Source organism: Pantoea sp. VS1, from assembly GCF_002207995.1.
GTDB classification, from domain to species: Bacteria; Pseudomonadota; Gammaproteobacteria; order Enterobacterales; family Enterobacteriaceae; genus Pantoea; species Pantoea dispersa.
In genome coordinates this window covers 1-48,506 of the sequence record NZ_NHZE01000030.1, presented here as the reverse complement: position 1 = coordinate 48,506, position 48,506 = coordinate 1, and the positions used below count along the sequence as shown (strand labels likewise).

The following is a 48,506-nucleotide window of genomic DNA, read 5'->3' as shown; positions in this document are numbered from 1 at the left end:
TGGTAACAGTCTCAGTCCAGGGCATAGTGAGTCTCCTCTGCTATGCCGTTTATAACTGTTACCCATGTGCCCGGTCTAAAGTGTTACCCATGTGCTCGGTTTGTACCTTCATGCGCACCGTATCAATGGCCGCACGGCGTCAAACGCATTCATGCGCACCGTTTCAATGGCCGCACGGTATTTAACGCATCCATACGCACCGTTGCAGCATTCGCCCCGGCTCTTAATCGTCGCCGTTCAGGCCAGCACGGTTCAGCAGGAACTGCGACAGCAGCGGCACCGGACGGCCGGTCGCGCCTTTGGCTTTGCCGGAGCGCCAGGCGGTGCCGGCGATATCCAGGTGCGCCCAGTTAAACTTGCGCGCAAAGCGTGCCAGGAAGCAGGCGGCGGTAATTGCGCCGCCCGGCCGGCCACCGATGTTAGCCATATCGGCAAAGTTAGATTCCAGCTGCTCCTGATACTCATCGGCCATCGGCAGACGCCACGCGCGGTCGCCCGACTGCTCTGACGCGCTGATCAGCTCGTGCGCCAGCGGATTGTGGTTCGACATCAACCCGCTGACGTGATGGCCCAGCGCGATCACGCAGGCGCCGGTCAGGGTGGCGACGTCAATCACCACTTCCGGATCGAAGCGCTCAACGTAGGTCAGCGCATCGCACAGCACCAGGCGGCCCTCGGCATCGGTATTCAGCACTTCAACCGTCTGGCCGGACATAGTGGTCAGCACGTCGCCCGGACGCATCGCGCGCCCGTCCGGCATATTCTCACAGCCCACCAGCACGCCGACCACGTTCAGCGGCAGATTCAGCTCCGCCACCATGCGCATCACGCCGTACACCGACGCCGCGCCGCACATGTCATATTTCATCTCATCCATCGCCTCGGCAGGCTTGATGGAGATGCCGCCGGAGTCAAAGGTCAGCCCTTTACCTACCAGCACGATAGGGCGCGCATCGGCGTCGCTGCTGCCTTTGTACTCAATCACCGACATCAGCGACTCATTGTGCGAACCGGCACCGACCGCCAGATAGGCGTTCATGCCCAGCTCTTTCATCTGCTGTTCGCCAATCACGCGGGTGGTAACGTTTTTGCTGTACGCATCGGCCAGCTGACGTGCCTGCGACGCCAGATACGCGGCGTTACAAATATTCGGCGGCATATTGCTCAGGTCTTTCGCCGCTTTGACGCCGGCGGCAACGGCCAGGCCGTGCTGAATAGCGCGCTCACCGCTGGTCAGCTCACGGCGGGTCGGCACGTTGAACACCAGCTTGCGCAGCGGACGGCGCGGCTCAACTTTGTTGCTTTTCAGCTGGTCGAAGTTGTACAGCGCCTCTTTAGAGGTTTCTACCGCCTGGCGCACTTTCCAGTAGGTATTGCGCCCTTTAACGTGCAGCTCGGTCAGGAAGCACACCGCTTCCATCGAACCGGTATCGTTCAGGGTATTGATGGTTTTCTGAATCACCTGTTTGTACTGGCGCTCATCCAGCTCACGCTCTTTACCACAGCCGATCAGCAGGATACGTTCGGACAGGATATTTGGCACATGGTGCAGCAGCAGCGTCTGGCCCACTTTGCCCTCCAGCTCACCGCGGCGCAGCAGCGCGCTGATGTAGCCATCGCTGATCTTATCCAGCTGCTCGGCAATCGGTGACAGACGACGCGGTTCGAAAACGCCAACCACAATGCAGGCGCTGCGCTGTTTTTCCGGGCTACCGCTTTTTACACTGAACTCCATGCACTCTCCTGAATCTTAAAGACAACGGCCTTAGCTGTCGTTAGAATGTAGCGCGTTCGTAACCCATTAATTTGTTGCGACGCCATGACAATTTAACGCCGGCGGCCATAATGAGTGGGGTGACAATGTGTTGTTTTTTCACCACCCTAACGCGTTCGTCATACTATTTTAGCTACCATGACGGCCATTGATGAAGAAAAATGGCTGATAAGCGTTGAAACTAGCGATTTTCCTGCAAAAAGACAAGTTTTCACAGGCGTACTAAGCGTGATCATCATTAGATATCTGGTTCGGGAAACGCTCAAAAGCCAGCTGGCTATCCTGTTCATCCTGCTACTTATCTTCTTTTGCCAGAAGTTAGTCAGGATTTTGGGTGCGGCGGTGGATGGCGAAATCCCAACAAATCTGGTTCTGACATTGTTAGGACTTGGCGTGCCTGAAATGGCACAACTTATCCTGCCCCTAAGCTTGTTTCTGGCGATTTTAATGACCCTTGGGCGGCTGTACACCGAAAGTGAAATTACGGTGATGCACGCCTGCGGGCTGGGTAAAGGCGTCCTGATTAAAGCGGCGATGATCCTGATGCTGTTCACCTCACTGGTGGCGGCGGTTAACGTGATCTGGCTTGGCCCGTGGTCCTCGCGCTATCAGGATGAAGTGACACAAAATGCCAAAGCCAACCCGGGAGCGGCGGCGCTGGCGGCGGGGCAGTTCCAGACCTCCAGCGACGGCAATACGGTGCTGTTCGTCGAAGACGTGAAGGGCAACAAGTTCGGCAGCGTGTTCCTGGCGCAACTACGGCCGAAGGGCAATGCACGGCCATCGGTAGTGCTGGCCGACAGCGGTCACATGGAGCAGCACAAAGATGGCTCGCAGACCGTGACGCTGGACAAAGGCACGCGCTTTGAAGGCACGGCGCTGCTGCGTGACTTCCGTATTACCGACTTCGTCAATTATCAGGCGCTGGTGGGGTACAAAGAGGCGGTGCTCGATCCTAACGATGCCGATCAGGCCGATATCAGCACGCTGATAAAAACCAAAACGCCGCAGTTCCAGGCGGAGCTGCACTGGCGTCTGACGCTGGTGTTCGCTGTGCTGGTGATGGCGCTGATGGTGGTACCGCTCAGCGTGGTTAACCCGCGCCAGGGCCGCGTGCTGTCGATGCTGCCGGCAATGTTGCTCTACCTGATCTTCTTCCTGCTGCAGAGCTCGCTGCGCTCCAACGCGGCGAAAGGTCGGTTTGATCCGGCGATCTGGATGTGGGTGGTCAACCTGGCGTATCTGGCGCTGGCGGTGGCGCTCAACGTATGGGATACCGTGCCGATGCGCCGTTTCCGCGCGCGCTTTAGCCGTGGAGGATCCGTGTGATGTTTAAGGTCCTTGACCGCTATATCGGCAAAACCATCTTCAACACCATCATGATGACGCTGTTCATGCTGGTGTCGCTGTCGGGCATCATTAAGTTCGTTGATCAGCTGCGTAAAACCGGGCAGGGCGCGTATACCGCGCTGGATGCCGGTTACTACACGCTGCTCAGCGTACCGAAAGATATCGAGATCTTCTTTCCGATGGCGGCGCTGCTGGGCGCGCTGCTGGGGCTGGGCACGCTGGCGCAGCGCAGCGAACTGGTGGTGATGCAGGCCTCCGGCTTTACCCGTCTGCAGGTGGCGCTGGCGGTAATGAAAACCGCGATTCCGCTGGTGCTGCTGACCATGGCGGTGGGCGAGTTTGTCGCCCCGCAGGGCGAGCAGATGGCGCGTAACTACCGGGCGCAGCAGCTGTACGGCGGCTCGCTGGTTTCGACGCAAAACGGCCTGTGGGCGAAAGACGGCAACGACTTTATCTACATTGAGCGCATTAAAGGCGACAACGAGATCGACGGCGTCAGTATCTATCGCTTTACCGACCAGCGGCGTCTGCTGAGCGTGCGCTATGCCGCCACCGCAGTCTGGAATAAAGATCGCAAACTGTGGGAGCTGTCGCAGGTGGATGAGTCGGACCTGAAAGATCCGAAGCAGATTACCGGTTCACAGAGCCTGAGCGGCGAATGGAAAACCAATCTGACGCCAGACAAGCTGGGCGTGGTGGCGCTGGACCCGGACGCGCTGTCGATCAGCGGTCTGTATAACTACAGCAAATATCTCAAACAGAGCGGCCAGGAATCCGGGCGCTACCTGCTGAATATGTGGGGCAAAATCTTCCAGCCGCTGTCGGTGGCGGTGATGATGCTGATGGCGCTGTCGTTTATCTTTGGTCCGCTGAGAAGCGTATCGATGGGCGTGCGCGTGGTCACCGGCATCAGCTTTGGCTTCCTGTTCTACGTGCTGGATCAGATCTTCGGGCCGCTGAGTCTGGTGTACGGTTTACCGCCGGTGCTGGGCGCGATTCTGCCAAGCGGCGCGTTCTTCGCCATCAGTTTGTACCTGTTGCTGAAACGGCGGTAGTGATAGTAGCAGGGGCGCGATTCAGGGCGCCCCTGTCATTCCCGCACCGTTACCGTAGGGTCGCCATTCATGGCGACCTTTTTTATTCATGGCGACCAGGTCGATGCCCGCACCGTTAGCGCAACGTCTGCAGCCAGCCCGGCAGCTGCGACAGCAAAAACAGCACCAGGCCAATGGTACCGCCCACCAGCGTGCCGTTGATGCGGATAAACTGCAAATCACGGCCAATGTTCAGCTCAATCTGTTGCGACATCTCGCGCGCATCCCAGCTCTTCACCGTATCGCTGATGTGACGGGTGAGAAATGCCGCAAACTCCGGCGCGACGCTGCGCGCAGCGTCTTCCAGATGCTGATTCATTGAGGCACGCAGTGCTTCATCGGCAGCCAGCGTTTCGCCCAGCCACAGCGCCGCCAGCCGCACCCGCTCCTGTACGCGCGAATCGTCACTGTTGAGGTCGCTCTTCAGCCAGCGGCGCAGGTCCTGCCACAGCTCGCCGATATAACGGTTAAACGACTCATCCTCTTTCAGCCAGTGTTTGATGGTCTCAGCCCGTTCGGCCATCTCCGGATCGCTTTTCAGTCGCTCTATCAGGCGCTGTACCGCGCGGTTAAAACCGAGGCGAAATTCGTGGCCCTGGTCGCGCGCCACTTCATCCAGAATCGAATCCACCGCGTTGGCGACCAGCTCGGCGCTGTGTTCGCCCAGCCATTCGGTCGGCAGCATTTTGGCTTTGATCGGATGTTCGCGTTTCAGCCAGCGCACAATCTGCAGCGCGATAAACTCGCGCGCGCCGGGTTTGTGCAGCAGACGCAGCAGCTGTTGCACCGCTGCGTCCAGCAGCTCCTGATGGCGATTGTTTTTGGTCAGGCTGTCCAGCAGCAGCGCGCTGGACTGGGTCAGATCGACCTTATCCAGTGCGCGATGCACCGCGCGGCGCAAAAAGCGCTGAATACGCTGATCGTCAGTAAGATCGAGGAAACCGCGCATCACCTGCAGCAGATGGCGGCCAATGCGATCGGCGTTGCCCGGCGTGTTGAGCCACTGCGCCAGCAGCTGTGACGGATCGTGGCGGCGAATCAGTGCCAGCAGCGAATCGGTATCGAGAAACTTCTCCTGCACGAAGCGGCCAAGATTCTCGCCGATGCGATCTTTGTTGCGTGGAATAATTGCCGTATGGCGCGAGATGAACGGCACCGGCACGCGACGAAACAGCGCCACCACCGCAAACCAGTCGGCCAGCGCGCCGACCATCGCCGCTTCGGCAATCGCCTTCAGCCCCAGTACCCAGAACGTGGGTGGCAGAAACAGCGTCACGACAAAGGTCGCGGCGGCAATCAGCAGCAGCGACAGGGCCAGACGCTTGCTCCGTTTTAATTGTTGATATTTATCCATACCACGATCATAGCAGAGGGCGATTAACGGCGGCGTCCACCGAGCAGACTGCCCAGTACGCCGCGGATGATCTGATTGGTCACCTGGCGCGCCGCGCTTTTCGCCACGCTCTGTACCACGCCGTCGCGCTTGCCGCCGCGCGGCCCGGTGCTGCCGAACAGAATCTCTTTCAGCCCGCCCAGAATACCTTCATCCACCGCCACGCTATTGCCTTTGCTGGGCGGCGCATCGGCCTGCTGCGGCGCGGCCTGCACGCCTCGCTGCAACATTTCGAACGCCGATTCGCGATCGACGGCACTGTCGTATTTACCGTACAGCGGCGAATGGTTGATCAGGCTGTTGCGTTCATCAGGAGTGGCCGGCCCCATGCGCGAGCCCGGCGCGATCACCATGGCGCGCTGCACCATCGACGGACTGCCTTTCTCATCGAGGAAAGAGATCAGCGCCTCGCCGGTGCCCAGCGCCTGAATCGCCTCAACGGTATTAAACGCCGGGTTGGCGCGCATCGTTTCGGCGGCGCTTTTTACCGCTTTCTGGTCTTTCGGCGTGAAGGCACGCAGCGCATGCTGCACGCGGTTACCCAGCTGACCCAGCACATTATCCGGAATGTCCGCCGGATTCTGCGTGACAAAGTACACGCCAACGCCTTTCGAGCGAATCAGGCGAATCACCTGTTCCACTTTCTCCAGCAGCACCGGCGGCGCGTCGTTAAACAGCAGATGCGCTTCGTCAAAGAAGAACACCATCTTTGGTTTTTCCAGATCCCCGGCTTCCGGCAGCTGTTCATACAGTTCCGCCAGCAGCCACAGCAGGCTGGTGGCGTAGAGTTTCGGCTGCTGATAAAGCTTTTCCGCCGCCAGGATATTGATGAAGCCTTTGCCGTCAGCGTCGCAGCGCATCCAGTCACGGATATCCAGCATTGGCTCGCCAAAGAAGTGTTCAGCCCCTTGCTGCTCCAGCGCCAGCAGGCCGCGCTGAATGGCGCCCACCGAGGCGCTGCTGATATTGCCGTACTGCGTCTGAAATGCTTTGGCGTTATCACCAATGTATTGCGTCATGGCGCGCAAATCTTTGAAGTCCAGCAGCAGCAGGCCCTGATCGTCGGCGATACGGAAGATAATTTGCAGCACGCCGGACTGCACCTCGTTGAGGCTGAGCAGCCGCGCCAGCAGCAGCGGACCGAGATCGGACACCGTTGCGCGCACCGGATGGCCCTGCTGGCCGAAAATATCCCACAGCATCACCGGATTTTTCTGCGCCTGCCAGTCGGTGACGCCAATCTTCGCCAGCCGCGCCAGCAGCTTTTCCGAGCCGTCGCCTGCGGCCGCAATGCCGGAAAGATCGCCTTTGACATCGGCCATAAACACCGGCACGCCGATGGCGGAGAAGGATTCTGCCAGCTTTTGCAGCGTCACGGTTTTACCGGTGCCGGTCGCGCCGGTTATCAGTCCGTGACGGTTAGCCATGGCGGGCAGCAGATGCAGTTGAAGGTCAGGCGTCTGGGCGATCAGCAGTGGGGTAGTCATAATGTTTGCGCTCTCCGGCATTGCGTAATGACTCAAAGAATAGCAAGCGGTGCGCGGGAGAGAGAGGGATATTTGGGTGAACAATAAGGGGAGTTACGGTTGCTGCCCGCGCGATCGACCCCTCTCCCGCGGGCGGGAGAAGGCTGGAATGAGGGGCAGCGCGTACCGACCTACCTCTTCTCTACCGCATCGAAAAACAGCAGGCTCACGCCGATGCCCTGCTGCACGTGGCTGACATTATTGCGCACCGCCACCTGCTGCGCGCCCTGCAGCATCACCACGAACGGCGAATCCTGCTGTACGCGCTGTTGCAGCGCGGTATACAGCGCGCGGCGCTGGCTGGCGTCGCTCTCACCGGCTGCGGTGCGCGTCTGCGCGCTCAGTTCGGGAATCTCCCAGCCGACGCGCCACGCCAGCGTTTTCGAGCCGCCCGGCACGTTATAGGCAAAGGCGCTGGCGTTGGTATTCGGATCCACATAGTCGGCGCCCCAGTAAATAAAGATCGACTGGAAATCACGTCCGCGCATTTTGCCCCACAGTTCCGATTCCGCCACCGGCTGCAGCTCAATCTGCACGTCGGCTTTGGCAAAGCTGGCCTGCAGCGCCTGCGCCACGTCGATGTACGGCGGCTGATTGATCACCGTCAGCGAGAATTTGCTGCCGGGCCTGATACCGCCCTGCGCCAGGATCGCTTTAGCTTTGGCCACATCATAATGGAACGGCTGATTCTCCAGCGCGCCATCAAAGCCCTGCGGCAGGAAGCTCTGGTGAATACGGTACTGGCCTTTCAGCAGATCGCGTGAAATGGCGTTGTAATCCACAAGCCAGCGCGCCGCCTGCCACAGCGCCGGGTTACCCAGCGCCGGCTGCGCTTTGTTTTGCGTATTAAACGCCAGGTAATAGACCAGGCTCGACGGGAAGGCTTCAATGCGCAGCTGCTGGTCGTTTTTCAGCGCATCGATCTGGTCCGGGCCCAGCTGGTACGCCACATCGACATCGCCCTGTTGAATCAGCAGGCGGCGCGCACCGGCATCGGCCACGCCTTTCAGCAGGATGCGTTGCAGCTGCGGCTGCGGGCTGGCGTGCGGATTTGCGCTCAGCACCAGCGCCTGTTGCGGCACATATTGCTGGATGCTGAATGCGCCGCTGCCCGCGGAATGAGTGTGCAGCCAGCCGTTGCCGCTGTCGTTGGCGATGATGTGCTGCTGCACGGTTTTGCTGTCCACCACCGAGGCCACCGGCGCGGTCAGCAGGCGCAGCGCCAGATCCTGACCAATCTGCGCCGGCCACTGAATCTCCAGCTGATGATCGTTCACAACCCGCAGCTGGCTGGCGATGTTGTCCGCCGTCCAGCCAAACTCAGCGAGAATAAACGACGGGGCTTTGTTGAGCTGCACCGCGCGCGTCAGCGAAAACACCACGTCCTGCGCGGTCACCGGGTTACCGCTGACGAAATGCGCATCCGGTTTCAGATTGAACACCAGGCTGTGCGGCGTGCTGCCGGGCTGCCATGAGGTGGCGAGCAGCGGCGCGAGTTTTTGTGGCGCATCGCGATCGGCCTCTACCAGCGTCTGATAAATGTTGCGCTGCACGCTGTTACTGACGGTCTCAAAACTTTCTGCCGGGTCGAAGCTGATAATGCCGTCGAGCGGCACGGCCACCACCAGCGTGTCTTTTGGCGTGGCGGCCTGTAGGGCAAAGGCGCTGCTGAATAAGGTGAAGAACAATAAGAGTGCTCGCATCATGATTATCCTGAGTAATTGATGCGACGACTTTATCGCTGTCGCGCTGCTGGCTAAATGCCGGTTTGTTCTGAGCTGTGCCGGAAATAACAATTAATACCGGCAATTAATTAATCGGTTATTTTGTGCGCGCGCTGTCATATTCAGGAAATAAACCGCTCAGACGTTGCGCATTCAGCCAATAAGCGGTTATTGATAAGAATAAGCTCTGGTATGGAAGTATGATTTTTTCTGATTAATTAAGCTGAGCGACTATTTCTCACGCCGATTTGTTTCAGTCATTTGCCCAGTCTCTGGCGCTAATCTCCTGCCATTTGTACGGTTAAAAGCGCAATTTCCGCTGCGAAAGCGCGTCCACAGCGCCTGGCGACTTTTCGTCAGGTTGATGGTTTCTCATCAAAACACATTTCTAATTTAATGCTTACATCCTGAAATATCTGTATCCATAAGATTGCCAGCTTGTTTGCCGATTTATAAATCTATTAACAAAAATAATTCCCTTTCTTAGCAAGTGAGAGTCGTCGCGCCATGCTTTTAGAAAAACCGACCACCAGACGTAAGTTTTTACTTGGGTCGTTGCTGGCTTTGCCATTAAGCGACCTGGTTTTAAAAGGACTGACTGCAGCCCAGGCTGCGGAAATGGCAGCACCGGACCTTGCCGACTATAAACCGATCTTTTTTAGCGCTGAGGAGTGGCAATTTATTCTGGCCGCGACCGATCGCCTGATCCCCGCCGGTGGCAACGGCAAAGCGCCGGGTGCGCTGGAAACCAACGTGCCGATCTTCATTGACCAGCAGCTGCACAGCCCGGAGTTCGGCGCAGAGATCTACCTGCAGGGGCCGTTTGATGTGCACGCGCCCGCCACCATGGGCTATCAGATCCCGTTCACGCCGCAGCAGATGTATCGCACCGGCATCAAACTGGTGGAGCAGTGGACGCAGAGCACCTACCACAAAGCGTTCTCGCAGCTGACGCTGGCAGAGAAAGACGCGGTGCTGACCAAAGTGAATAAAAACGACGGTATCGACTTCGCCGCGCTGGGCGAACCGAACCTGAAAGCCTCGCAGTTCTTCAGCCAGCTGCTTTCCGATACCAAACACGGCTACCTCGCTGACCCGATGTACGGCGGCAACAAAGGCATGAAAGCCTGGATCGCCATCGGCTTTCCGGGGGCACGCGCCAGCTTCACCGAGTGGGTGAAGCAGCACAACGTGCCGTATCCGCTCGGACCGGTCAGCCTGATGGGCGAACGCGCCTGAATCCCCGTATTTGGTATGTGAGACAGAAAAACATGGCACAGATTACAAAGAAAGAAGTCGACGTCGTGGTGTGCGGCCTCGGCTGGGCCGGCTCGCTGATGAGCATTGAGCTGGCAATGGCCGGACTGGACGTGCGCGCCCTTGAGCGCGGCGGCGAGCGCGACTACCCGGATTTCGCTTACCCGAAACCGGCCGATGAGTACGCCTATAACGTGCGCAACAAAGTGTTCGCCACGCCAAAAGAAGTGGCGGTCACCGTGCGTTACAACATGGACCAGACGGCGCTGCCAACCCGTAAATGGGGCGCATTTGCTCCAGGTACCGGCGTCGGCGGCGCGGGCATGCACTGGACGGCGGTACTGATTCGCCCCACGCCCACCGATATCAAACTGAAAACCTACGTCGATCAGGCCTATCAGCCCGGCATCCTGCAGGATGACATGCGCGTGATGGACTTCCCGTTCACCTGGGATGAGATCGAGCCGTATTTCTACAAGTTTGAGCTGATTTGCGGCCAGTCGGGCACCACCGGCAACCTGCGCGGGCAAATTCTGGAAGGCGGCGATCCGTTTGAAGGCCCGCGTTCTGAGCCGTATCCGTTGCCGGCGCTGGACGATACGCTGAACAACGTGATGTTCAAAGAGGCGGCGAAGAAGCTGGGCTATCATCCGTTCCCGAACCCGTCAGCCTGCGTCTCGCGCGCGTGGAAAAACCCGTACGGCAACCAGATCGCTCCCTGCAACTACTGCGGCTACTGCTCGAAATATCCGTGCCTGAACTACTCAAAAGCCTCACCGCAGACGGCAGTGATGGACGCGCTGAAGCGCATGCCGAACTTCTCCTATGAAGTGCACGCGGAAGTGTACAAAGTGGTGCTGCACGACGATGGCAAAACCGCGAAGGGCGTGCTCTATTTTGACGCTGACGGCAACGAAGTGTTCCAGCCGGCGAAGATTGTGGTGCTCTCCAGCTTCCAGCTTTACAACGTGCGCCTGATGCTGCTGTCCGGCATCGGCCAGCCCTACAACCCGATCACCGAAGAGGGCGTCGTCGGGCGTAACTATGCGTTTCTGTCCAACGGCGGCGCCACGCTGTTCTTCAAAGACAAGAATTTCAATGCCTTCGCCACCGCTGGCGCGACCGGTCAGATGTTTAACGACATCTCGCCCGGCAACTTCGACGGTCCGGGACTTGGCTTCCTGGGCGGCGCCAAAATCCACAGTTCGCAGGCAACCGGTACGCCGATTGGCACCGCGCTGCCGAAAGGCACACCGAGCTGGGGCATGGGGTACAAAGAGGGGCTGGAGCAGTGGTACAACCATTCGATGAAGATCAGTATTACCACCACCTGCCAGTCGTACCGCGATATCTATCTGGATCTGGATCCGCACTATACCGACCATCGCGGTCAGCCGCTGCTGCGCATGACCTTTAACTGGAAACAGAACGAGCTCAAGCTGCAGCAGCACCTGAAAGGTATCGTTGGCGACATCGCCAAAGAGCTGAATCCGGACAGCATGAGCATGAGCTTCCTGCCGATGGGCGCTGACTTTGACCTGACCAAATACGTCTCTACCCACAACGTGGGCGGCGCGGTGATGGGCGACAACCCGAAAACCTCGGCGCTGAACAAGTACCTGCAAAGCTGGGATGTGCACAACGTGTTTGTGCCGGGCGGTAACGCCTTCCCGCAGAACTTCCAGGCGAACCCGACCGATACCATCGGCGCGATTACCCTGATGGCGGCGCAGGCTATCAAAGAGCACTATTTGCAGAATCCCGGCCCACTGGTACAGGCATAAGCACATGAAATTAAAATCATTGTTAATCTCTCACGCGGTGCTGCTGGGCAGCTGTGCGGTGCAGGCGCAGGCAGCAGATGACGCATCACTGATTAAAAAGGGCGAGTATCTGGCGCGCCTTGGCGACTGTATGGCGTGCCATACCGTGGCCGGCAAAGCGGATTACGCTGGTGGACTGGCGATTGAGTCGAACCTCGGCACCATTTACTCCACCAACATCACGCCGGATAAACAGCACGGCATCGGCAACTACAGCGAGCAGCAGTTCTCGGATGCGGTGCGCAAAGGCGTGCTGCCGGACGGATCGCGCCTCTACCCGGCGATGCCGTACCCGGATTACGCCAAAATCAGCGATGAAGACCTGCACGCGCTGTACGTCTACTTCATGCAGGGCGTGAAGCCGGACAGCGAACAGCCGCCGGAAACAAAGCTGAGCTTCCCGTTCAGCCAGCGCTGGGGCATGCGTTTCTGGAACTGGGCGTTTACTTCGGACAAGCCGTTCCAGCCGATTGGCGGTGCGTCAGCGGAGGTTAATCGCGGTGCTTACATCGTGGAAAGCCTCGGCCACTGCGGCAGCTGCCACACGCCGCGCGGCATCGGCATGAACGAGAAGGCGCTGGACAGCAGCGACGATCGCTTCCTCGCCGGCGGCAGTCTGAATAACTGGGAGGTGCCGTCGCTGCGCGGTGTGCCACGCTGGAGCGAGCAGGAGATTGTCGATTATCTGCAAACCGGACGTAACGATAAAGCCGCGGTGGGCGGCGAGATGACGTCGGTGGTGGAGCACTCCAGCTCGCACATGACGGATGCCGATCTGCAAGCGATTGCCGCTTACCTCAAGTTCCTCGGCGGCAATCCGCCGCTGCAGGCGTATGACGTGCAGGCGCAGCAGAAGACCGAGGCGAAGCTGACGGCGGCGAAGAATCTGTCAGAAGGCGAGCGTCTGTATCTCGACAACTGCGGTGCCTGTCACTTTGTCACCGGCAAAGGCGCACCGGGGATCTTCCCGGAGCTGGATCAGGCCACTATCGTCAATGCGCAGGACCCCAGCGGCTTGATTCACACCATTCTGGTCGGTGCGCAGCAGCCCTCAACGGAGAAAGCACCGTCAACGCTGGCGATGCCGCCGTTTGCGTATCGTCTGACCGATGATGAAGTGGCGCAGCTGGCCACCTTTATTCGTCAGGGCTGGAGCAACCACGCGCCGGCAGTAACCAAACAACAGGTGGCGGATGTGCGGAAAACGCTGCACTAAAACGTAGCGGCGCGACCTGGCGCGCTGTCCTGATGGCAATGCCCGGCGTCGCGTGATGGCGGGCATTGCGCGATGAATCGCGCCGCTACCGTAGGGTGCGATTTTTTATTGTTTAATGAAAGGTGTGCGCCACTTCCAGCACGCCGTTGATGACAAACTGCACGCCCATACACACCAGTAAAAAACCCATCAGGCGCGAAATCGCTTCGATGCCGCCTTTGCCGACCAGCTTCATGATGGCGCCGGAGCTGCGCAGCGAAATCCATAAAATCACCGCCACCGCCAGGAACGTCAGCACCGGCGCGATGGCCACCACCCACGCGGGGAAATCGACGCCGGCTTTCACCGTCGAGGCTGAACTGATGATCATCGCGATGGTGCCCGGTCCGGCGGTGCTCGGCATTGCCAGCGGCACAAAGGCGATATTCACCGTTTCGCGCGGATCGTCGCTGGCGTCGAGTTCATCCAGCTTGTGTTTGGCCTCCACCGAATGCCCGACCGGTTTGGCGGGGAACAGCATGCGAAAGCCGATAAAGGCGACAATCAGCCCGCCGGCCATGCGCAGGCCTGGAATCGAGATGCCAAAGGTGTGCAGCACCGCGTTACCGGCGTACCAGGCGACCATCATAATCAGGAACACGTAGATCGACGCCTGCAGCGCCTGGCGATTGCGTTCCTGAAAGTTCATGTCACCCGCGAGGCCGAGAAACAGCGCCACGGTGGTTAACGGGTTAGCAAGCGGCAAAATCACCACCAGGCCGAGCCCGATGGCTTTGAACAGTTCCAGCATGATTTATTCCACATCCAGGTGCGCCCATGATGGCGCGGTTAACAGGCACATCATTCAGACGCGCTCTTATTGCACCCAACCCGTAGCGGCGCAATTTATTGCGCATCAGACAGCGATGCGGCTGTCCGGGGCGCGCGAAAAATCGCGCCGCTACAGAATGTGCGATTAATGGAGCAGAATCAGTCATCTGCATTTCCCATCGTGGCGCAAAGCATTCAGGCGCGCTCTTATTGCACCCAACCCGTAGCGGCGCAATTTATTGCGCATCAGACAGCGATGCGGCTGTCCAGGGCGCGCGAAAAATCGCGCCGCTACAGAAGGTGCGATTAACAGGGCAGAATCAGTCATCTCCATTCCCCGTCGCGGCGCAAAGCAGCATCAATGCTTCGGCGTTTCCATCGCTTCCAGCAGCTCGGGGAAAAAATCTTCCAGCAGATCCGGCGTCATCAGCTCGGGGTAATGAATCAAATGCTCGCGAATGCGTTCATTCACGTCTGGCAGCAGGCGCTGGGCGGCGTCGCTGGCGCTGATTTTCTTCTGCTTCATCAGGCGCAGCACGTTATCCGGCAGGTTATCCTCATCTTCCTCGCTCTCTACGCCTTCCAGATCGTCCAGCTCATCCAGCAACTCCATCAGCGCTTCAATCTGCGGCGTGCGTGACTGATACTCTGCCGGCTTCTCGTTCTCCAGATAGCGCAGCAGCGCGCGCACCGGCGAGCCGTCCGGCGTGGCGGGCGGTTCACTGGCGAACCAGCTGAGCAGCGCATGCTGGCTCACCTGATGCACGTGATAACCGTTGTCCACCAGCTCATCGGCGAGGATATCGGCGGTGTCGTGCTCAATCAGGCAAATGTGGGTGCGACCCGGCGTGAACTGCTCCAGCCACTGATAAATCTCCTCAATCACGCTGTCGGCGTAATGAAACGTCTGGCTGAGGTAGCTGTCATCCGGCTGGTGAACGCAGATGCGAATCAGGTCGGGATCGAAGTAAATCGCAATGTTGATGCCTTTCATGCGCGGTGTCCTGTGTGGTGCAAAACCTCACTATAACGTCAGGGCGCGCAGAAAAACATGCTATCGCCAGCAGCCGCAGCCACTGGCGATAAAAATTACCGCAAATCAGCACGATCCAGCCCGTAAGCGCTGTCGAGCGCGCCAGGTGCCATCTGCGACAGGATCATCAGCCGGTTCCAGGTATTGATCACCGCGATCTTAAAGGTCAGCTCGCTGATCTCCACCTCGGAGAAGTGCGCGCGCAGCTCGCCGTACAGCGCCTCGTCAACGCCGTGCTCGCCAATGCGCGTCAGCGCTTCGGTCAGGGCAAAGGCAGTTTTCTCCCGCGCGCTGAACAGCGGCGATTCGCGCCAGATCGCCACATGGTGCAGCCGCAGCTCGTGCTCGCCGTCAATCGCCGCCTGCTTGATGTGCATATCGAGGCAGAACGCGCAGTGGTTGAGCTGCGAGGCGCGGATATCCACCAGATGCCTGAGCGACTTCTCCAGCGACGTGCTGGCGACGCTGTTCGACAGATCTGACATCGCTTTGGCCAGCGCCGGGGTGGTTTTGAAATGGTTAACGCGTTGAGTCATGATTTTCCTCCGTCAGAACAGACGTTCAATGGTTTCGAGTGCTTCGGGTAACGCGCGGGCACGGCTGAGCGGGTCGTGCGTGCCGTCGACGCGGATAAACTGCACATCGCTGATGCCGATGTACGCCAGCGCCGCGCGCACGTACGGCGTGAACTGGTCATCCTGCATAAAGGGCCCGTGGGCAAACACGCTGCCGCTGGCCATCACGCAGTAAACTTTTTTGCCGCTCACCAGCCCGACTTTGGTGCCTTCGGGCGTAAAGGCGAAAGTGCGACCGGCGCGGGTGATATGGTCGAACCAGGCTTTCAGCACCGACGGCAGCCCGAGATTCCACATCGGCGATGAGATAACCAGGGTGTCGCAGGCAAACAGCTGATCCACCAGCCGTTCCGAGGTGCGAATGGCGTCACGCTGCGCTTCATCACGCGCCTCCGGTGGGGTAAAAAAAGCCCTGATGGTGAAAGCATCCAGATGCGGCAGCGGCTGTTGCGCCAGATCCAGCACCGTCTCGTGCAGATCGTGATGGCGGATGCGCAGCTTTTCGATCAGACGCGCTGAGGCGATGCGCGACGCCGATCCCGCCAGATCCGGGCTGACTTTAATGTGCAGCACATTCATGCAGTGGTTCCTCATACGATAGAGCGATAAAAATGCAGGCCGAGCGCCTGATAGCCGCAGCGCTGATAAAACGCCTGCGCCCGGGTATTACTGATTGCGGTATCCAGCACCATGCGCCTGCAGCCGTACTCACGCGCCAGCACCGCTAAGCCGTCGAGCAGTGCGGCGCCGAAGCCCTGACCGCGCAGCGCGGGATCGCTCACCAGGTCATCGACGTAGCAGAAGCTGCTATGGATAAAATTCTCCAGCAGGCGATAACCGGCCAGCACCGCTGGCTCTCCCTGATGTTCGATACCAGCGAGGCGATAACCCTGCGCCTGCTGACGCTGCGCCTGGGCGATAAACTGCGTCTCATCCGCCAGCCGCCCGCGCAGCGCACGCATCAGCGGGTAGCAGCGCGCGAGTTGTTCTGCGGTGGCGTAATGCACAATCTTCATGGCTGTCATCCGTATTGCAGGGGGAATGCCTGCATCTTAAACTGCTATGTCTGAGCGAACAGGGCCATTATGCGTGAAAACAGGTAGGACATAGCGCAGTGGCTGAGAAAGGAGTGACGCGTGGGTTACAAAGAGATTTACCAGCGCTTCCGGCAGCAGATTCTTGCCGGACAGCTCCGGCCGGGCGACCGCGTACCGGCGATCCGCATGCTGGCGGGCGAGCTGCAGGTGGCGCGCAAAACGGTGGAGGCCGCCTATGAAATCCTCATCGGCGAAGGCTATTTTGTCAGCCAGGGCGCGAAGGGCACGCGTGTTAATCCGCAGCTGAAGCTGGCGAGCGCAGCCACGCCACCGCGCGCACCGGCGACGACGCCCGCGCTGTTGCCGGTGACCGAGAGCAAAGGCGAGCTGCGGCTCGGCATCCCGGCGCTGGACGAGTTTCCGCACAAGAAGTGGCGGCTGATGTCGGCGAAAGCGGCGCGCAGCCTGCGGCCGGACGAGATGATGATACCGCCGGTGATGGGATATGCGCCGCTGCGGGCGGCCATCGCCAGCTACCTGAACATTTCGCGCGGCCTCAACTGCCAGCCGGAGCAGATCTTCATCACCAGCGGCTACCGCGCCAACCTGCGGCTGATTCTGGCGGTGCTGGCGCAGCCGGGCGACAAAGTGCTGTTCGAAGATCCCGGCTACTTCTTCGGCCAGCAGCTGCTGAAGCGCATCGCACCCAACCTGCACTATGTGCCGGTGGATGGGCAGGGCGTCGACGTGGAGTATCTGCTGCGCTATCACACCGACGCGCGCTTTGCGGTGGTGACGCCAACGCACCAGAGCCCGCTGGCGGTCAGCCTGTCGCTGCCGCGCAAGCATCAGCTGCTGGCGTGGGCGCAGCAGCATGACAGCTGGATTATTGAGGATGATTACGACGGCGAATTTCACTACACGCGTAAGGTGATTCCGGCGCTGAAAAGCCTGGATGTGCACGACCGGGTGATCTACACCGGCACCTTCAGCAAAACCATGATGCCGGCGATGCGCATCGGCTATCTGGTGATGCCGCAGCACACGCTGGCGCAGTTCGGCGAGCTGGGCGAGATTCTGGAAACCGGCCTGCCGCTGCTGCCGCAGAAAATTCTCGCGCAGTTCCTCAGCGAAGGGCATTTTTATCGCCACATCAAAAGGATGCGCATCCTGTATCAGCAGCGCCGTCGCATGATGCTGGAGGCCATCGAAGCCAGCTTTCCGGGGCTGTTTACCTTTGAGCTGACCGACGGCGGTATGCACATCGTGGCGTTTCTGCGGCGCGGCACCCAGGACGTGGCGCTGGCGACGCTGTGGGCGCAGCAGGCGCTATACGTGCGACCGCTGTCGGGCTGGTACGCGCAGACGCAAAAGCGCTATGGCCTGGTGATTGGTTACACCAATATCCAGTCGTTTGAACAGGCGAGGACGCTGCTGGCGCGCGTGGCGGATGCGACGCGGACGTTGCTGGCGGTTTAGCGGCAGTGTGGGGAGAAGAGGGCGCGGGGGACAGCCCGCGCCGGCTGGCATAAGATGAGCGGCGATTCAGACGGCAGGAAGGCGGCCTCTGAATCACCGCGTAGGAATCACATGCCGATGTATTTTTTGCCCTGCTTCAGCACCACATCGCAGGCTTTGGTTTTCAGCTTCTCACCCATCGGCGAGTTGCTCAGGCTCTGCAGATTCAGCTGCTGGCCGTTGCCGGTGTTCAGCAGGCCCTGAATCCCCTGCTGGTAATCGGTTTTCTGCTGCTGCGCGGTGGTGCTGCTCAGGCCCAGCTTGCTCAGCACCTGATCTTTGACCGACTTCACGTTGTTATCCACCACGTTGTGCTGCACGCAATACTCCATCACGCCGGCGGCGTTAGTCATGCTATTGGCGCTCACCGCTTTATCGCCGCCGTTCAGCAGGCCGCTGAGCGAAGAGAGCGACAGGCCGCCGTTCTGCGTGTTGCTGGTGGCGGTGTTGCCGCTGTTCTGCTGCGACAGCTGCGATGCGGCGCTGCTCAGCTGATCCTGCCAGCTCGCCGCCGATGCGCTACCGGCCACCAGTGCCGCCGCGATACCCCATCCCCAAACTAACCGTTGTGTTGCTTTTTTCATCTCAACCTCGTTGTGCTTATACGTCTGACTGCGTCAGTTGTGGTTAAGAGGCATGCGGCGGCAGAAAGTTCCGGAGAAGTGGCCGCCGCGCGCGAGTTTGGGAGTGTTCCGGAGGCGATTGCCGGGGTTTTGCGCAGCGTTTTTGGCAGCGCTGCTTTTTTCGACGCTTAGCGCACATCCCCATCGATTCCGGTTGCGCCGCAAGCGCGTAACGGTATAATCGCCCACGTTTTCCGCATCCTCTTCAGTGCCGAAGTGGCGAAATCGGTAGACGCAGTTGATTCAAAATCAACCGTAGAAATACGTGCCGGTTCGAGTCCGGCCTTCGGCACCATTAGCACTTCCAAGACCATCCGAGAAAGTCCAACTATCCCTTAAAAATCAATGTTTGCAGCGATTTTACGTCCTGAGTCGTCCGAGGTTGTCCGTTGAAATCCGGATGCCGTTGGGGGCATAATTGGGGGCATCTTAACTTCGATTAGAAATGTGCCCCCAAATGAAGCTCAATGCCAGACAGGTAGAGACTGCAAAGCCAAAAGACAAAACCTATAAAATGGCCGATGGCGGCGGTTTGTATCTTGAGGTTACGGCTAGGGGGGCAAAATACTGGCGCATGAAATACAGACGCCCCTCAGACAAAAAAGAGGATCGTCTCGCTTTTGGAGTTTGGCCGACCGTTACTCTTGCAGAAGCTAGAGCAAAGCGAGATGAAGCTAAGAAGCTAATAGTGCAAGGGATTGATCCTAAGGCTGAACAAAGGGAAGCTGACGCACAAACTGCAGGAGCTTATACCTTTGAAACTATCGCTCGGGAGTGGCACGCCAGCAACAAACGCTGGGGTGAAGACCATCGTGCACGTGTTCTTCGTTATCTTGAACTTTATATATTCCCTTATATTGGCTCGTCTGATATTCGCCAGCTCAAAACCAGCAATCTTTTAGCGCCGATAAAAAAAGTTGACGCAAATGGTAAGCATGATGTTGCCCAGCGCCTTCAGCAGCGTGTTACGGCGATAATGCGCTATGCCGTGCAGAACGATTACATTGAATCTAATCCTGCTATTGATATGGCCGGGGCACTTTCTACGGTCAAGGCTCGTCACTACCCCGCATTACCCTTCAGCCGTTTTCCTGAATTTCTTAAGCGCCTTACCGCATATCGTGGACGAGTTATGACGCGTATTGCTGTAGAGCTTTCATTAATGACTTTTGTACGTTCTAGTGAGCTGCGCTTTGCCCGGTGGGATGAGTTCGATTTTGAAAGGGCCTTGTGGCGGGTTCCTGCAAAACGCAAAGAGATAGAAGGAGTTCGTTACTCTCACCGTGGTATGAAAATGAAAGAGGAGCATCTTGTACCGCTTAGCCGTCAGGTTCTAGCCCTCTTGGAAAAGCTGAAGCAATTAAGCGGTGACAACGAGAGACTTTTCCCCGGCGATCATGATCCCAAAAAAGTCATGAGTGAAAACACGGTTAACAATGCTCTGCGTGCTATGGGGTATGACACAAAGACCGAGGTTTGTGGGCATGGATTCAGGACAATGGCAAGAGGTGCTCTAGGTGAGTCAGGATTATGGAGTGATGATGCTATAGAGCGGCAATTGAGCCATTCTGAGCGAAATAGCGTACGTGCTGCCTATATCCATACTTCAGAGCATTTAGACGAACGCCGCTTGATGGTTCAATGGTGGGCGGATTTTCTAGACGCTAATTCCGATAAATTTATATCACCTTATGATTATGCCATGTCATCATTCCATAAACCTCCCCGTATATGATTTGCGGGGAGGTTTATTAAATTAAAAATGGTTTTTCTATTGAAATGGTGAGTAAGGATATACTATGAAATTCCAGTGGGTTTTTTCTGATTCTTCTTCACATTCCTTTTTTAATAGTCAAAGGTAAACTTTATATAATTTATCTTATCTTGCATCGAGTAATTTTTCGATTGTGTTTTCGAATGAGGTGAAATCAATGACCTCTCTTATATCCGAGCACAAGTGGTTAATAAATGTTGACTCTGAAATATTTCTCGACTCTAAGTCAGACTTTATTCGGAAATAAAACTTTTTATCCGGATTTTCGGGGGTTGTTTTATATTTTTCATTGTGCTCTGCCACCAAATCATCAAGTGATTTAAGAAGGAAGTATTTGTCATTAATTATTTTTCTAATTCTTTCGTTTTTTCTTAAAAATACGACATCGTAAAAAAATTTTTCAATGCTCGGTATTGGCAAAAAGCATTTTGGAATTGGACTGTATTCAGTTTTTTTTAGTACTTCATCTTTTACATCTCCATCAAGAATGCTGATGATTTTCCTATTTATACCTACAACATTGTTTGCTATTAAATCCTTATGTAAAGACAGCACATTTTGCCACCCTCCAACTGGGGATATATGAATTAGTCTGCTATTCTTTAATCCTTTACTTACCAGAACGTTATCGATAACACCTGCCGCAAGTTTATCTTCAGCTAAAATTAAGTAATCAAATCCGTCATGCCTATATACGTCTCTTATTGCATAGCTTGGGAAGCATGGATTAGTCAAGCTCATTACACCTTCGTTATTAGCAAGCATAAACATGTTGCTAGGCTTTATACTTCTAATTACTTCTGGTGAATGAGAAGTTAAATAAATAACAACATTTTTCTGAGATTCATTTAAGTTATTAAGAAGCGTAATTAGTCGTGTTATGGCGATAGGGTGTAGTGCCAGTTCTATCTCATCAATCAATATTAATGCTTTTGCTGATTGCCCAGACTTGTTATCAACAATTGTATAATATATGAAGTTTAGTAGTGATATAAGAAGGCATTCTCCAGAACTCATTCTATATTGGCTTAATAGCTTCCCGTTTTTAGCTTCATTAAAGTAAGGTATGTTGTTTAAGTTTAAACGATTTGCAGTATGCCGATTTTTTATTTTCTTTAGGTTTCGATAATGCTGCCTGTCTCCATGAAGTATGAAGCTCAAATTGTCTTTAATATAGCTAACTGATTCTACAATATCTTCGTCATTTATTTCACCTTTCCTTAGGATAGCATCAACTATTCTTGAGTCATCGAATCTTGCACCATAAAATAAGCTTCCCTCATATAATCCATTGTATCTAAACGGCGTCTCGTCAGGAGGTAAGCGCCATTTTCCTTTTTTAGGGGTCCAATGATTAACTTTGGTCTGGTTAGTATTAACTTTAATTTCAATCCCAGACGTTGATGTATAATCTTCTCCTTTCAACATCATAAATCGCCTTTCACTCAGCAGCACAGAAAGGATTAACATTAAAGTACTCTTTCCGCAGCCGTTACCTCCAACGAAACCATAAAGCCCGCCCTCAAAAGGAACTTCAATCTGCGCATTAGAGATATTTTTTATATCATTGATATTGATGCTTATTGTGTCCAATCTCTCTCATCCTTAAATAGTGGTAAGATTAATCTTAATAAGGTCTAATCAAAATTTTAACAACTCCAATTTTTAGTAGTTGTAAGAAACGTCACGTTAATTTCATAACAAAATCGAACTCCATGGTCTCTTTCATACTGTTTTAGGCATTGCGCGCACTCGTACCCCCGCCACGCCTGCCCGCTTCATGCAGTGGTTTTCATGCACCTGCATGAACGGTGCCGCGCCGCGCCCTGTATGGCCTGAAGGGGCACAAGCGGGGTGCAAAAACTCATGCGTTTTCATGCAGCATAGACATGCACTCTTGAGCAGGGAGGCCAGCCAGGAAAAAGAGGCGTGAAAAAACCGGCGCAGTGGCCGGCTCAGGTAAGGGGTGGAAGGTTTCAGGCGGGTGACTGCTGCCGGCTGGACAGTTTACTGGCAGAACCGTAGCGGCCCAGCGTCTGCGGCTGGCGCGCTGCGCTCAGCGCTTCCTTTTTGGGTTCCGGCCCGGCAGGTTTCTGCGGCTTCACGATGATTTTCTCGACGCTCTCCAGCGAGGTGAACGTGCAGGAGCAGTCAAGGTTGATGCACTGATACCAGGTGCGCTTGACGGTCGCGGACTCGTAGGCGCTGGTGCGGGTGTGTGCGGTGGTGCCGCACTCCGGGCATTTCAGGGCCATTACGCACCCTCCTGCGGAAGCCGGCTGAGGCGCTGCGCAAAGCGCTGGTGCTGTGCCGGCGTGTAGCTGCCCTGACAGTCGCGCAGCATCCCGGCCTCCGGAGACAGGCCCGTTTCGGCCAGCGCGTCCTGATAAGCCGCCGACACCGCCGGGCGCGCCCGCTGCACCTCACGGGCCACGGCGCTGCGCAGCAGCCGGGCGGCCACTTCCAGCCCGCCGGGTCCGTTCAGGAACGGGGCCAGCGCCGAGGTCAGCGCCGGGCCGTGCTCGCGCATAAAGACGCTGAGCGCGTCCTCCGTGCAGGCTTCCAGCACAATCCGCTGCGCATACACGCCCTCGCGGGCGGCGCAGTTAATCTGCCAGTCCAGCACCGCGATGCGCTCGCGCAGCGCCGGCAGCCGTTCACTGTAATCAGCCTGCTTTTCACCGGCCGACAACAGGGCGCTGAGCGCCGTTTCCGCGTCCTGACGCGCGGTCAGGTGCGCCTGCCACCGGCTGCGGGCGGCGCGAAACTGGTCCAGCGCCTGTGCGGGTGTGGTTGCAACGGTCATTGTGCCTGCTCCTTCTGCGCCATTTCGCGGCGGACCAGCATTCTGTGACGCGCTGCGGGCGAGGGGCTTTTTCTGAAGTCATCGTGCGCCCCGCGCACCGGGAAGATGCCCGCCAGCCTGAACACGGCGTCTTCCTCCGGCAGGGCGTCGCGCATCAGCGCCGGGTCGGTGATGTGGCGCGTGATAAAATTTTTCAGCACCGTTTCCGGGTCGTTAACGGCGTGCACCGTGCCGGTTCCGTCGCTGGCCTGACGCCCCAGCGTGATTTTCAGCAGGCTCAGCGTCTGGATCAGCTGCCGGCCGTGCGCCTCCATGAACGCCTGCCAGAGCTGCATGGCGCGAAGGTTCACCAGGTCATTGTGGGCACTGATGTAGTCTCTGGCGAGGTCGGCCGTCTCCCACGGCAGGCGCTCATTTTCCTGCGCGTGCAGCGCCAGCAGGGCGTCGAACTCCTCCAGCGCCTCGCGGTCCAGCGCCACCTCCGCGCGCAGCTTCTTCATCTCCGGCGTCATCACGCCGCCGCTCTCGCGGAACAGCCGGCGCCATTCGTCGTTCTGTGCGGCCGCGTTCGTCTCGGTTTCGGCGCGGCGCTGACGGATAGTATCCCCCTGTGAGGCGGCGGCCTCCTGTTTACTGCGTGCATCAAGCCATGCGGCCTTTGCGGTGCTGACTTTTTCCAGTGCGGCCTGCGTGCTGGCGGGAAAGGCGGTGATGTCGGTCATAACGGGTTCCTGTCAGGTCGGTTTTGGTAAGTCAATTGTGCCGGGGCTGGCACAGGCGCCGCTACCGGACGGCGTTGTGTGACGGACCAGACAAAAGCTTTCCTTCTGGCGAGCCAGGAAAAGGTCTCACGAAAGCCTGTTATCCGCTTTCAGTTTTATATAAATCCTTCATCATTCTTCACCCAAAAGAAAAATGGAGTAAATACAGTAAATTAAGGGGTGAAGAATCAGATGGTGATTGTTCACCCGCTGTTCACCATTCTTCACCAGCCTGATTCCGGCGACTCGGAATGATTAATGTTTATTGCTATTAATAAATTATTTTTGAGAGTCTGAGGCTATATGAAAAGCCGGGCCCGACACTATCCGGTACTACCCGTTGCTACTCGTTAAGAGTGGTTAACACTGTGCAAAATTCAGACAGGTTGTGTAAGCCACAGCACGCGGCCGCCCTGTTGCGCTGGCCGTAAATATGCTGAAAATAAAGCGCTACCCGACGCTGCACGTAACCGTGCGGCACTTAATGGACTCAGAAAGAGGTAGCTTATGCACACGGCTTTATCCGCGCACTCATCCGCCCCGGCGGCCCCCGTTATGCCGGCCATTGCCCCGGTTCAGGAGCGCTTTATGCGCCTGCCGGAGGTTATTCACGTCTGCGGCCTGTCCCGCTCGACCATTTACGACCTCATCAGCCGCAGCGCCTTCCCGGCGCAGGTGTCGCTCGGCGGCAAGAACGTGGCGTGGATGGCAAGCGAGGTCAGCGCCTGGATGAACGAACGCATCGCCGCGCGCGGTCAGGAGCGTGCAGCATGATCCGGCTGAACATTGGCGGCAAGTCGCACGACCTGTCCGTGGAGGACGCAAAGCAGCTGGCGCTGGCCATTGCCGCTGAGGTGGATATGCCGGGCCAGCCGCAGCGCTTTCGCGGCACGGGCATCGCCTTCAGCATTGAGCGCAGCACGGCCCCAGCAGACCCGCAGTCTCCTTCCCGCGCCGGCATCACCCTCACGAACTGCTGAGGTGCGTATGTCGCTCGCTTCCCTCACTCCCGGCTTGCGCGCCGGGGGCTTTCCCTGGTACAGTAATTCCGCTGCCGCAAAATCGGCAGCCGGGATTGGCGTCCTGAGCAACTCAATGGCGACACCAGACGCGCCTTGCGTCTTTTTTTGTGTCTTAGCCTCAGTGCACCCATTTTTCGGGCGGCGGTTGTGTTTACGCTGTGCCTGTCGAGTAATGGTGGCCCGGGCGTGGGCTTCTCACGAAGCGCCGGTATCCATTGAGGCCGGTTACGCCAACCCCGTTCGGGCTACCACCAGTGAAATTGGCGTTTCCGGTGGTGGCGTTAACCGCTACTCAGTGGAGACTGCCCCTATGGCTACCGTCCTTCATTCCCCGCACCCTCAGTTTGTCTTCGTTTTCGCCGCCGTGCGCCGCTGTGAGCGTCACAGCCGCGTGCTGATGCTTCGTGCCACCGCCGCAGACGAGCGCGCCGCGCGCCGGCTGCTTGCCCGCGACTACGTGCTGTCTTTTGCCTGCCGCCTGCCGGTGACGGAGGTGCGCGCATGAGCCCCATTACGATTTCCGACGACGACCTGATGCGCCTGGAGCACCTGCGCAACGCCGGGCGCTTCGTGTCCGACATGACCCGGCTTCAGGACTGCCACGAAGCGCCGCCGCCCGCGCAGCGCGCGCAGCTGGCCTCGCTGGTCTTCCTCATCACCGAACAGCTCGACGGCGTGGTAGCCCGCTGCCACGACAGCCTGATGAACAACGGAGTGACATCATGAAAATCCGCACGCTTTCCCCCGACCTCCGCGCCGCGCTGAGCCGCCGCGCGGTCGCCTGCGCCTGGCTCACCCTGTGCCGCGAGCAGCAGCGCTACCCCGGCCTGACGCTGGCGCGCCTTGAGCACGCCATCGAGACCGAGCTGGAGGGGTTCTATCTGCGCCAGCACGGCCGCCGGCGCGGGCAGGAGATTGCCTGCGCCCTGCTGGACGACCTGCTGGCCGCCGGGCCGCTGAAGTCGGCCCCGTGCCTGAGCTTTTTAGGCCAGGTGGTGATGGACGAGCTGAGCGGGCGCATTCACGACGCGCGGCCGCTGCACTGAGGGACAACCGAATGAAAATGACCGTATCAGACGCGGCGAAGGCCGCGCGGGGCCAGTGGCCCCGCATCCTGCCCGCGCTGGGCGTGAAGGTGGTTAAAAACCGCCACATGCCGTGCCCGGTGTGCGGCGGAACAGACCGCTTCCGCTTTGACGACCAGGAGGGGCGCGGCACCTGGTTCTGCAACCAGTGCGGGGCCGGCGACGGCATGGACCTGGTGAGAAAGGCGCTCAGCATTAACCTGACCGAAGCCGCCGAACGCGTGAACGCCCTGACCGGCAGCCTGCCGCCGGCGGATGCGTCCGCTGACGCTGTCGCTGAGGCCGGGGATAACGACGCCGCCCGCGCCGCCGCCGCGACGCTCGCGCAGCAGCTGGTCAGCGCCGCGCAGGCGGTCAGCGGTAATGCCTACCTGTCGCGTAAGGGCTGGCCGGCGCAGCGCAGCCTGACGCTCGCGAAGCCGCAGAAAGTGGCCCTGACGACCTTCCGTCCCGGCGACCTTATCGTGCCGTTGCAGGACATGGCCGGCGCGCTGGTCAACGTGCAGCTGATTAACGCGGAGGGCGTCAAGCGCACCCTGAAGGGGGGACAGGTAAAGGGGGCGCGCCACGTGTTCGGCAGCGCCGGCAGTAATGCCAGGCGCATCTGGCTGGCCGAGGGCTTTGCCACCGGCCTGACGGTGCACAACCTGACCGGTGACGAGGTGTGGGTTGCGCTGTCGTCCGCGAACCTTCTTTCCCTCGCCGGCCTCGCCCGTGAAAAGCACCCGTCGCTGCCGCTGGTGATTGCCGCCGACCGCGACCTGAGCGGCGACGGCCAGCGCAAAGCGCAGCAGGCCGCCGCGGCCTGTAACGGGGCCGTGGCCCTGCCGCCCGTGTTCGGCGACTGGAACGACGCGTATACGCAGCACGGCGAAGCCGTAATCCGGCAGGCGCTGGCTGAGGCCGCCGCGCCGCCCGCTGTCAGCCCGTTTGACGTCATGAGCGAGGCGGAGTTTTCGTCCATGAGCGCCAGCGAAAAGGCGGAGCGCGTGGCGGAACACTACCGCAGCAGTCTGGCCGTGGACGCCAGCGGGGAAATTCTCTGCCGCTACGAGGCCGGGGCGTGGAAGGTGATTTCCGGCAACCAGTTCGGGCGCGACGTGGCGAAGCTGTTCCAGCGCCTGCGCGCGCCGTTCTCGGCGGGTAAGGTGGCGGGCGTGGTGGACACGCTGAAGCTGATGCTGCCGCAGCAGGCCGCGCCGCAGCGCCAGCTTATCGGCTTTCGCAACGGCGTGCTCGACACCCGCACCGGCGCGTTCAGCCCGCACCGCCGGGAAAACTGGCTGCGCACCATCAGCGACGTGGACTACACCCGCCCGGTGGCGGGCGAGACGCTGGAGTACCACGCGCCGCACTTCTGGCAGTGGCTCGACCGCGCCGCCGGGCGCAGCGCGGAGAAGCGCGACATCATTCTGGCCGCGCTGTTTATGGTGCTGGCGAACCGCTACGACTGGCAGCTGTTTCTGGAGGTCACCGGCCCCGGCGGCAGCGGCAAGAGCATCATGGCGGAAATCGCCACCATGCTGGCCGGGCCGGACAACGCCGTGTCGGCCACCATTGAAACGCTGGAATCCTCGCGCGAGCGCGCGTCCGTTATCGGCTATTCGCTTATCCGCCTGCCTGACCAGGAAAAGTGGAGCGGCGACGGCGCGGGCATCAAGGCGATTACCGGCGGCGACGCGGTATCGGTGGACCCGAAGTATAAAGACGCCTACTCGACCCACATCCCGGCGGTGATTCTGGCCGTGAACAACAACCCGATGCGCTTCATCGACCGCAGCGGGGGCGTGTCCCGCCGCCGGGTTATCCTGCACTTCCCGGAAATCATCCCGGCGAACGAGCGCGACCCGCAACTGAAGGAGAAGATACAGGCGGAGCTGGCCGTTATCGTGCGCCAGCTGATGCAGCGGTTCAGCCAGCCGCAGGACGCCCGCGCGCTGCTTCAGTCGCAGCAGAACTCCGGGGAGGCCATGCGCATCAAGCGTGACGCCGACCCGATGGTGGACTTCTGCGGCTACCTGTTTGCCACCGCTGAGCCGACCGGCCTGCACATGGGCAACGCCAGCATCCGGCCGCTGCAGCCTAAGCGCTATCTCTATCACGCCTATCTGGCCTACATGGAGGCGAACGGCTACCGCAACCCGCTCAGCATGAAGTCGTTCAGCCAGGCGCTGGAGAGCATCCTGCGCGAGTACGGGCTGAACTACCTGAAGCGCCGCACGAAGTCAGGCATACAGACCAACCTCGACCTGACGGACGACAGCAGCGCCGACTGGCTGCCGAAGTGTGACGACCCGGCAGCGGCCTGACCTAACACGAACCGGCGAAAGCCGGTTTTTTTACGCCCATGCTTCACCGCCGGTGAAGGATATCCGTCACCCTTCACCCATTCATCACCACGTAACTCCATGTTAAGTATGAACAAAAATGAAGGGTGTAGAGTGTGAAGGATTCTTTGTGAAATCTTTATTTACACCAGTGCTTCTTTGGTTTGGTGCGTAATTGCACCTAACTTGAAGACCCATTCGCAATTTACTTGGCGACACTTTGCAAATTAGTTGATAACCGCATACAAAATCTGGCCGTACAGATTTGACGGTGAAAGGGGTTTATCTGAGCGTCTGCTGTTTGCCAAGAGCGGGCGTTGCAACACTACCACACGTTAAGGATTTTTATACGGATAAATTAGAATGTTCGCACCGGGCCTGGATATGGGGATATGGCAGAACTGTGGTCTAAACGCCTGAAGTGGTTACGGGATGTTGAACTGGCGGCGGAATTTGGTTTCCGTAGTGGAGAGCCTTGCTAGGAAGATCATATACTGGATCACCTGGCCGGTTAAAAAGGATCAGTTGCCGTTAATAACAAAGCCCCTTCAGTTGTATGTGACGAAAACATGCAGTAGGATAAATCAGGTTTAACATACAACAACCCTGTAAACCCAAGCTGCCAAAATACATATTAGGATGGGTAAAATAAATCCCTGGTAAAGAGTGTCGAGTTTTAATGTGATTTTTTGAGAGTTAAATTTGGCCTGCAAAGAGAATTTCAGTAGTAAAGAATGCTTTTAAAAAACGGATTACCACAACTGCTAGCCAGAAAGGCATCTGTAGCCTTTAAACGCTTACATATAATAAGATTTCAAACATCCAAATGGAGGATACATGTCTCGACTGAACGCTCTTGTTATAGGTAATTCAGATTATGAATTCAGTAACAACCTGCCAAACCCTGCTAACGACGCAGAAGATATTAGTGAAGTTTTGATTAAAGGAGGTTTTACCGTCAACAAGTTGATTAATGCCACCCTTAGAGAAATGAAGGCTGCAATCAAAGAACTCGAAGAAACTTCAAACGATGGTGGCGAGATATCCCTTTTCTTCTTTGCAGGACATGGCGCTGAAGTTAATGGTAAAAACTATCTCATTGCAAAAGACACCGTAGCTGATGATGAAGCCGATGTCGAGCATGGGGCCTTAGGTTTAAATGAGGTTCTTACTCGCATGGAGCCGAAAGGAAATGATACCCGTACCAGCATTATAATTCTCGATGCATGCAGAAATAATCCATTTATTAGGAAATGGAGGGGTGTGCCACGAGATTTAGCTCCTGTTTATGCGCCCAAAGGTACGTTAATCGCTTATGCAACCTCACCAGGGCAATTTGCAGATGACGGTTCTGGACGTAATGGAAGTTACACAGAGGCGTTACTAAAACACATAGAAACTCCTGATGTACCTATCGAGGCGATGTTTAAAAGGGTAAGAAATACCTTAGCGGCTACAACCCGTCAAAAGCAGACCTCTTGGGAGCATACATCTTTATCTGGCGAGTTTTATTTTAATTTAAGCGTGGCTGCTAGAATTTCAAGCTATAGTTCTTCTGCCGTTAAAGATAGCGATTTTATTCTTGATGAAACGAAGTGGAGCCATAGAATAATTACATCGCTCAAAGTTAGGCACTGGTACACTCAAAACCCAGCGATAAGTGATATATCGCCCGATAAAATAAACCAAGCTGGAAGCGATAGCCTTTTTGTTTTAGGTAGAAATATACCCCAAGCCGCCGATGGAAACTCAAACATGGCGTGTGAATTCATCAGTGCATTTAAGGATAAAACTAAAGGTGTTAGAGCCGATAAGGTTAAAAATCTCTTAGATGGAATTATATTTGAAATTTTCTTTAATTCAGACGGAGAACTAAGAGATAGATTCAAAAATAGTTTATTTAATGTTGTTTTCAATCTTGAGAAGTTTGCAATTTATAAAGACAGCTTTGATTTTATCTCTTCTGTTCTATTGCCTTATAGCTATAAATTCTTCGCAGTACCGGGTAAAAACCAACCTGTGACTGCAGATGTAACTTTGGATGAAAAACTCTTAGTAACAGAAGTGCATATTAATGGGCGTAATCGTCTTAAAGCAAATAGTGATTTTAATAATTTCAATGACAGATTGGATGAAGATGAAATCAAAGAAGAGATATCCAAGAGGGCGATGGTTCCATTTCGCTTGTTGAATATTGTATATAATAAATCATTGCCCAAAGGTACAGAAGTTGAACTCCCATATAGATGCACCATAACCAATGATTAAGTATTCAGTCAGAAATAATAAATAGAGCCCAAGTAACGGGTTCTATTTTTCGTCTCTAAGCGTTTTCTTGAATAAATCTGGTTTAGATAAAAAGTATCTCTTTCCTTTGCAAGTACCCCTGTAATCCGAACCATTCTCTTTTAGAGAATATCCAGAGAAAGGTTCAGTTATTCTTAGGGGTCAATGTCTGCTCCATGCTCAAAGCTGCCTATCAACTTAGTAAGGTTTTGTGTGCATTTTTAGATGGATAAGATCACAAGAAAAGCAAACAGGCAGTCAAGTAGAATGCAAATGGGTGGTCAGTTGAATGCAAACACCCTTTAGGATCCGCTGTTCGGAACCTAACCGGAGTAAGATAGATTAAAATTTATCCAACTATGTGAGGTTTCAACTGATAGGTGCAAAGTAATATGGGGGCATAAAAAGGGGCACTTTATGTTTTGTTTTTTATTTAATTCTTTAAATTCAAATATTTGTTGTTGTTTTTGAGTCCGGCCTTCGCACCATATGATGCAACTTAAGTCGCTTACGAGCGGCTTTTTTTGTGTCTGGGATTCAGGCTCAGTAAGGCTTTCTTCGCTTTTCATTCAACCTGATTCAATCCATATCAACTTAATGATGCGGGTACGGCTACGGTTGTAACCCGATTTGATAATGTTTGTACCTACCTTATTGATGTTCATTCGCGCTAGCGAATTGCGTTTTGCTCGTTGGTCTGAAATAGATTTTGAAACATCGATATGGACGATACTCGCAGAGCGCGAGGCTATTAAAGGGATAAAATACTTCCAGCGTGGCTCAAAAATGCGTACGCCTCATCTGGTGGCGTTATCTCGTCAGGCGTTAGCAATCCTTAAACAGGTAAACCAACTTAGTGGCGATGGCGATTTTGTTTTCATCGGCGATCACGACCATCGCAAACCGATGAGTGAGAACGCGGTGAACAAGGCGCTGCGCGTAAAGGGTTATGACACAAAGGTAGAGGTCTGTGGGCATGGTTTCAGGACGATGGCATGTAGTTCATTGATAGAATCGGGATTGTGGTCGAGGGATGCGGTTGAAAGGCAGATGAGTCATATGGAGCGTAACTCTGTGCTTGCGGCTTATATTCATAAGGCCGAGCATCTGGATGAGCGCAGACTGATGTTGCAGTGGTGGGCTGATTTTTTGGATGCGAATTGGGATATGGAGGTAGTCCGTTTGACTATGCAAAAATCAATCGGGGTAACATCTAGTGTATGTGTTTAATTAATATAAAAATAATTAACCTCTGGATGTGTTTCGTTGGTGGGTGAAAAATGTACGATGCTGAAATTGCTCGTAATGAAAGTGTTAAAGAGCCTATAGATATCAGTAAGTAGCTTTTATAGAATAGGTGTATTCCTACTTTAGAGAACATGAAGTTATGAGCGCAATCACATTACGTAAAGCGTTGGGTGTACTTGCGAAGTCATCTTCGTTTTCCGTCACCACCGTGACACACCGCCAGAAGGATGAGTTAGATCAGTTGAAGGAACAACTCTTTGTTAAACAAGAGATTGAAACTGAATTGCAACGCTATCTGGATGTTGCTAAACCCGGCGAAATCATTTTTTTGTGCGGTAGTAGCGGGGACGGGAAGTCCGAAATTTTAACCCGCTGTCAGTCAGATCCGCGTTATCAGCGGCGATTTAGTTTCCATCTGGATGCGACTCATAGCTTTGCCCCTCGACAATCAGCCATCGATGCTTTGAATGAGTTATTTGTTAATCATCATCAGCAGTTATCTCCTTTGCTCATTGGCATCAACACCGGAATGCTTGCTAACTTTGCCCGAGAAGGCGCTGAATGCCATAAGGTGATTAGGTCTGCAATTGACTCATTTTTATCAGGGCAGCAGGATGCAAGCCGTCCTTACCGTAACGAGAATTGTTCTTTTTTTGATTTTGAACACTATCCTAAATTCCAGTTTAACGAAAATAAAAACTATTCATTATTTATTAAAACCTTATTAGATAACTTAACTCGTGACGATGATAATAATTTATTTCAGTTTATCTTTCGGCGCGATGAGTCAATTAATCCAGATCTAAAAGAGGTCGCAAACTATAAATTGCTTTGCATGTCTGGCGTGCAGAATGTATTAATTACGCAGCTTTTTAAAGCGCGGTTGATCAAAGACCAGTTTGTGACTACCCGAACGCTGTTAGACTTTCTGCACCATCTGTTGATGGGGCCTGGCTACTTATTTGATAACCTGTTCATCGGTGCAGAAAATGATCTGATTAAAAAAGTTTCTGATTTTGACCCCGCCAGATTGCACACCTATGAACTTGATCAATTTGTTTTGCGCTATGAACTGGGACTGGTTGACTCCGAACTCGATGATTTTTTAGCCGCACTTGAGCCGTTGCACATTAAGTTTGATCGCCAGAGCGTTAAGCCCGGTGACGCAACCTCCTTGATCCGTCTTTTTTGGCTGTTGCAGCACGAGTCGTTGGGTAATAATTATCATCGGAAATTCTCCGCGTTTTTTAACGAATCGTTGTTTGAGCGTTACTCAGAAATCTGGCATTTGCATAGAAATTACACAGCAGATTCTGAGCAAAAAAGATCACTGAATCGCTTCTATGCTTTTGAGCTTATCGCGGGTATCCAGCGCTATGCTAATCGCAAAGCACCTGAATTAAGTATGCAAAAAGAAGAGTTCTTTTTGGGTGAGTTTGGTGGGGTAAAAATAACCGCACCGGTAGAGGTGAAGCCTGATTGGGATGCTATCCGTAATAAAAACACGGCTCATCCAACTGGCTTCGATGTCTATTTAAAGGTTGGGCGAAATCCACTGCCGCATATCCATATCGGGCTTAATTTGTTCGAATTATTAGACAAGTTGAATAATGGCTATCGTCCGAATAAATACGATAAAAATGCCATCGTGTTACTGGATGAGATTGTAGAGTTGATCGCGGAGCAGGCTAAATCCAGCAACGAAATCAAATTTTATGATGGCAGACAACGGGTTTATCGTGCAAAGGCGGATGACGATATGATCACGATTAGCGGTATGGAGGGTTAGCAGAATGTACCCTATCGCAAACGAGTTAAAAGTGGGTAATAACCTACTGGATAGTTACCTGCCTGTGCGCAATAAAAATAACGATATTAGCTGGCAATTCGTCACCGGTCTGGTTCTTAGCTACGCCCTGAAACGCAAAATTGAAGCTTACGATCCCGAACAATTCCGTGAAGATTGTAGAACATATCTGCAGGAGCTGCTTGATGAGCCTGCATTCTGGTCCGTGTTGGAACGGATGTATTTTTCCAGTCAGGATATTTACCGTGTATCCCCACTTTTTTTACTGTTCCACGCCCAGTTTAATGGTGAAAAAATAAGTGCGGGTTCAACGGCAGATAAACGACTTGGAACGCTTTTTGCTAATTTGATGGGAGATTTTAGCCTTAGTTATCCCATACAGGACAGACTGAACTTCATCGAGCAGCAAATGCTGAATAAGCTCAATGAAAAAATAAAGCTGTTGGGGAAAGGACCGTTTGCCGAGGAGCAACCGTATCTTCCGTATATGGTAACGTGTTTTCAGTCCGATCTGTCGTTTTTGGCGGAGCACCCACAATACCTTTTACAAGAATTGACTAACACCCTGCGTTTGTACGCCTTCAGCTGGTGTGCTCAGTTGGCGCTCAATCTGGACAACTGGCAGGACGGCGAACCACAAAGCAAATCACTGTTTTTTATTCTTGATAGCGAGAAAGCCAGCTCCGAAAGGGAAAAGGTGAAACGTTATGGCTATAAGCTGTTCGCCAGCCAGAGCGAAAAACTGTTCCCGATACTTTCCGCGCTGGAAGTGTTGCAGGTAAAAGGTGAGAAAAAACGCCCTCTCTGGCAGGCATATCAGGATTGTTTGAATTATTCGGATTCCCCAAATCAAGTGTTAGATCAGATCAATGATTACATACAGAAATTTATTAGTAAGGAAGAACGAGATCTTCCTGCTCGTGATCGCGCAACAAACATGGAAAGTGCTTTCAAACAGCTATTATCCGTTGCCGTAGAGCAATTCCAGGATAAAAAAACTAACCGCGCGGATATAAATAAGAACTACATTAAGGAGCTGGAAAGCCAGATTTGCACTGACTTCATTCAGGTCCGTGGTCGGGCAGGAAAAGTGCTGGTGCTGAATCAGGATCGGCTTCTGTTACTGACTAATCTCACTGTAGGCAAAAATGACAAACTCCGCCTTCATGAACTGTTGCGTGGTTTTGAACAGCGCGGTTTTTATCTGGACAACCAGTCGGCGCAAACGTTGGTGGCGTTTTATGAACGCATGGGAAATGTAGAGCGAATGAGTGATAGTGGAGACGCCGTGTATGTCCGTAAAACAGTATGAAACCTATCTGGCAGAAACCTTTATTGAATGGGTAGGTGGCATCATTCAGCCCGGCGAGCGCTATCAGTTCAAATCTCCCGATCCCGATAATGCCCTAAAACTTTGGGAAGCATTCGTCTCTCTGGCGGACGGCAATCAGTTGGAAATTGCGCCAGGGCAATATATTGATTGCCTCCCCTGCAATGGTGTTCAGCTTATTCCTGTACTGCACGGAGCCGAGGCTCCAGCATTTACAGAAAACTACATTTCTCATTTGCGCGATGAAGTTGCAGGGCGCAGCGGTATTTTTGCCCAAACAACGCTGTTAATTATTCATAACAGTATGCTCGATACCCTGATTAACAGCACGAAAGACGTAGCGGCACCGGATGCTATCTGGTATCCACAAACTTTCAGTCAGCAACTTGAAAAGCTCATTACCACAGGCAGTAAACGTTCGGAATTGTCCCACTGTTTGCTGGAGGATCAACTGGCGACGGTACTGGATGAAGGCGCGACCGTATTTGGTTTCTCGTCGCTGTATCGCTTGCTGGATGATGGCAATCTGGATTTCTCCGAGCTTCATCTGTTTAAAGATGATGAACTACTGAACTATAGCCAAAAGCAGCTACGCACCCGACTGAATGAAAACCGGAAATTATATCGCCAGATAGAAGATAGTGTTGAACGCTACAGTGGACAGCTGGAGAATGTGCTGCCTGAGTTTAGTTCAAAATTCATTCAGGAGCATTTTTACGATAAAGATGACTGGCGTGAGCTCGATTTCTCCGATTACAGGAAAGAGAAAGAACAGAATAGTGAACAAAAACTTGTGCTGGAGAACGTCTCTGTTGAAAACGGCGAGGTTTGGCAACGGGCGAAAAGCGCCAGTAAGGCGGGAAAACGTGATATCAGCCTGCTGGTGCAGGTACAGCCAGGGCAATCAAAGGCTGAGCTGGAGTTTAGTTTTCAGGGTAATGATCTTCAGGACAACCAGATAAAGATTGCCCATAATCGTCAGTTAAAAAATACACCTTTCTGGCACACCAGCCGGGCGGGTGGCAAAACTTCCCGCATTATGGCGTCGGTGCCTTTTAATGGGCATCCCTGCTTCTTTAGTCTCGAACTGACCAACCGCAATAATTCAGCTGAAGAGTATAAATTTCGCCTACTGTTGGTCGAGCAGGGACAATTCTGGCTAAACGATATTCAGCACTGCTACCGTGTTGAGCCAGGTAAAGATCAAATAACCCTGCAACTGGAAGATAACACGCTGCGTATTGCCGAGTCTGGCAACCTGACCTCTACATTGAATGACGAGAGCGAAGACATAGACTGCCAGCATTATGCTCAGGTGAATTTTGAGACGCTGGCAAATCAAAGTGACCTGGTTCAGTTTGCTATCGTTTCTGGCGATTCCCGTCTGTCGTTTAACATAGAGGGACCGGGAGCAGAAGAGGGGCTAACGCTGCCACTGCTTTTTGACCAAAGTCGTTTCAACAAATTGTTTAAGGAAGAGGGCAATGCAACCTGGAACCGACTAAAAGGGCGTATCATACTCGATAATATTGAACACAAGGTCGTCGGTGTACGCCAGCAGTTGTTGATAATGGAAGCCTCATTAATTGAGCAACGTTTGCTGGGTACAGGAAGTGACGATAGCGAGTTTACGCTGGACGAACTTCTTGCTAGCTACCCCGATCTCCATAACGCTTATGAGCAGTTATTTGCCTACTATCATCGTCGTAACACCCTGCCTAGTCTGGTGTCGTGGTCAGCGGAATATCGCGCGCTGGTTAGCTACATTGTTACTACATTTGAACAGTCACTCCAGCAAATAGGCCTGAGCAGAGCGCTAACAGCGCCTGAGAAACGTCTTCTGCATCTTGGGATCTGTCGCAATGATAGCCATGAGCGCCTCTCTCCGCTGCATCCTCTGGTGCTGGCCTACCATCTACAATTGGCAGAAACTATCGTTGCGGAGTCGGAACAGCACAATTCGGCATCATTTGCCACACTACCGCCGATCACTCTTGATCGCTTGATGGTTTCCGGGTTAGTGCCGTTTGTTTATCACAGTGAGCATGAATACGCACAACTACAGCCGGTGGATGAAAACCGCTTCTGGATTGATGTGGTTCCCCAGCGGCAGGTCAGCCATGACTACGTTAAACGTCTGGTAAAAGACAAACTTAATGAGTTCACGGACGCTTACGCCCGGTTGTTCCAGAGCGTTGAAAACAGTGCGTTAATTATCAATGCCATTAATCAAGGGAACGCCAAAGAACTGTTTCTGGGATTAGTAGAGTATTTTAAGCAAGAAAAAGAGAAGGCTATTTCGGTTCATGTGAACTGCTACGATGAACGTTTGCAACCCAATATGTTCGATCACTTTGCAGAAAGTGGTAGCTATGAGCAGCTTAAAAACGATCTCGATCTGAACAGCGGCGTATGGCGGGCGGAAGCCGATATGCTGATTGACCTGCTGCGTAGCCGGTTAACGTTCAGCAAGTTTGTCCTGCCGTCAGAAAGCGACAAGCTGGACTATGCACATCTGGCATTTTTCACCAATACAGCACCTGTGGATTGCCGCCAGATCCGCATTGAAGATGCGTCCAGTGGGGTATTGTGTCATGGGTTGATTGCTGGGGAAGGTGCCGAAACGCAGGGGGATGCTTACTTTACCGCGTTTGGACTGCGTGATGTGGATACTGAGTCCTACAGCGCTTTGCGTCTTGCCCGACTAATCGGCTGCTTGTGGCAACCTGCACGTCAAAGCAACAGCCAGTATCATGGACAAGGGATCGGCCTGGCTGTGAGCGGTAATTTTAAACAGCTGCTCAATTACTCCTACAATAGCGCGCTCTGGACCACCATTATTGATCCAAAAGTCACTCTCGACTTTTTCACCAGTCAGAAAGATGTAGTGCTTATCCACTATTCTGACCAGTACACCAGTTGCGCAGGCTACGATGCCGTCACCGTCACGAAGCAGGTTGATTTGTTCCTGCGGTTGCTCCAGACCGGAAGCCAGTCAGGGCAACCTGCTGTTGATAGTCAGCATTTGCTGGCTGAATTTAATGCCTTTAACGGCGAATGGCTGCTGAAAATGCTGCGCTCCACTGAAAGAGAGCGTAAAGAGAAGCACGGCATTATAGGTGCGTACAAATTTGTGCAATCTATGTTGCACCAGTCCGACATTTGCTGGATTCCGCTATCGGTGGCCGAAATGATCCGTGTGTCCGGCAATGTCGGGCTGAAAATGAAAGAGAGCGATTTATCGAGAAATTTACAGGGTTATCGTAACGGCGCGATCTCTGATGATGTGCTCTTTGTGGGTTTCAAAGAAAACCGCCTCTATCTGTTACCGCTGGAAGTTAAAACCGGGGCGCGGCCTGACTACAGCTATGCAGGCCAACAGGCTCGTGAGTTGAAACGCTACTTACAGCAGGACCTTCTGGAACCACAAACGCTGGCATCACAATTGTACCGGGCGCTCTTTATTCGTCAGGTACTGATGCAGGTGGAGAAACTGCGTCTGTACGGTGTGCTGGATAGCAACAAACTGGCTTCCTTGCTGGAACGACGCGAATGGTGGTTAACGGGCGACTATCAGTTAGGTGAGTTGGCCGACTATGCGGACGGCTTCGTCGTGGCGCATGTGGACAGCGCAACCTGCTTCGATCTCTCTTATAAAGAGACAGCGGAGAATATCTTACAGATCGAAATCCCTTATTCACTGCTGCCTTCGCTGATTGCTGCGCAGGGGGATGAACCACCGTTGACGGAACGTTACCGGGTGCCGGAAAAATACCGGCTTAAGCCAGAGTGTGATGCAAGTCCGTCACAACCCGAAGTCGTGGTAGAAGTCACAACGGCGACTGCAGAACAGTTCATTCCGGAACCTGAGTCGAAGTCATTACAGCCTGCTATACCGGTGGTGATACCTGATATTAGCGATACTCCATTACAGGTCCTGTTAGGTCATGATGGAGTCAGTCAGAGCCCGTTACATTGGGAGCCAACCAATACCGCCAAGTTCATGAATACCAATACCGGCATTATTGGAACGATGGGCACCGGTAAAACCCAGTTTACTAAATCGCTGGTCACTCAGTTGATGCGAAATCAGTCCCATAACGTTGATGGTAAGCCTATTGGTTTGCTGATCTTCGACTACAAATCAGACTATGTGGACGAGGCTTTTCTTAATGCAACGGGTGCTAAAAAGTACAAGTTATTTAAGCTGCCTTACAACCCCTTATCTCTGTTTGGCGACACGCCAATGCTACCAATCCACACAGCTGGTGGACTATCGGAAACGATGGCAAAAGCCTATGGACTGGGCCATAAGCAGCAGCTCAAATTAGAAAATCTAATTTTAGAATGTTACGAAGCGGCAGGTATCTCGCCGGAAGATCCGACAACGTGGTCAAGGACTGCGCCGACGATTGAAGATGTATGGCAGCGCTTCCTCGATCAGGAGAAGGTTGAAGAAGATTCGCTTTACGCAGCACTTTCTAAACTGGCGCGTTACAAAATATTCGAGACCATCCCGGAGAGGATGACCAGCTTGTACGAATTGATTGACGGCGTCACCGTGATTGAACTGGCTGGCTACCCGCCAGAAGTGCAAAACCTAGTGGTCGCGCTAACGCTGGATCTTTTTTACGCGCAGATGCAAAAGCGCGGTAAACCAGTGGTGCGAGGGGATCATCGTCAGCTCACCAAAATGATTCTGGTGGACGAAGCCGATAACTTTATGCGTCAGGATTTTTCCAGTCTGCGTAAGATTCTGAAGGAAGGCCGCGAATATGGTGTTGGTGCGATCCTGTCAACGCAGGAGATAACCCACTTTAAGACTGGTGAAAATAATTATGCCTCCTATATTTTAACTTGGGTAATCCATCGTGTTTCAGAAATAAAGAATGCGGATATCAAGGCGGTATTTAACGTCGATGATAAAGGTGAGCAGGAGTCTTTGATGGGACAGATTCGGCAGCTTGAGAAGCATTTTAGTTTGTATATTGATGGGGGTAAAAAAGTAAGTAAAATGAGAGATAAGGCTTTCTGGGAACTTGTTTGATTTTTTAGTTTGTTAATTGAGTAATTTAATGGAGATGAAATGGCCAAGCAAAACATTGAATTTATAAAGTTAGATAAAATAAAATTGGATGAAAAAAATCCTCGTCTTCCCTCTACCTTTCGGAAAGATAAAATAGGGAAGAAAGACATTGTTAATTGGATGCTTAACGATGCATCTATTATAGAATTGATGTTGGCAATAGGGCAGTCTGGTTTTTTTATCGGCGAGGCATTATTAGTTGTCCCTGATAATAGTCAAGTTGGGGATTATATTGTAATAGAAGGTAATAGAAGGCTTACATCTGTTATATTGCTCAACGAACCTGAATTGGCAATGTCACAAAAAATAAAAATAGAGAAAGTCCTTTCTGAAACCAAAGAACGACCAAATGAGTTGCCATGCATTATTTTCGAAAACCGCGAGCAAATTAACAAATATCTTGGATATAGGCATATAACAGGGGTGAAGTCATGGGGGATTTTACCCAAGGCTAGATATCTTAATGAATTATCAAAAGAACTTAATGATGATGATTTTACTACTAAATGTAGAAAATTAGCAAAATCAATTGGTAGTCGTAGTGATTATGTCCGAGGTTTGCTAATAGCATATGAATTATATCTGAAAATAGAAGATCAGGCTTTTTTCAAAATTGTATCCCTAGATGAAACAAGCTTGCATTTTAACTATCTGTCTGATTCATTGAGTCGTGAAAATATCAGAGGGTATATTAATGTTGATATGAAATCAAATGAGCCCACAGCTAATGTAGATATGGGTAAATTAGAACTATTGACAAGATGGTTCTTCGAGAAAAATGAAAATGGACGCAGCCGGGTTTTAGGTGATAGCAATAATTTAAAAATGCTTGATACTGTTTTAGGCAACAAAGAGTCAGAGGAGTACTTCCGAGAGGGTGAAGGTAATATAATAGATGCCTATAATTTAGTCTCTATTACAGCCGATTCATTCAACCAAGAAATTGAAGCGTCTCTTTCTGGATTAAAAAGAGCTAACAATGTATTATTTAAAGTCAAGCAACACCATGATTCAGTTAGGGAAAAGCTAAAAGATATATTTACGCTTGCGAAAAGTATGAATGCTGCTATCAAATCTATGTCAGAAGAGAAATGGGATGATTGAATTTAAATCATTAAGCAGTACGCCGAATGAAACTATATGTAACTCACATTATTATTGTGACTATATAGAGCTACTTGCTTTAGTTGATTGTGATGATGGTGTTAGTTTTAGTGATGTTTATGATCGTTTTTTAGAAGATGAAAAAATTGCTGATATTGGCACTGAAAATAATGGTCATACAAGTGAGGTTTGGAATAGTAGAATAAATAACTGGTTTTCAGAGGTTAATAGTCGAGCCACTCATTATGGTGACTACTACCCATTCTCCTTTGATGGTGTAAGGGTAAAGAAAAAAGATAATATTGAAGATATTCATTATATCTATATATGCTTATTATTAAGTTCTCTTCTTAAATACTTGGATGGGTATCACCAGGTAACGACAATTTTTGAGAAATTATCATATTATGCTTTGAAAAACTATCTTCCTCAAGATGCAGAGGTGCATGTATTCGGTGTTTCTTCTGATAGAAGTTCTAAATATATTGGTAGTCTCGAAAGTAAATTTACTCTCTTAGCTAGTGACTTAGGGCTAACTAGATCTGTGCGAGCCAATATCTTTAGACCCGGTGATAATGGTGATGGTGGGATTGACATTGTTGCGTGGATTCCTTTTAAAGATGATCCAAATTTAGAGCGTAAGCAGATATTTTTAGGACAAAGTGCATCCGGAAAAAATTGGAGTAATAAACAAGCTAGTGTTGACCGAGTCAAAAATTTTCTTGCTGATTTACCTGATAATGCACAAAATATACTATTTGTCCCATTTGATTTTAGAGACGCGGACCGAAACTTTTGTCAAAATGATGAGATAACAGCATCACTTATCTTTGATAGACATAGAATAATAAGGCTAATTGATATTGATGATATAAATAATGATATATTAAGCTCTAGTTTCCAAGAAGTAATAAACTATGCATTAACTTTTGAAGAAGATATTGTTTAATATTTAGGATAGGTTAACATACTCCCACTTATGTTAACCTATAAAATAATTATAAAGCTTGTGTTATACTTTTTAGGTTTTTATAATTTCTGATTGCAGCAATCCCATCCTCAACATGTGCCGCCCATGCTTTAATTAACATTTTCTGCTCTAGCTGTGGATATAACATCTTAAGTACTAATTCCGTAGTTTGTAGTGTTTCACCCAACCACGTAATTTTGTCGAGCACCAAGACACCATCCAACTTTTTACTATCTCGCTCTGGTGAATATCTAAACTCACTTTCTACCGAGCGAAAAAATGCCAGTCGGGCGACAACATTTGGTGTGATCCCAGTATATCCCTTTAACTTTTTCAGTTGTTCTTCAGTCTGACGACTGAGCTGCATTCTGTTTGGGAGCATCAGATTGCCTCCTTAGTTAATTCCCAGAAATAACCTGGCTTAAGTGCGGAAGATTTCGTATGTACATTGAACACTATCTCATAAGCATGAGAGATGTCATCTCGAAGTTGATCGACAAAATAACGCTCATCCACTTCTGTATCTGTAGACAACAGCACTACCTGATGGCTGGCAAACGGGAAGTAGTGGTTAATAAGTTTATCTCTATGTTGAGAGTCTAAACGGCCCAGTGGAGTATCAATGATTACCGGCAAATCACGACCAGAAGTTTTTGCCAGGGCCTCAAGAATCGCAATCGCATAGATCTGTTTCTCTCCGGCAGAGAGTAGCTTGCGATTGATCACTGAGCCGTTTTCATCCACTAATTCCACATCAAACGTTTCAGGATTGATGTGTGCATTGAGCTGCAAATCTTCTTTACGAGCTAATTTACGGTAAGCACCTTCAAAATTCGCTGATAGCGTTTTCACCCTTGCTTGAGTTAAAAGTTCACTGTAGCGGTCAAGCAGGTTGATTGTTTCTTGGGCATTATTAAATGCACTATCGAAGTTATGTTGATTACGTGCCAGATCGTGTGTTTTTTGTACCTGACGAGCACAGTCCAGTTGCAGCTGTTTAGTCTGTTTTGCTTCTTCCAACAGCGAGCGATACTCCTGCCGTTTACTCTCGCGTTTACGGTCAAGTTCCCGAAGTTTTTCAAAGATATCGATAAGTTGATCATCTTCCGGTGCACGAGCAATATTTGCCGCGGCTTGCTCAAGCTGCTCTTCAACTTCAGCCAATTGGTTACGATAAAGATCAAAACGCTGCCACGCTTTCTTGCTGTCCTTTTCGATCGATTGTTGGATCATCCCAGCTTCGCGTTCGGAGATGTCAAATAACAGCTCACCTTTGGGTTTTCCAGCCAGGTAATCTTTCAGATTATCTTCAATTGATTCGGCAGCAATTTTGCCAGTAGTTCCTGAGCGGAATGAAATATCATTTTTCAGCTGCGTAAGAAATTGAGTTAATTCCTTTTCAAAACTGTTTGCCTGCTTAATTTGTATCTCTGAACTAATTTGCTCAAGCAATAGCCCTAAAGTCCTAGGTGCCAGAGCATAAGGTAGTGAGCTATCGCATTCATGGCGCAATACTTTTTCAAGGCGATCTTTTTCTTTTAACAGAGTGTCAACTTTCTGTTTTTCTTGTGCTTTTGTCTGAGCAAAAGCACCACCTTGCGCATTCAGAAGTGCTTCATATCGGTTGATTTCTTTTGATAGAAAATCAATTCGTATTTTGGCAAAATCAGCTTTTTCTAAAATATGCTCTGTCTGGAAAGCAAACTGCTTAACCTGTTCTTCAAGTTCAGCAAGTTTTTGTTGTTGGGAGTCTGCCAGTTGGCTGGATTGCTGACGCTTAATAAAGATCATCAAATCATTACGAAGTTTTGCGATGAGATCTAAACCTAAAAGGCGACGTACGGCTGTACGTAGAACATTACCAGAGTCATCTTCAGCGAGCTCTGCAATTTTTTCACCATCAAAGAAGAACAAATCAGCAATTCCATGCGGAATTAATTCATTCAAGAAACCCTGGCATTGATCGTAATCCAGTTCTTCAAGGAGTTGGTCATCTTGCTGGAGGGATAGTTGATCCTTTTTCCCTCTTTTCCATGTGCGCGTGACGGTAAACTCAGCTTCATGCCCGCCTTTGTTATAGGTGAAAACAAGTTTAATCGACGCTTCACTTGGCCGTTCATCAGTCGTTGATCCGTTGTGAATTAATGCGCTGAGTTCTTCAACATACTCTTGTTGTTGAGTTGCTGGGCCAAACGCTAACCGACCATACAATGCCAGGCGGATTGCAGACAGAATCGATGTTTTTCCTGCTCCGTTAAGCCCACCGAAAAGAACTATCGGACGCGGGTTATCATTGTTTTGGCGCTTTCTCGGGGCCAAATCAATGACATGAGTACCATTAAATACACGGAAATTATGCAATACCAGTTGTTTAATTAACACGTTCTTTTTCCTCACTGGTAAGCAGAGTCGGCTCGCTCACTTCAGCAATTCTGCGCTGCAAAATCTGTAGTTCGGCTTCCAATTTTGCTACTTCATCCTGATGAATATCTCGGTCGTTCCGTTTCTGTAAAGCTTGTTGCTGCTGTTTAATTTCTTCGAGACTGCCCCAGTCTTGTTTCAAGATGGTACCAAGTTTGTCGAAGATACCCTGACGGCGGCTGAGTCCTTCCATAGAAACCTCAAGCTCAATCAGTTTCATAACCATCTCAGGAACTACCTCAAACCCTTGGGCGATCTGCTCAAGCAGTTCCGCATCGCTAGCATTGAAACGTGACTGGTCGTCAATAACCCAGTTCAGGTCTTTCCCGTAAACGTCGCGATAAATACCTGGCAAAGTATCGTACCAGTCCGGCTCATTAGGGTCTTTCAGCCATTCTTGTCGAATAGCGTGTAGCTCCGGCTGCGTTATTAACGTGATGGTATGGCCCTGATTGTTCAAATCGCGCTCAATTTCAAGCAAATCTTTAAGCCACTTCTGACGATATTTGAGCCAGTAAGGGCCGGGAACATGCTTACGCTCCGCACTGATTTCTTCGCCGTCCTTGGCATATTGATAACTCACTTTACCGGTACGGCGCTTATAGTTTCGGAACGTATCTTTATTCACGGGGTCGGTGGTAAATGCCAGCAGATCGCGATATTTCAGCAAAGGGGACATCCACTCTTCGCCATTCTTGATCAGACTTTCCATCGCTTTATCTTTAGTGACTACGGTACAGGTCCAGCAGCCAAAGCGGGAGTTACCACAGGAAGGGGTACTTTCATCGATCACGAGTGGACACTCACCCTGTGCGGAAGAGTCCATATAGAGTGTCCAGAGCGGACGGTTATTGCCGCCCCAAGGGCTTTCCCACTCAATAATATCTTCTGGGGCATAGCGAAACGCACCGCGCAGCAGCTTCCAGACATCTTCTACATCCCAGGTATCGATGGGGGTATAGATAAATGCATTTGCCAGCGTAGTGTGCCTGGCTAGGCGGGAGCCATCAATTTTATGCTTTGCTATTACCTGCGCGCGAGAAGCACTTTCGCTACTGCGCGAACCCAACACGACGATAACTTCATCAAACTGGCTGACTTTATCTTTAATAAAGTCACTTACTGGATTGATTTTCATACGCTCGGTACACCAACGGAAACTACGGGTTGGAGCCGGATAACCTTTCCCCAGCAAATTGACCCAGAAGGTTTCATTCGTTTTAGGCGTTACTGCGTGTTGAGTGATCGGCAGGCCGTTACGCTTCGCCCCCGCCTCAATCTGCAACATCGTTTTCTTAATTAAATCTACTACCACCGGTGTTTCGACCAGCGTATCTGACGACACTACAAAAACATCTTTACTGCGCATTTCTGGAGGCAGACCCAGTAAGGCCAGATACACCAGCGTGATCACGGCGGAAGAATCTTTCCCACCGCTGTAGCCAATCACCCACGGACGCTTATCAGCACAATAAATTCTTTGTACTTCGGAAACATATTCGGCCAGAGGACGTTCGGCGAACTGCTCCTGATTAATAAAATCTTCATATTCGGCCAGATCGAAGGCCTGAACTAATTTACTCATGAGGCAACCATTTGAGCTTCAAGCTCCTGTTCTTCAGGAGTGAGGGGAATTGAAATCGCAGTTTTTAGCGCATTGCAGGTGAGTTGAATCGCAGTACTGGTCTTACTTAACTTACCGTGCTGCATCGCGCGTTTGATCAGTTCCGGATTATTTCTGCGCCAGTTAAAGGTTTTTAGTGCAGCAATTTTATCCTGCCATTGCTCCGGATAGTCGATCAGCAGGGCATACCCCAGTTGTCCGAGCGCCTGCAAACCAATGCCGTGAGCGTGAACATAGTCCTGACGTAGTTGAACCGGTGAAACTTCTTTTTTTGCGGCTAACTGCCAGTCCGGCATTACATGATAAATAGCCTGCCAATAGCGAGTTGCTATCTGGGTACATTCTTCAAAATTGCCCTCTTTAGGATCTTTTCCCAGCAACGCTCGGGTAGCTTGTTTGATGCTGCTTAACGTAAATAATTTATTTGATCGCTGACTGATACCGGATTTTTCTAGCTCAGTCATTCCGACAAACGGCTCTATGGACATTGCCAGATAACGTGCCAGATTTGAACTGGCATCTCGATGATCATACAACGATGCCAGTGACGGGCTGGGACGAATAGCGTATTTATTTAGATCGGCAAACATCTGTTGGCTGCGTTTTAATCCTTCATCGACAAAAAAGAGCACCGGAATGTTATCCTGACCCAGCTCTGGGCGTGCTTCTAAAGCATCTTCGATTGCTTTACGACGATGCTGACCGTCATTGATCAGAATTTGCGCATCCATCGGTACGCATAACGTTCCCAGGTTGTTTGTACCTGGGTGCTCATCAAACTGGACGTCAACGGCAATGGATGCTGTAAGCGCAGAGAACACATAATCTTTTGGATTTTCCAGAAGATAACGCACCATTTCGGGGATACGCGATTTATTCAGTGTGCGCTGTGCGCGTAGCTCAGGCGGTACGTCATTTTCATCAAAGCTGAATATCTTGGGAATGATGCGCATCGGGCACGTGGCGATGTAGAAAGGACGACCAGCCTGAATGCCACGTATAGCTGGAAAAGAGTAGCAGTAATCTGCATCAACACTAGCCATGCTGTAATCCGTATAAAAATCGAATGAATTTGATTACGTGATATTTTACGTAACTCAAGGCGAAAGTTACAGTTTTTTTACGTAAAAAATTGCGTAACGCCTTCCAAACTCGAAAAAATTTTACCTGAAGGTTTGGGAATTCTTTGTGCTGATAATTGGAAAATAAGTCTTTTGTGAAATTTTTTTCGTTTTTAATCAGTGAGTTATGTGAGTTTGGTGCTTTATTCACTTTCTCGTTATCCTGTCACATATCTTTTGTCGTGATCCTGTTAGGTGCAGACTTAGCTTTAACTGATCGGTTTAGATCACTTCCAACAGCCGGTCGTTGGGGTACAAGTCATAGTCAATACAGCTGGACCAGCAGAACAAAGTCACTTATAGAGATCGGTTGTTCACCGTAAATTCAATTAATTCCCATCGCTATTAAACTTGTAATCCATTAAGATCGCGTAAAACTTGGTGATTATAAGTTTAAAGTTATAACAAAAGGCTTGAGTTAGAATGTTTATGTAGAAAATTGACCATTAACTTTTAATTTGAGATTTGACAACATGTTTTTGTACCATTCTTTGAAATATACATACACAATGAAAAAGAGAAAGTCATATCGATTTATCTGTCAGACTCGAATAAATGAGCTGCCTTTGATTTGGCTGTTCAGAAAAGCGTTAGAAGGCATGAGTGATAAATAGTACGTATTGATAAGGTCATGACGTGGAATGGTTTTCCTGGGCGTGTAGGAAATTAGTTTTCTGAAAGGTAATTTTAAAGATAGTGATATTTTATTTAAGCGCAGGTAAAAATAAAAAAATATCCATAGTTACTGAAGCCTGGCCTTCATGATGTTAGCATAAATCATTGCTTTAGCTATAGATATAAAACTTGAGCAGGATTTTTTCTGAAGCGCAGATAGATGATATAATAAATTTCACGCGAGAAGAGATACGTATCGGTAATGAATTTTATAGAAAGTGTATAACAATAACTTTTTGCTTGATAAAGGTAATGAAACTAAAGCATTTGAGTGCACATGTTATCGCTTAGGTTTTTATTTTATGT

37 protein-coding genes, 1 tRNA gene and 1 pseudogene are annotated in these 48,506 nt (G+C 51.9%); 21 read left to right on the top strand and 18 right to left on the bottom strand.

Features of this window, described 5'->3' with window-relative positions:
- Positions 1-223: 223 nt before the first annotated feature.
- On the bottom strand, positions 224-1,735 hold the full coding sequence (gene pepA, locus CBW22_RS12755) for a leucyl aminopeptidase (RefSeq protein WP_021506719.1): 1,512 nt from the start codon (positions 1,733-1,735) through the stop codon (positions 224-226).
- A gap of 267 nt (positions 1,736-2,002) precedes the next feature.
- Here pepA and lptF point away from each other — a divergent pair, with 267 nt between their 5' ends.
- Positions 2,003-3,103, top strand: coding sequence for an LPS export ABC transporter permease LptF (gene lptF, locus CBW22_RS12750; protein ID WP_031279533.1), 1,101 nt, complete (start codon positions 2,003-2,005; stop codon positions 3,101-3,103).
- Entirely contained in the window at positions 3,103-4,179 is a 1,077-nt protein-coding gene (gene lptG / locus CBW22_RS12745) for an LPS export ABC transporter permease LptG (RefSeq protein WP_021506721.1), read from the top strand. The genes lptF and lptG overlap by 1 nt, the downstream gene beginning before the upstream one ends.
- A gap of 115 nt (positions 4,180-4,294) precedes the next feature.
- On the opposite strand, the gene CBW22_RS12740 is transcribed toward lptG, so the two are convergent.
- The 3 genes from CBW22_RS12740 to CBW22_RS12730 form a co-directional block, all read right to left on the bottom strand.
- Positions 4,295-5,572, bottom strand: coding sequence for a DUF445 domain-containing protein (locus CBW22_RS12740; RefSeq protein WP_088516850.1), 1,278 nt, complete (start codon positions 5,570-5,572; stop codon positions 4,295-4,297).
- 23 nt (positions 5,573-5,595) lie between these two features.
- On the bottom strand, positions 5,596-7,098 hold the full coding sequence (locus CBW22_RS12735) for a helicase HerA-like C-terminal domain-containing protein (RefSeq protein ID WP_088516849.1): 1,503 nt from the start codon (positions 7,096-7,098) through the stop codon (positions 5,596-5,598).
- A 170-nt stretch (positions 7,099-7,268) separates the two neighbouring features.
- On the bottom strand, positions 7,269-8,843 hold the full coding sequence (locus tag CBW22_RS12730) for an ABC transporter substrate-binding protein (protein WP_371742072.1): 1,575 nt from the start codon (positions 8,841-8,843) through the stop codon (positions 7,269-7,271).
- 525 nt (positions 8,844-9,368) lie between these two features.
- Between CBW22_RS12730 and CBW22_RS12725 the strand changes: the two genes are divergently transcribed.
- Genes CBW22_RS12725 through CBW22_RS12715 form a run of 3 tightly spaced genes read left to right on the top strand, consistent with a single transcriptional unit; the run spans position 9,369 to position 13,157 of the window.
- Positions 9,369-10,100: a gluconate 2-dehydrogenase subunit 3 family protein gene (locus tag CBW22_RS12725; RefSeq protein WP_031279537.1), complete on the top strand. Its 732-nt coding sequence runs from the start codon at positions 9,369-9,371 to the stop codon at positions 10,098-10,100.
- A 32-nt stretch (positions 10,101-10,132) separates the two neighbouring features.
- On the top strand, positions 10,133-11,902 hold the full coding sequence (locus CBW22_RS12720) for a GMC family oxidoreductase (RefSeq protein ID WP_088516847.1): 1,770 nt from the start codon (positions 10,133-10,135) through the stop codon (positions 11,900-11,902).
- Between the two features lie 4 nt (positions 11,903-11,906).
- Positions 11,907-13,157 carry a c-type cytochrome gene (locus tag CBW22_RS12715; protein ID WP_088516846.1) on the top strand — a complete coding sequence of 417 codons (1,251 nt, stop codon included), beginning with the start codon at positions 11,907-11,909 and terminating at the stop codon, positions 13,155-13,157.
- 112 nt (positions 13,158-13,269) lie between these two features.
- Here CBW22_RS12715 and CBW22_RS12710 read toward each other — a convergent pair whose 3' ends face one another.
- The 5 genes from CBW22_RS12710 to CBW22_RS12690 form a co-directional block, all read right to left on the bottom strand.
- Entirely contained in the window at positions 13,270-13,947 is a 678-nt protein-coding gene (locus CBW22_RS12710; RefSeq protein ID WP_021506728.1) for a MarC family NAAT transporter, read from the bottom strand.
- 378 nt (positions 13,948-14,325) lie between these two features.
- Positions 14,326-14,961 (bottom strand): hypothetical protein, encoded by a 636-nt coding sequence (locus CBW22_RS12705; RefSeq protein WP_021506729.1) that lies wholly within the window; start codon positions 14,959-14,961, stop codon positions 14,326-14,328.
- 95 nt (positions 14,962-15,056) lie between these two features.
- Entirely contained in the window at positions 15,057-15,536 is a 480-nt protein-coding gene (locus tag CBW22_RS12700; protein WP_058781936.1) for a carboxymuconolactone decarboxylase family protein, read from the bottom strand.
- A gap of 12 nt (positions 15,537-15,548) precedes the next feature.
- On the bottom strand, positions 15,549-16,154 hold the full coding sequence (locus tag CBW22_RS12695) for an FMN-dependent NADH-azoreductase (protein ID WP_088516845.1): 606 nt from the start codon (positions 16,152-16,154) through the stop codon (positions 15,549-15,551).
- Positions 16,155-16,165: 11 nt separating this feature from the next.
- Positions 16,166-16,591, bottom strand: a complete 426-nt coding sequence (locus CBW22_RS12690) for a GNAT family N-acetyltransferase (protein ID WP_088516844.1) — start codon at positions 16,589-16,591, stop codon at positions 16,166-16,168.
- A 120-nt stretch (positions 16,592-16,711) separates the two neighbouring features.
- Here CBW22_RS12690 and pdxR point away from each other — a divergent pair, with 120 nt between their 5' ends.
- On the top strand, positions 16,712-18,091 hold the full coding sequence (pdxR, locus tag CBW22_RS12685; RefSeq protein ID WP_088516843.1) for a MocR-like pyridoxine biosynthesis transcription factor PdxR: 1,380 nt from the start codon (positions 16,712-16,714) through the stop codon (positions 18,089-18,091).
- A gap of 107 nt (positions 18,092-18,198) precedes the next feature.
- Here the strand turns inward: pdxR and CBW22_RS12680 are convergent, their stop codons facing one another.
- Entirely contained in the window at positions 18,199-18,714 is a 516-nt protein-coding gene (locus CBW22_RS12680; RefSeq protein ID WP_059011139.1) for a DUF2501 domain-containing protein, read from the bottom strand.
- Positions 18,715-18,963: 249 nt separating this feature from the next.
- Here CBW22_RS12680 and CBW22_RS12675 point away from each other — a divergent pair.
- Positions 18,964-19,048: transfer RNA gene (locus CBW22_RS12675), tRNA-Leu, on the top strand.
- Positions 19,049-19,210: 162 nt separating this feature from the next.
- Positions 19,211-20,488, top strand: coding sequence for a tyrosine-type recombinase/integrase (locus CBW22_RS12670; RefSeq protein WP_088516842.1), 1,278 nt, complete (start codon positions 19,211-19,213; stop codon positions 20,486-20,488).
- A gap of 144 nt (positions 20,489-20,632) precedes the next feature.
- On the opposite strand, the gene CBW22_RS12665 is transcribed toward CBW22_RS12670, so the two are convergent.
- From CBW22_RS12665 to CBW22_RS12650, 4 genes are all read right to left on the bottom strand, one after another.
- A complete protein-coding gene (locus CBW22_RS12665; RefSeq protein ID WP_088516841.1) occupies positions 20,633-22,120 on the bottom strand; it encodes an ATP-dependent nuclease in 1,488 nt (495 codons plus the stop codon).
- Positions 22,121-22,503: 383 nt separating this feature from the next.
- The gene (locus tag CBW22_RS12660) at positions 22,504-22,782 is read right to left on the bottom strand and encodes an ogr/Delta-like zinc finger family protein (protein WP_088516840.1); all 279 of its coding nucleotides are present in this window, start codon (positions 22,780-22,782) and stop codon (positions 22,504-22,506) included.
- Positions 22,782-23,333, bottom strand: coding sequence for a phage polarity suppression protein (locus tag CBW22_RS12655; protein WP_088516839.1), 552 nt, complete (start codon positions 23,331-23,333; stop codon positions 22,782-22,784). The genes CBW22_RS12660 and CBW22_RS12655 overlap by 1 nt, the downstream gene beginning before the upstream one ends.
- Positions 23,330-24,055: a septation initiation protein gene (locus CBW22_RS12650; protein ID WP_176428119.1), complete on the bottom strand. Its 726-nt coding sequence runs from the start codon at positions 24,053-24,055 to the stop codon at positions 23,330-23,332. The genes CBW22_RS12655 and CBW22_RS12650 overlap by 4 nt, the downstream gene beginning before the upstream one ends.
- 546 nt (positions 24,056-24,601) lie before the next feature.
- On the opposite strand from CBW22_RS12650, the gene CBW22_RS12645 reads away from it, so the two are divergent.
- From CBW22_RS12645 to CBW22_RS12585, 13 genes and pseudogenes are all read left to right on the top strand, one after another.
- Complete coding sequence (locus CBW22_RS12645; protein ID WP_088516838.1) at positions 24,602-24,868, top strand: helix-turn-helix transcriptional regulator; 267 nt, start codon at positions 24,602-24,604, stop codon at positions 24,866-24,868.
- On the top strand, positions 24,865-25,074 hold the full coding sequence (locus tag CBW22_RS12640) for a hypothetical protein (RefSeq protein ID WP_088516837.1): 210 nt from the start codon (positions 24,865-24,867) through the stop codon (positions 25,072-25,074). The genes CBW22_RS12645 and CBW22_RS12640 overlap by 4 nt, the downstream gene beginning before the upstream one ends.
- A 7-nt stretch (positions 25,075-25,081) precedes the next feature.
- Positions 25,082-25,621 (top strand): host cell division inhibitor Icd-like protein, encoded by a 540-nt coding sequence (locus CBW22_RS12635; protein ID WP_176428118.1) that lies wholly within the window; start codon positions 25,082-25,084, stop codon positions 25,619-25,621.
- Positions 25,618-25,842: a hypothetical protein gene (locus CBW22_RS12630; protein ID WP_088516836.1), complete on the top strand. Its 225-nt coding sequence runs from the start codon at positions 25,618-25,620 to the stop codon at positions 25,840-25,842. The genes CBW22_RS12635 and CBW22_RS12630 overlap by 4 nt, the downstream gene beginning before the upstream one ends.
- Entirely contained in the window at positions 25,839-26,162 is a 324-nt protein-coding gene (locus CBW22_RS12625) for a DUF5375 domain-containing protein (RefSeq protein ID WP_088516835.1), read from the top strand. Before CBW22_RS12630 ends, CBW22_RS12625 begins: the two co-directional genes overlap by 4 nt.
- Before the next feature lie 11 nt (positions 26,163-26,173).
- On the top strand, positions 26,174-28,510 hold the full coding sequence (locus CBW22_RS12620; protein ID WP_088516834.1) for a phage/plasmid primase, P4 family: 2,337 nt from the start codon (positions 26,174-26,176) through the stop codon (positions 28,508-28,510).
- 855 nt (positions 28,511-29,365) lie between these two features.
- On the top strand, positions 29,366-30,796 hold the full coding sequence (locus tag CBW22_RS12615; RefSeq protein WP_088516833.1) for a caspase family protein: 1,431 nt from the start codon (positions 29,366-29,368) through the stop codon (positions 30,794-30,796).
- Positions 30,797-31,462: 666 nt separating this feature from the next.
- A pseudogene (locus CBW22_RS12610) lies at positions 31,463-32,031 on the top strand (tyrosine-type recombinase/integrase); the annotation flags it as partial.
- 170 nt (positions 32,032-32,201) lie between these two features.
- Positions 32,202-33,851, top strand: a complete 1,650-nt coding sequence (gene dptF / locus CBW22_RS12605) for a DNA phosphorothioation-dependent restriction protein DptF (RefSeq protein WP_088516832.1) — start codon at positions 32,202-32,204, stop codon at positions 33,849-33,851.
- A gap of 4 nt (positions 33,852-33,855) precedes the next feature.
- The gene (gene dptG / locus CBW22_RS12600; protein ID WP_088516831.1) at positions 33,856-35,181 is read left to right on the top strand and encodes a DNA phosphorothioation-dependent restriction protein DptG; all 1,326 of its coding nucleotides are present in this window, start codon (positions 33,856-33,858) and stop codon (positions 35,179-35,181) included.
- Entirely contained in the window at positions 35,162-40,246 is a 5,085-nt protein-coding gene (dptH, locus tag CBW22_RS12595; RefSeq protein ID WP_088516830.1) for a DNA phosphorothioation-dependent restriction protein DptH, read from the top strand. Before dptG ends, dptH begins: the two co-directional genes overlap by 20 nt.
- A gap of 39 nt (positions 40,247-40,285) precedes the next feature.
- Complete coding sequence (locus tag CBW22_RS12590) at positions 40,286-41,389, top strand: hypothetical protein (RefSeq protein WP_088516829.1); 1,104 nt, start codon at positions 40,286-40,288, stop codon at positions 41,387-41,389.
- A complete protein-coding gene (locus CBW22_RS12585; RefSeq protein ID WP_088516828.1) occupies positions 41,382-42,338 on the top strand; it encodes a hypothetical protein in 957 nt (318 codons plus the stop codon). The genes CBW22_RS12590 and CBW22_RS12585 overlap by 8 nt, the downstream gene beginning before the upstream one ends.
- Positions 42,339-42,387: 49 nt before the next feature.
- Here CBW22_RS12585 and dndE read toward each other — a convergent pair whose 3' ends face one another.
- Genes dndE through dndB form a run of 4 tightly spaced genes read right to left on the bottom strand, consistent with a single transcriptional unit; the run spans position 42,388 to position 47,447 of the window.
- Complete coding sequence (dndE, locus tag CBW22_RS12580; RefSeq protein WP_088516827.1) at positions 42,388-42,741, bottom strand: DNA sulfur modification protein DndE; 354 nt, start codon at positions 42,739-42,741, stop codon at positions 42,388-42,390.
- A complete protein-coding gene (gene dndD / locus CBW22_RS12575; protein ID WP_088516826.1) occupies positions 42,741-44,741 on the bottom strand; it encodes a DNA sulfur modification protein DndD in 2,001 nt (666 codons plus the stop codon). Before dndD ends, dndE begins: the two co-directional genes overlap by 1 nt.
- Positions 44,731-46,365, bottom strand: coding sequence for a DNA phosphorothioation system sulfurtransferase DndC (gene dndC / locus CBW22_RS12570; RefSeq protein WP_088516825.1), 1,635 nt, complete (start codon positions 46,363-46,365; stop codon positions 44,731-44,733). The genes dndD and dndC overlap by 11 nt, the downstream gene beginning before the upstream one ends.
- On the bottom strand, positions 46,362-47,447 hold the full coding sequence (gene dndB / locus CBW22_RS12565) for a DNA sulfur modification protein DndB (protein WP_088516824.1): 1,086 nt from the start codon (positions 47,445-47,447) through the stop codon (positions 46,362-46,364). The genes dndC and dndB overlap by 4 nt, the downstream gene beginning before the upstream one ends.
- Positions 47,448-48,506: the final 1,059 nt, after the last annotated feature.

Excerpts from the sequence above, each read along its gene's own strand:
- dndC (WP_088516825.1), bottom strand. The coding sequence starts at position 46,365 with ATGAGTAAATTAGTTCAGGCCTTCGATCTGGCCGAATATGAAGATTTT.
- CBW22_RS12725 (WP_031279537.1), top strand. The coding sequence starts at position 9,369 with ATGCTTTTAGAAAAACCGACCACCAGACGTAAGTTTTTACTTGGGTCG.
- CBW22_RS12650 (WP_176428119.1), bottom strand. The coding sequence starts at position 24,055 with ATGACCGACATCACCGCCTTTCCCGCCAGCACGCAGGCCGCACTGGAA.
- CBW22_RS12680 (WP_059011139.1), bottom strand. The coding sequence starts at position 18,714 with ATGAAAAAAGCAACACAACGGTTAGTTTGGGGATGGGGTATCGCGGCG.
- CBW22_RS12585 (WP_088516828.1), top strand. The coding sequence starts at position 41,382 with ATGATTGAATTTAAATCATTAAGCAGTACGCCGAATGAAACTATATGT.
- dndB (WP_088516824.1), bottom strand. The coding sequence starts at position 47,447 with ATGGCTAGTGTTGATGCAGATTACTGCTACTCTTTTCCAGCTATACGT.
- CBW22_RS12715 (WP_088516846.1), top strand. The coding sequence starts at position 11,907 with ATGAAATTAAAATCATTGTTAATCTCTCACGCGGTGCTGCTGGGCAGC.
- CBW22_RS12670 (WP_088516842.1), top strand. The coding sequence starts at position 19,211 with ATGAAGCTCAATGCCAGACAGGTAGAGACTGCAAAGCCAAAAGACAAA.
- dndE (WP_088516827.1), bottom strand. The coding sequence starts at position 42,741 with ATGCTCCCAAACAGAATGCAGCTCAGTCGTCAGACTGAAGAACAACTG.
- dptF (WP_088516832.1), top strand. The coding sequence starts at position 32,202 with ATGAGCGCAATCACATTACGTAAAGCGTTGGGTGTACTTGCGAAGTCA.
- CBW22_RS12700 (WP_058781936.1), bottom strand. The coding sequence starts at position 15,536 with ATGACTCAACGCGTTAACCATTTCAAAACCACCCCGGCGCTGGCCAAA.
- CBW22_RS12630 (WP_088516836.1), top strand. The coding sequence starts at position 25,618 with ATGAGCCCCATTACGATTTCCGACGACGACCTGATGCGCCTGGAGCAC.
- dptH (WP_088516830.1), top strand. The coding sequence starts at position 35,162 with ATGTCCGTAAAACAGTATGAAACCTATCTGGCAGAAACCTTTATTGAA.
- CBW22_RS12710 (WP_021506728.1), bottom strand. The coding sequence starts at position 13,947 with ATGCTGGAACTGTTCAAAGCCATCGGGCTCGGCCTGGTGGTGATTTTG.
- dptG (WP_088516831.1), top strand. The coding sequence starts at position 33,856 with ATGTACCCTATCGCAAACGAGTTAAAAGTGGGTAATAACCTACTGGAT.
- pepA (WP_021506719.1), bottom strand. The coding sequence starts at position 1,735 with ATGGAGTTCAGTGTAAAAAGCGGTAGCCCGGAAAAACAGCGCAGCGCC.
- CBW22_RS12645 (WP_088516838.1), top strand. The coding sequence starts at position 24,602 with ATGCACACGGCTTTATCCGCGCACTCATCCGCCCCGGCGGCCCCCGTT.
- CBW22_RS12635 (WP_176428118.1), top strand. The coding sequence starts at position 25,082 with ATGTCGCTCGCTTCCCTCACTCCCGGCTTGCGCGCCGGGGGCTTTCCC.
- CBW22_RS12590 (WP_088516829.1), top strand. The coding sequence starts at position 40,286 with ATGGCCAAGCAAAACATTGAATTTATAAAGTTAGATAAAATAAAATTG.
- CBW22_RS12695 (WP_088516845.1), bottom strand. The coding sequence starts at position 16,154 with ATGAATGTGCTGCACATTAAAGTCAGCCCGGATCTGGCGGGATCGGCG.
- CBW22_RS12640 (WP_088516837.1), top strand. The coding sequence starts at position 24,865 with ATGATCCGGCTGAACATTGGCGGCAAGTCGCACGACCTGTCCGTGGAG.
- CBW22_RS12740 (WP_088516850.1), bottom strand. The coding sequence starts at position 5,572 with ATGGATAAATATCAACAATTAAAACGGAGCAAGCGTCTGGCCCTGTCG.
- CBW22_RS12730 (WP_371742072.1), bottom strand. The coding sequence starts at position 8,843 with ATGATGCGAGCACTCTTATTGTTCTTCACCTTATTCAGCAGCGCCTTT.
- CBW22_RS12655 (WP_088516839.1), bottom strand. The coding sequence starts at position 23,333 with ATGACCGTTGCAACCACACCCGCACAGGCGCTGGACCAGTTTCGCGCC.
- CBW22_RS12720 (WP_088516847.1), top strand. The coding sequence starts at position 10,133 with ATGGCACAGATTACAAAGAAAGAAGTCGACGTCGTGGTGTGCGGCCTC.
- CBW22_RS12705 (WP_021506729.1), bottom strand. The coding sequence starts at position 14,961 with ATGAAAGGCATCAACATTGCGATTTACTTCGATCCCGACCTGATTCGC.
- CBW22_RS12690 (WP_088516844.1), bottom strand. The coding sequence starts at position 16,591 with ATGAAGATTGTGCATTACGCCACCGCAGAACAACTCGCGCGCTGCTAC.
- CBW22_RS12735 (WP_088516849.1), bottom strand. The coding sequence starts at position 7,098 with ATGACTACCCCACTGCTGATCGCCCAGACGCCTGACCTTCAACTGCAT.
- CBW22_RS12615 (WP_088516833.1), top strand. The coding sequence starts at position 29,366 with ATGTCTCGACTGAACGCTCTTGTTATAGGTAATTCAGATTATGAATTC.
- CBW22_RS12625 (WP_088516835.1), top strand. The coding sequence starts at position 25,839 with ATGAAAATCCGCACGCTTTCCCCCGACCTCCGCGCCGCGCTGAGCCGC.
- CBW22_RS12620 (WP_088516834.1), top strand. The coding sequence starts at position 26,174 with ATGAAAATGACCGTATCAGACGCGGCGAAGGCCGCGCGGGGCCAGTGG.
- lptG (WP_021506721.1), top strand. The coding sequence starts at position 3,103 with ATGTTTAAGGTCCTTGACCGCTATATCGGCAAAACCATCTTCAACACC.
- CBW22_RS12660 (WP_088516840.1), bottom strand. The coding sequence starts at position 22,782 with ATGGCCCTGAAATGCCCGGAGTGCGGCACCACCGCACACACCCGCACC.